The sequence below is a fragment of the Pseudomonas sp. S60 genome (genome assembly GCF_016647865.1).
In the GTDB taxonomy this organism is placed as follows: domain Bacteria; phylum Pseudomonadota; class Gammaproteobacteria; order Pseudomonadales; family Pseudomonadaceae; genus Aquipseudomonas; species Aquipseudomonas parafulva.
On record NZ_JACVVH010000040.1, the window covers coordinates 1 to 45803 of the forward strand.

Genomic DNA, 45803 nt, shown 5'->3' on the forward strand with positions numbered 1-45803 from the left:
CTTTTTGTCGCGTTTGACAAAAAGTGACTCGCCGTAAGGGCGAAAAGGTGAATAAGCGTCACCATCGCATATGGACTATGCTTGCCATGAAAACCCACGAACAGCAAACAACTTCAAACTTCAAACTTCAAACTTAAAGAGCGTGGCCGGACACACCGAGCAGACATTCTTTTACGCAAGTGGCGCTTAACCACCTTCCCGCCGTAAGGGCAAAAAGGTGAATAAGCGTCCCCATCGCAAATGGACTATACGCACTATCAAAACCCACCCAGAGATGGCGATCAACAACACTACAGCGGCGTCACCACCACCGTACACGTAGTCCCCGCCGCCAACAAAAACCCCTCCGGCACACTATCAATATGAATCCGCACCGGCACCCGCTGCGCCAACCGCACCCAGTTGAACGTCGGGTTCACATCAGCCACCAACTCACGGCTCTGCGGGTTGTCCCGATCATAGATACCCCGGGCAATACTCTCCACATGCCCCTCCAACCGCGCCCCACTCATCATCTGCAACTCCGTCGGGTCCCCCACTTTCACATGCGGCAACTTGGTTTCCTCGAAAAACCCATACACCCAGAACGAGTGCTCATCCACCACCGCCATCACCGCCTCCCCCGTACGCGCATAATCCCCCCTGTGCACATTCAGGTTGGTCACGTAGCCATCCACCGTCGCCACGATCTGCGTACGCTTGAGGTTCAGCTCCGCTGACGCCAACTGCGCCTGGGCATGCTGGTAATCAGCCAGCGCCGAACTGGCGATGTTGCTCGCATCGTCGCGGCTTTCCTTGGAGATGACCAGGTTGTCCATGTCCGCACGGCGCCTGGCGTTGACCCTGCGCATCTCCCACGTCGCTTTGCGCGAGGCCACCAGCGCCTTGGCCTGGTCGACCGCCACCTGGTAATGCGCCGGGTCGATCTGGATCAGCACATCGCCCTTCTTCACCCGCTGGTTATCCTTGACCGGCACGTCCACCACATACCCCGGCACATCGGCAGCGACGTTGATGATGTCGGCACGCACACGGCCATCCCGGGTCCAGGGCGTGGTCATGTAGTGCAGCCACAGCTGGCGACCGATCACCACCGCAGCAGTCAGCACCAACAGAGTGGCGACCAGGCTGAAGAACTTTTTCATTGAAGGTTTCTCACCAATAGAGCGACAGCGCCAAGGCGCCGAACAGGCAGACGAACAGGCTCAGGCGCAACAGCGCCGGGTGCCAGAAGAAACGGTAGCCATCGTGGCTGGCGATGAACCGGTCCAGGCCCCAGGCCAAGCCCAGCGCAAACAGGAACATCAGTGTCAGGGTGGGCATATAGACGCCATGGAAGGCAATTTCACGGGGCATGGTGCACACCTTTGTCCGGGGCCAGCGGTGACAGGGGGTCGAGCAGAGACGAGCGAATGAAGTGCAGGTAGCTTTGCGCACGGCGCAGCACCGAGGTGTCGAAGTGCCGGGCGAAGGGCTCATCGGTGGCCTGCACCCGCGAAATGGCATGGTCGACCGCCACCAGGGCCCGCTCATGGTTGCTGGCATTGGGCTGCAGGAACAGCCTTGCCAGCGCCCGCCCCATCACCCGGATCGCCTGGCGCCACGGCTGCGATTCGGCATAGGCCGGGTGCACCGGCGCGCGGTCCTGCTCCTTGCGCAGCTCGATGACCGCATGGCCGATTTCCAGCACGGTGAACATCCAGCCCATCAACTGGCTCTGCACCTGCGGCTTGCCGGCAGCAAGGCCGTAGGCCTGGTGCAACAGGTCGCGGGTGCGGCTTTCGAAGGCCGTGCCGATGCCGCGCAGCCGGCCGCTGATGGCGAACAGCACCTGCTCGCGCAGTGCCTGCTCCAGGCGGCTCCACAGCCAGCGGCTGTTGGGCGGCAGGATGATCGCCCCGGCGGCGGCGCACACGAACATGCCGATAACCATGGCGATGTAGTCGTTGATGAAGCTGTACGGGTCATACACCGTCAGGTTGTTGGGCACCGAACCGATGGCGAAGAACACCAGCAGGCCGATACCGTAGCCAGCGTAGGCCGGGCGCGACGACAGAAACGCCCCCAGCACGAACACCGGCGCCAATACCATGCACAGCAACGGGAAGCCGTCGATCCAGGGGAACACGAAAAAGGTTTCGAAGAAGCCCACCACCGCGCCGATGGCCGTGCCGCAGGCCATCTGGAAGGACAACCGCTTGGGGTTGGGCGATGCCGCAGAAAGGCCCACCGTGACCGTGGCGATCAAGGTCATCATGGCCCCGCTGGGCCAGTCGCTCAGCAACCAGTAGCTGCCCAGCAGCAACAGCACCGCCGATGCCCGCAGCCCGGCGGCCAGCGACACCAGCCAACTGGTCTGCGCCACGTAAGGCTCGTCCCACTGCTCGCGCTCGTGCTTGTGCACGGCCAGCGACGCATGGGTTTCGGCGTAGCTGTACATCTCGTCGACGAAGCGGTACAGCAACTCGAACGCGGTGTGGAAATCCAGCAGGTCCGCTTCACCGGGTTCGGTGGCCAGGTACTCGGCGCGCAGGCTGCGTACCTGGGCCTGCAGGCCCTCCCGGTAGGCCCCCAGCTCCAGGGTCAGGCGCAGCGCATCGGCGTCGGTCAGGGCGCGGTTCACATAGGGCTGCAGCAACTCGACCAAGGTCTGCAGGCCGGGCTCGATGGCGCCGACAATTTGCGACGGCCCCCGAGCACGCAGGCGTTCGATCAGGCGATGCAGGGCGTTGAAGCGCGTGGTGATGGCCATGAACTCGCTGTTCATGCGCACCAGGCGGCCACTGCGCCGCCGCATGTGGGGGTCCTCGAAGGCGGTGACGTTACGCAGGCTCTCCAGGCCTACCGCCTCGGCAACGAAACGCACGTTGCTGCTTTCAAAACGATCGCGCTGGCTGTCGCCCCGCAACGCCTCGACCACTACAGCGGCGAACACGCCAAAACGCTGGTAGAGGGCGTTGCGCATGGCGGCGCTGGCGGACTGTGGCAGCACCGCAGCACTCACGAATGTGGACACCAGGATGCCCAGGGCAATTTCCAGCACCCGCCACATGGCCGCCATGAAGGCTTGGTCCGGGTGCTGCAGCACTGGCAGGCCGATCATGGCGGCGGTGTAGCCGGCCAGCACGAACCCGTAAGCCTGGAAAGTGCGGTAGCGCATGGCCCCTGCTGAACACAGGCCCACCCACAGCGCCAGGCTGGGCAGGAACAGCTCGGTGTTCTGCGGGAAGATGGCCATCAGCGTCACCATCATGGCAGAACCTGCCAGGGTGCCCAGCACCCGATAGAAGCTCTTGGCGAACACATGCCCGCTTTGCGGCTGCATGACGATGAACACGGTGATCATGGCCGTGCGCGGCTGCGGCAGTTCCAGGCGCATGGCCAGCCACAGGGTGATGAAGGCCGCCGCCAGCACCTTGAAGATGTACACCCAGGTGACGCCGTCCGTGCGCACCCAGGCAAAAAAGCCTCGTCGCCACTCCAGGCGTTGCAGCCAGCGCAGGGGCAAGCTGGCAGCGCTCATTCTGCGCGGCCCCTTCTGGGGTTGAGGATCGCCAGGGTGGCGGGGGTTTTTGGCGCCGCCTGGCGCTGTTCGTCGGGCACATCCCTACCGGCCTGCAGGCCACCGCCCAGGGCGGTAACCAGGTCGGCATGGGCAACCAGGCGCGCGGCCTGCACCTGCTGCTGCACCTGCTGCTGGCGGAACAGCAACGTCTGCGCGTTGAGTACGTTCAGGTAGTCGGTGAGGCCGCGTTTGAACGCTACCGTGGCGATGTCGTAGGTTTTCTGCGCAGCCGCCACCGACTCGGCCGCGAAGTGCGCCTGCGCCTCCATCGACTCGCGGCGGATCAGCTGGTCGGAGACACCCTTGAGCGCATCCACCACGTTCTGGTTATAGCGCGCCACAGCCATGTCGTAGCCCGCCGAAGCGGCACCCAGTTGCGCGCGCAAGCGGCCACCGTCGAACACCGGCAAAGTGACGGCGGGGCCAACGGTGTAGTTGAACTTGCGCCCGGTGAGAAACGCCAGCGCGCCACCACCGGTGGCCATAAAGCCCAGGCTGCCTACCAGGTCGACGTTGGGGAAGAAGCCGGCGTGGGCCACATCGATGCCGCGCGCCTGCGCAGCCACCTGCCAGCGGCTGGCAACCACATCAGGCCGCTGGCCGACCAGTTCGGCGGGCAGCGTCGAGGGCAGCTTCAAGGGTGCAGCCAGTGCCAGGCTGGGGCGCTGCAACTGGGCGCCCTCCCCCGGCCCCTTGCCCGCCAGGGCAGCCAGCTGGTTGCGTGCCAGGGCAATGGCTTCGTCGAGGCTGTCGAGCTGGCGATGGATTTCCGGCAACGGCGCTTCGGCCTGGCTGACCTCGAAGTGGGTGCCGATACCGGCATCCAGGCGGCGTTGGGCCAGGGCCAGAATCTGCTGTTGCTGGGCAAGCTCGGCCTTGACGATGTCACGCTGGGCAAAGTGCAGGCTCAACTGGATGTAGGCGCGCACCACATTGTGCTGCAGTTCCAGCTGCGCCTGGCGGGCCTCGGCCACGCTCACGTGCACCTGGTCCACCGCCTGCTCGCTGGTGTTGCGCTCCCGCCCCCACAGGTCCAGGGCATAGCTCAGGCCAAGGGCCGCCTGGTTGTCCCAGGTGTTGGCACCCGACAATGCGCCAGGCCCGTAGAATTGATCTTCGGGCCAGTTGTGGCGCTTGAGTGCAGCCTGGCCATTGCCTTGCAGTTGCTCTGCCGACTCGGCGATGCCGGCCATGGCCCGGGCCTGGCGCACTCGCGCCGCCGCCATGGCCAGGCTTGGGCTGCCGGCCAGGGCCAGGGCGATCCAGTGGTCCAGTTGCGGGTCAGCATAGGCATGCCACCATTGCTGGTCGGGCCAGTGGGCGTCGCTGGCGGCTTGCTGTATGGCCTCATCCGTGCTGAGGGTGTTGGCTTGCAGCGTCTTGGTTTGCGGGGCGATGCCCCAGGTTCCGATACAGCCACTCAAACAGAGGGCAAGGGCACAGGCACTGAACGCATGGAGCGTTCTGTTGAGGCGACGCGGCACAGCTGCGGTATCCCGAGGAAAAGGTGGAGGGGCCGCGCAATTCTAGGGGGCCGCCGCACTGGCGATAAGCGCTGTTTCCTGCGAATCTTTGTTACCAAAACAGCGATAATCCGCCTTTGGTCGTAGGCAATTTTCATCTCTTGCGCATGACTTCGTGACACAATTTTGTCCTCTACATCGAGAGTGACCCATGGACACCCTGCAAAACATGCGTGCGTTCAGTTGCGTTGCCCAGCTTGGCAGTTTCACTGCCGCAGCGGGCCAGTTGGATACCACCACCGCGAACGTGTCGCGGGCGGTTTCCAACCTGGAGGCCCACCTGCAAACCCGGCTGCTCAACCGCACCACCCGCCGCATTGCGCTGACCGAAGCCGGCAAGCGCTACCTGATGCGCTGCGAACAGATTCTGGCCTACGTGGAAGAGGCCGAGGCCGAGGCCAGTGACGCCCACGCCCGCCCGGCCGGGCAACTGAAAGTGCATTCGATGACCGGGGTGGGCCAGCACTTCGTGGTAGACGCCATCGCGCGCTATCGCGAGTCGCACCCGGACGTCACCTTCGACCTGACCATGGCCAACCGGGTACCCGACCTGCTCGACGAGGGCTACGACGTGTCCATCGTGCTGGCCACGGAGTTGCCGGACTCTGGCTTCGTGTCGCAACGGCTGGGCATCACCTACAGCATCGTGTGCGCCTCACCCGGGTACATCGCCCGCCACGGCGTGCCGCAAAAGCCCGCGGACCTGCTCAGGCACGCCTGCCTGCGCATGGTCAGCCCGGTAATCCCGCTGGAGAAATGGCTGTTCGACGGCCCGGAGGGCCAGGAGATGGTCAACGTCACCAGTTCGCCGTTCATGGTCAACACCGCCGACGCCATGCGCACGGCCATCCGCAGCGGCATGGGCGTGGGGGTGCTGCCGATCTACTCGGCCATCGAAGGCCTGCGCAACGGCAGCCTGGTGCGCATCCTGCCGGAGTACCGCCTGCAGGAACTGAACCTGTACGCCATCTACCCCTCTCGCCAATACCTGGACGCCAAGATCAAGACCTGGGTGGAATACCTGCGCAACTCCCTACCCGAAATCCTTGCTGCCCACGAGGCCGACCTGAAAACCCACCAGGTCATGATCGCCAACTAAAGGCCGCCTGGCGGCCCTCTCCAACCCAATCACGCTTCATCTTGCCGCTTCCAACTTGCAGCTTTCAGCTTGCAGCTTGCAGCTTGCAGCTTGCAGCTTGCAGCTTGTAGCTTGTAGCTTTCCGTCCGAAGGGTGTTTCGATGAAAAAGACTGTCCTGGCCTTCAGCCGCATCACGCCAGCAATGGCCGAGCGCCTGCAGCATGACTTCAACGTGATCGTGCCCAACCCCAAGCTCGGCGACATCAGTGCCCAGTTCAACGAAGCGCTGCCTGAAGCCCATGGCCTGATCGGTGTGGGCCGCAAGCTGGGGCGGGCGCAGCTGGAGGGCGCAGGCAAGCTGGAGGTGGTGTCCAGTGTGTCGGTGGGCTACGACAACTACGATCTGGACTATTTAAACGAGCGCGGCATTGCTCTGACCAACACCCCGGATGTATTGACCGAGAGCACCGCCGACCTGGGGTTTTCGCTGGTCATGGGCTGTGCCCGGCGCACCGCTGAACTGGACGCCTGGACCAAGGCCGGCAACTGGCAGGCGACCGTGGGGCCGGCGCAGTTCGGCAGCGACGTGCACGGCAAGACCCTGGGTATCGTCGGCCTGGGCAACATCGGTGCCGCCATTGCCCGCCGCGGCCGATTCGGTTTCAACATGCAGGTAATCTACGCAGGCAACAGCCGCAAGAGCGCACTGGAACAGGAACTGGGCGCGCAGTTCCGCAGCCTGGACCAGTTGCTGGCCCAAGCCGATTTTGTCTGCATCGTGGTGCCGTTGTCCGATGCCACCCGCAAGCTGATCGGCGCACGGGAACTGCAGCTGATGAAGCCCAGCGCGTTCCTGATCAACATCGCCCGCGGGCCGGTGGTGGACGAGGCGGCACTGATCAATGCACTGCAAAACGGCACCATTCGCGGCGCCGGGCTGGATGTGTACGAGAAAGAGCCGCTGGCCGACTCGCCGCTGTTCAAACTGCCCAATGCCCTGACCTTGCCGCACATTGGCTCCGCCACGGCAGAAACCCGCGAAGCCATGGCCAACCGCGCCATCGACAACCTGCGGGCAGCCCTGCTGGGCGAGCGCCCCCAGGACCTGGTGAACCCGCAGGTGTGGAAAAGCTGAACGGCCGTTCTATACCGACCTCGGCACGCCCGGGGCCACCCTGGCCCTGGGCTTGCGAAACACCAGCACATTGCCTGCCATCACCGCCACCAGGCCCAGCAGCGCGGGCGGCGTCCACTGATACCCCTCCACCGCTGCAGACACGTTCAGCGCCACCAAGGGGAACAGCACCGTGCAATAGGCCGCACGCTCCGGCCCCATGGCCCGACCAGCGTGAGGTAGGCCGTAAAGGCGATCACCGAACCCGGCACCACCAGGTACAGCAACGAACCGATGTACCGCGTGCTCCAGTCCAGGGTGAACGGCACGCCGGCCAGCACGCAGAACACCGCCAGCATCCCGGCCCCGTACATCATGCCCCAGGCATTGGTGGTCATCGGCTTGAGCCCGGCCTTCTGCTGCATGCTCGACAACAGGTTGCCTGCCGAGAAGCACAGGGTGCCCAGCAGCGCCAGGGCCATGCCGTACAAGGTTTCACGGCTGGCGGCATGGTGCGAGAGCTCCGGCCAGAACAACAGCCCCAGGCCGGCTAGCCCCAACGCCCCACCGCCGAGCACATTGGCAGCGATCTTCTGGCCGAAGAACAAGCGGGCGTTGAGCGCGTTCCACAGCGTGGCAGTGGAAAACACCACCGCGATGAGGCCGCTGGCGATCCATTGGCTGGCGCTGAGAAAACAGATGAAGTTGACGCAGAACAGGCACACACCCTGGGCCAGGCACAGCCAGTGACCACGGCGGTTCATGGCTTGCAGCTTGCGGGTGAGCAACAGCACGGCGAACAGGATCAGCCCGGCGAGGGCAAAGCGGTAGACGATGGATACCGGGATGGCGACCACGCCCAGTTGAAGTTTGAGCGCGATCCAGGTGGTGCCCCAGATCAGGACGGTGAGCAGGTAGAGTGACAGGTTCATCAGGGGCCTCAGGCGGTGGGGATCAATTCGGGGACCGCATTGCGCTGCCTTGCACGAAATCTCAAAGTGGCCGCAATCACTGTGGGGCAACTGTGTTCCACCAAATCTCAAAGTTGACGCAATCACTGTGGGAGCGGCTTCAGCCGCGAACACCGGCAAAGCCGGTGCCATACACTGCGCTGCCCGCTTCGCGGGTAAACCCGCTCCCACAGAAGGCGAGAGCAGGGTTATCTCCCAGATGCGAGTTTCATCCGGATAGCCCATTGCGGCTTGCATAAACTTGCGCATTTGTTGCGCAGGTAGCTGTAAGCCTGCCCCAGGCTCAGTAGGATGGCTGGCAAGAGGAATTGCCCATGACCCCACTCGACCAGCTGCACGTGTTCAATGCCATGCATGCCTCGCCCAATGCCCGGCTGGAACTCAGCGCGCACCTGGGTGACGGCTTGGCGGCTGCGCTGTGGCACAACCGCGACGACGCTCGCGACTACCAGGCGCCCAGCCATCACACCTTGTCGTGCTACATCGACGATGGCATCGGCACCTTCCGCCGCCAGCGCCCGGCAGACAAAGGCGCACCGGACAAGCTGTGCATACTCCCGGCCGGGCATGAGTCAAACTGGGTGATCAATGGCACCATTCGTGTCGCCCACCTGTATGTGAGCGAGGCGCAGTACGCCCTGGGCTGCGTGCGCCTGCTCGACCGTGAACCGCGTGAGCTGCAGTTGCAGGAGGCCACCTTCACGGACGACCCGCAGCAGGCCCGGCGGTTTCGCCAGCTCATACAGCTGGGTTGGGACGAACCTGCAGAACGCCTGCTGGCCAGCAGCCTTGCACACGAAGTGGTGGACCACGCCCTGCTCAGCCAGGTGGGGGTGCGTGATGGGTTGCGGCTTAAAGGGGGGCTGGCGCCGAACCTGCGGCGCCAGCTGATCGACTACATCGAGGCGCACCTGGCCCAGCCCCTCACCCTGGGCGAGCTGGCCGTGCGCTGCAACCTGTCCGAATACCATTTCGCGCGCATGTTCCGCACCAGTTTCGGGCTCCCCCCGCACCAGTACCTGCTGGCCCGCCGGCTGCAACGGGCTTGCCAGCTGCTGCGCCTGGGCGACACGCCACTGGGCGACGTGGCCATGGCCTGCGGCTTTGCCAGCGCCAGCCACTTCACCAACCGCTTTCGCCAGGCGCTGGGGGCGACACCTGGCGAATACCGGCGGGCGTTCAGCCGCTGAACCGAGGCGGGCCAGCGCGCCTTAGAACTCCAGCGTGCTGGACAGGCTGACCTGCCGGGCATCGCCCAAGGCGAAGAAGTACTGATTGACCGCCGAGCTGTAGTACACCTTGTCGAACAGGTTCTTCACGTTCAGTTGCAGGCGCACCTTGTGCTCGTCCAGTTTGGTTTCGTAGCTGGCAAAGGCATCGGCCACGGTGTAGGAAGGCAGGTCGAAGGTGTTGGTGGCGTTGCCCGGGCGCTCGCCAACATACCGCGCCCCCGCGCCCACCCGCAGGTTGTCGCCACCGAACAGGTTGCCGAAGTCGTACACCGCCGACAGCGAAGCCCCATGCCGGGCCACGTTCTGCAAGCGGTTACCTTCCAGGGCCGGGTCTTTTGTCACCTTGGCGTCGGTGAAGGCGTAGCTGCCGATCAGGCTCCACCGCTCGCTCAACTGGCCGGTGAGGTCGAGCTCGACGCCACGCGAACTGACTTCGCCGGCATTGCTGTACACCGTCTCGCGGGTGGTGGAGTCGAAGTTGGACACCAGCACGTTGCGCTTGGTGATATCGAACAGCGCCAGGGTGCCGGTGATGCGGCCAGGCACATCGAGCTTGGCGCCCAGCTCCCAGGACTTACCCTCTTCCGGCGCGATTGCTGAGTCCAGCACCACATTGCCGGCCAGCGGCGCGATGGTGGAATTGGGCTTGAACGACTCGCTGTAGCTGCCATAGAACGACAGCTGTTCGTCCACCTTGTAGACGATACCGGCGTGGGGCACCCAGGTCTGGCCGCTGATATCGGTGTTGGCCTTGAACGGGCGGCCGCGACCGGCGTACTGGTCGTACTGCTGGAAGCGCCCACCCGCCACCAGGATCCAGTGGTCGTCCAGGTGCAGCGCGTCCTGCAGGAATACCGCGTCGGTGCGCAGCTTGTCGGTCTGGTCGCTGTCGCTGGCGCGCACAGTGGTGCCCTCCACTTCACGCCCATAGACCGGGTTCAGGTAGCTGAACACCGACTTGGGGGTCTGGCGGATCAGGTCGGCGCGGTAGATCTTGCGGTCTTCGTGGTCCACGCCGAACAGCAGGTCATGCTGCATGCCGGCCAGTTGCACATTGCCGGCCAGGCTCAGGGTCACGAACTGGTCGCGGCTCATGGCGCCCTGGGTACCGTCGATGCTGCGGGTGAGCGTGCCATTGCGCGTGTTGATGCCGGTGACGCGCACCTGGCTGGCGTCGTAGGTTTCGCGGTTGAAGCTGTAGCCCAGGTGCAGCTTCCAGTCGTCGGCGAGCTGGTGGTCCACCTCCAGCCGGTACAGGTCCGAGCGCCCCTGCATGTCATTGAATGGCTCATCCAGGCGCCGTGTGGCCGGGATGTTCAGCGGGTGCCCATCATTGCCGAAGGCCGTGCCGCGGTCGAACGGCGAGAGAAACTCCCGGTGTTCGTAGGCCAGCACTACCTGGGTGTCCTCGCCCAACCAGGCCAGCGAAGGCGCTATCAAGGTTTCCCGGTGCACGCCGTAGTTGCGCCAGTAGTCTTCGTCTTCATGATCGGCGATCAGGCGGTAGGCGAAGTTGCTGTCACCCAGTGCACCGGTGCTGTCGAAGCCACCGCCACTGCCATTTTTGCCGCTGCCATAGCTGGAACCGCGCACGGTCAGGGCGTTGTACTGCTCCAGTTGCGGCCGTTTGCTGACCACGTTGATCACCCCACCCGGGTCCTGGATGCCATACAGCAGCGAGGCCGGGCCTTTGAGCACTTCCACCCGCTCGGTGCTGGCATTGAGGGCGCGGCCCTGCACCACCGGCATGCCGTCGCGCATGATCGAGCCGTCGCGGTTGTCGCCAAAGCCGCGCTTCATCACGGTGTCTGCCGTGCCGCCGAAGTTGTTGCCCTGGGTGATGCCGCTGACATTGGCCAGGGCATCGTCCAGGTTGCGCGGCGCCTGGTCGCGGATGACCTGCGCCGGCACCACGTTGATGGCCTGGGGGATGTCCTGGTTGGGCCCCTGCCCGCGCATGATCGATGCGGTGGCCGGTGGCTGGTAGCTGGTGCTGTCCAGTTGCGAAGTGACGGTGGTGGCCTGCAGGCTGAGGGCACCGGAGGTGTCCGCCGCTTCCACGGTGAGCGTGCGTGCGTCCACGCGGCGCCATGCCAGGCCGGCGCTGCCGAGCAACTGCTGCAGCGCCTGCTCGGCACTGAATCGGCCTTGCAAGGCCGGTGCCTGTACCGCCGGCAACGCCAGGGTGTAGAGCACGCTTTGGCCGGTGGTGCGGCTGAACGCGTTGAGGGCCTGGGCCAGCGGCTGCGCTGGTTGGGCAAAGGTATAGGCCTGCGACTGCTCGGCGGCGCTGGCCACGGGGGCGACAGTGAGCGGCGGCAGCACGGCAAGGCCAAGCCAGAGGGGAACGCAACGCGAGGTGAACTTCATGAACGCTGACCTGTGAGAGGGTAATCACTGCGAATGAATCGCACTTCCACTCATTACACGGATGCGGCGAGCGATTACCTCACCCCCACACAACAGTTTTTTTTGCGCAGCCGGCTACGGGCGGATCAGGGTCAGGCGCCCGAGCACCGTGTGCCGCTCGAAGCCCACCACCTTGCCGAGGGAGTCCAGCGCCAGCATCGGCTCGGCAACCGGGAAGCTGCCACTGACCAGCCGTTGCCCCAGGGCATCGTCGAGCAGCAGGATTCGCCCGGGGTAATAGCGCCTCAGGTCGTCCAGCACCTGCGCCAGCGGCGCCTGGGAGTAGTTCAGCCAGCCCTCGCGCCAAGCCAGGCGGTTGTCGCTGTTGACCATGACGGTATTGCCGACCTGGCCAGAGGCGTACATCACCTGCTGGTTGGCCGTGAGCTCACGGCCCGCGGCGCCTTGGGCCGGGCTTACCGCCACCCGACCACTGCGTACCGTCACCTGCGCCCCCGCACCCTGGTCGCGCACCTCGAACTGGGTACCCAGCACGCGCACCTGCCCCCCTGCGGCGTCGACCAAAAACGGCTCGCCGGTGTGCGTCACCTGGAAGAACGCAGCGCCATGCAGCAACCGCACCCGGCGGTGACCCTGGGCAAACTGCACAGCGATCGCACTGTGGGCATCCAGGGTCACCTGGGACTGGTCGGGCAAGGTGACGTGCCGCACCTGCCCGGCGCTGCTGTAGTCGGCCTGTAAATCCTGAATCCAGTAGCCCGGCTGCCAGCCCCCGGCCATGCCTAACGCCAGCACCAGGCACGCCGCAGCCGCCAGCCCGGCCACCCGACGCCCCCAGGGCCGCCGCGACACAGGCCGGGCCATGGCGTCGAGGTAGCCTTGCAGGGCGTGCTGGTCTTCAGCGGCCAGGGCGGCGGCAACAGGCCCACTGTTGTGCCAGGCCGACTGGGCCTGGGCATAGGCCGCAGGGTGCTGGGGGTCTGCCAGCAGCCAGCGCCTGAACGCGGCGCTTTGGGCCTGCGCCGGCTGCTCGTTGATGCGGCCCAGCCACTGCGAGGCGGCCTGAAACTGCGCGTCGGTGATCGGCGGTAGACGGCTCATCGGTGGGCGCTCCCTGGCCGGCGTGGAGTGGACGCGGGCTCGGCAACACTGGCCTTGCACGCTTGCAGGGCGCGCATCATATGCTTTTCCACGGCGCTCTGGGACAGTTGCATAGCGCTGGCGATCTCGCCGTACTTGCAACCATGCACGCGGTTGAGGAGGAAGATCTGCCGGGTGCGTTCGGGCAGCGCCCGCAGGGCGGCCTCGATGCGTTGCAGGTCGTGGGCCACTTCCAGGGCCTGTTCGGGGGTTTGGCCTGGGCTGTGCTCATCGGCAGGCAACGCGCCTTCCGCTGCACGCTCGCGGCTGCCTTCACTGCGCAGGTGGTCGATGGCCAGGTTGCCGGCGCAGCGCAGCAGGTAGGTATCGAGCGCCTCTACCTTGACTTCGGGCCGCCCCCAGAAGCGCAGGAACAACTCCTGGACCAGGTCTGACGCCGTGGCCCGGCAGCCCACCCGGCGGCTGACCAAGGCTTCCATGCGTGCCCGCTGGGCCATAAAAACCTGGGTGAAGCGCACCCGGCTGCCGAGGGTGTCGGCAACGGGTTGTACCTCATCTTCAGGCTGGGCCACGGCATCAAACGGCGAACAGGGCCAATAACGGCCCCATCAGCACACTGACAGCGGCCAGCTTCAGCAGCAGGCGGGGCTGATACGGCAAGACAAACACCCACAAGGTCACGCCCGCCATGATCACCGCCGCCCACTCCACCAAGCCGTAGGCCCAGCCACGCAGGTGCACGCTGAGCACCAGCGACACCACCAGCAGCAACCAGCCCGCCACCTGCAGGGCCTTCAGTTGCCCGGGGCGCGGCTTGCGCCCCAGCAGGTCGCTGAAGTGTTTTTCCATGGCCAGGCACAGGGCTGCGAAGCCGGCGAAAGCGATCAGTGCATTGCCCAGCATCAGCTTGCCTCCGCAGGTTCGGTGGCCGCATTGCGCGCAGCACGCGGGGTACGCTTGGCGGCCACCTTGGGGGTGCGCAGCATCTTGCTGGCCAGCCAGGCCAGGAACACACCGCTGGCCAGTGCCGTGAGGTCAAACCCGGCCATGGTCCAGTCACCGGTCTGCAGCGAGTTCCCCAGCCCACGGTCGGTGGTAAGGGCGTTGAGCAGGGGCAGCAAAGCGAAGGCCAATGCCCCCAGCGCCAGTTGCTCGGCCCAGGCGCGTCGGCCGCTGCGCAGCACGGCATGCACCAGCGACAGGCCCCAGCTGATGAAGAACACGTTGACCTCCCAATCCCCCCGGCCCTCGAGCGTGGCTGGCAGCAAGCGGTTGGCCCAGAAGAAACTGGCCACAGCCAGCAGCAGGCCACTCATGCTGGCGATGTTGAGCACCTCCACCAGCCGTAATTCCATGGGTAAGTGCGGGCTTTTGGCGTGCTTGAGCTGGCGCTTGCCCAGCCACATCACCAAGCCGGTGCCGATCACTGCCGTGCCGGCCAGGCCGAAGAAGAAGTACAGCCAGCGCAGCCACGGGCCGGCGAAGTTGCCCATGTGCAGCCCGGCAAAGCTGAACGCAGTCATCATCGCCCCGCTCTCAGGCTTGCCCTGGCCCAGCAGTGCGCCACTGGCACCGTCGAAGGTCCAGTTGGCGCTGCGCCGGTAGGCGACATGGTCAGCTGCCGATTGGGATAAGGTGACCCGGGCATTACGGTCGCCCGGGTTTTCCACGCGAATGTTGCCCACCCGTGTGCCCGGCTGCAGCGCCTGCACCTGGACGTACAGGGCAGGCAGCGGGGTGAGCGGCGCGGCTACCTGGGCGGCGGCCGGCGTTTCATCGCCACCGAACAGGTCATTGAAGTACTTTTCGGTGTCGTTGCCGTAGTGGGCCGTGATGCCCGCTGGCATCACCAGGTACATGAACAGCACCAGGCTGCTGTAGCTGATCATCAGGTGGAACGGCAGCACCAGCACGCCAATGGCGTTATGCCCGTCCAACCACGAGCGCTGGCCTTTGCCTGGGCGGAAGGTGAAGAACTCCTTGAAGATCTTCTTGTGGGTAATGATGCCGGTGACCAGGCCCAACAGCATGATCAGGGCGCAGAAGGTCGACAGCCAGCGGCCAAACGGGTGCGGCATCTGCAACTGGAAATGGAAGCGGTAGAAGAACTCGCCACCCCGGCTGTCGCGTGCCTCGACGGGCTGGCCCGTCTGGGTATCGAGGGTCTTGCTGACGAAGCCGCGCCGCCCGCCGTTGGGGTCGCGGTAGCCCACACTCAGGGCCGCTTCGCGGTCGCTGGGCATGCGGATGAACCAGGTGCTCGACTGTGCGGCATTTGCCTGCAGGTAACGCTGGGCCATGTCCAGGGCCCGGGCGGGTTCCACGGCATGGCTGCGGATTTCTGGCTGGGTCCAGTGTGTGATTTCGTCTTTGAAATACGTGAGGGTGCCGGTGAGGAAGATGGCAAACAGCAGCCAGCCGAACAGCAGGCCTGTCCAGGTGTGCAACCATGCCATGGCCTGGCGGAAACCTTCTTTCATGGGGTTTTCATCCCGTAGGCAATGGCGCTCAGCACACCCATCAATACACCCGGCGCCAGCACCCCCAACCAGGCTTGCGACGCCGTGCGGCAGGCGAAGCACCAGATGAAGGCCAGCACGTAGAACACAAACGACAGCATCAGCCCGACCAGCGTGGCATCGACCGCGGCGAGGGGTGCCAGCAAGGCGATACAAACGCTGGCCACGGATGCCAACGCATAACCCCCGAGCAGCGCAGCCAGGCTGCGGGAAGCCACGGCCAGGCGGTAGCTGAGCGTGATGCCGGCGGTTTTGCGGGTCATGGCGAGGGTCCGGGTGTTAGCGGGTGAGCAATAATAATGATTTGAATTCTCATAAGCAAAGCTCGTTTGTCGGCCCTCGCCGGCCGCTGTGCACGGCAACGGATTGCACCGCTGCCGCGGCACAAATATAATGCGAACAATTATTACTACCAGTTGCGCCATCGGCGCCGAGGTATGCCGGTGCCAAGCGCGCTCACATCCACCGTCGAAGGCCTGTACAACGCCCACCACAGCTGGCTCACCGCCTGGTTGCGCCGCCGCCTGGGCTGCCCGCACAGCGCCGCCGACCTGGCGCAGGACACCTATGTGCGGCTGCTGCAGGCGCGTGAAGCACCGCAACTGGCCGAGCCACGGGCATTCCTCACTACCGTGGCCAAGCGGGTACTGTGCAACCACTACCGCCGCCAGGAACTCGAACGTGCTTACCTGCAGGCACTGGCGCAGGTGCCTGAAGCGGTAGCGCCGAGCGAAGAGCACAAGGCGATCATTTTCGACACCCTGCTTGAGCTCGACCGCCTGCTGGACGGCCTGGCGCCGCTGGTGCGGCAGGCATTCCTGCTGGCGCAGGTCGATGGCCTGGGCCAGGGCGAGATCGCCCGCAAACTGGGCATTTCCCTGGCCACGGTCAAACGCTACCTGAGCAAAGCGGCGATGCGCTGCTACTTTGCCCTGTGAACCCGACATTCTCACGGCAGGTAGCCGAACAGGCCGTGCACTGGTTGGTGGAATCCCAGGGCGACGCGTTCGACCACTCGCAGCAGCGGGCACTGGAGTGCTGGTTGCTGGCAGACGTGGAACATCAGCGGGCCTGGGCACATATCCAGCGGGTCAACCAGCGCATGCGTAGCGTTGCGGCCCCGGTGCTGCACGCCACCCTGCAGGCGCCGCCTTCGCCCGCCAGGCGCCGAGCCATGAAAGCCCTGCTGCTGGCGGCGCTGGCCAGCGCTACTGGCCTGGGCCTGCAGCAGCACAACCCGTTGCCGGGCCTGATGGCGGACTACCGCAGCCCGGTGGGCCAACGCCGGCGCCTGCCGCTGGCCGATGGCAGTGTTTTGCAGCTCAATACCGGCAGCGCTGCCGATGTGCAGATCGACCTGCAGCAGCGACGGGTGCGGCTGCTGGAGGGCGAGCTGGCGTTGCAGGTGGCCAGGCAGGCGCGGCCATTGCTGTTGCGTACCGCTGAAGGCGACCTTCGCCTGGACAGCGGGCGCTACAACGTGCGCCAGTTCAAAGGCTACAGCCAGGTGGCCGTGTTCGATGGCGTGGCGGATGCCGACGGCCAGCGGCTGGTGGCCGGGCAACAGGCGCGCTTCAGTGGCGCCTGGCACGGGCAGGCCGTGCTCGACCGCAATGTCGGGGCATGGGTGGAAGGCATGCTGGTTGCCTCGCAGATGCGCCTGGCAGACTTCCTTGCTGAGCTGGGGCGCTATCGCCATGGCCAACTGGGCTGTAGTGACCGGGTTGCAGACCTGCGCCTGTCGGGCAGTTACCCGTTGAATGACAGCGAGCGCATCCTCGACATGCTCGAGGTGGCGCTGCCTGTGCGGGTGCGCCGGTTTACCCGCTACTGGGTCAAAGTGGAGCCTGCCCTCGGCTGAAGCCGGTCGTGCCCTGTTGGCTGCACAGCAGCCGCAAAAAAATCCCCCATGCAGTGAGCCATTTTCCCAACCTCGCGTGACAGACATGGCAACTCCACTCTTTTCAGGACCCGCCCCATGCTGCTGCGCCCTCGCCCGCTCGTTCACGCCATGCTGTTGGCCACCACCCTTGGCCTGGCCGTACCCGCCGCACAGGCTGAAAACCGTAGCTACCACATAGCTCCCGGTGCACTCGAAGAAGCCCTCAACCAGTTCGGCCGCGAGAGTGGCGCGCTGATCTCGTTTGGCTCGCACGTGACCGCTGGCCTGCGCACGCAAGGCCTGCAAGGCGAGTACGACATGCGCCAGGGGCTCGACGCGCTGCTGCGCGGCAGCGGCCTGCACGCCCACCAGGAGGCCGACAACGCCTTCAGCCTGCAACCGGTCGCCGCCACCACCGCCAACGCACCCCTGGAGCTGGGCGCTTCGACGGTGGTGGGTGACTGGCTGGCCGATGCCCGCCAGGACAATGTGTTCGAACACGCAGGCGCCCGGGATGTGGTACGCCGCGAGGACTTCGAACGCAGCGGCGCCACCACGGCCCGTGAGGTGCTCAACCGTATGCCCGGCGTGAACGCACCGGACAACAACGGCACTGGCAGCCACGACCTGGCACTGAACTTCGGCATCCGCGGCCTGAACCCACGCCTGGCGTCGCGCTCGACCGTGCTGATGGACGGCATCCCGGTGCCCTTCGCGCCCTATGGCCAGCCGCAACTGTCGCTCGCGCCGTTGAGCATGGGCAACATGGACGCCGTGGACGTGGTACGCGGTGGCGGGGCCGTGCGCTATGGCCCGCAGAACGTCGGGGGCATCGTCAACTTCGTTACCCGCGCGATCCCCGAGCAGGCCACGTTCAAGGCGGCCATGCAGAACCAGATAAGCCCGTCGTCCAGCCACGACGGCTTCAAGAACACGGCCAACCTGCTGGTCGGTGGCACCAACGACAACGGCCTGGGCGGTGCCCTGCTGTACTCCGGCACCCGGGGTGGCGACTGGCGTGAACACAGCGACACGCAGATTGACGACCTGATCGTCAAAGGCAAGCTGCAACTGGATGAAGCCAACAGCCTTCACGCCATGGCGCAGTATTACGAAGGCGAGGCCGACATGCCCGGCGGCCTGAGCAAGGCAGCCTTCGACGCCGACCCTTACCAGTCGACGCGCCTGAAAGACCGCTTCTGGGGGCGTCGCACCCTGGTCAACGCAGGGTATGACTACAAGCAGGACGACCGCCAGTTCAGCATCAACAGCTTCTTTACCAACACCCTGCGCAGCGGCTACCTGGACCAAGGCAATTTCGTTTCGCTGTCGCCGCGCGAGTACTGGGTGCGCGGTATCGAAACGCGTTTTTCCCAGGGCCTGGCGCTGGGCGACAGCTGGCATGAGGTGGGCATCGGCTACCGCTACGTGAACGAGGCCGGCCACGAGCTGCGCTACCGCGAACCGGTAAACGGCAGGCTGCCCAGCACGGCCAGCCGCAACGACCGCGACACCCGTGGCAGCACCGAGGCCCACGCCCTGTACCTGGACGACCGCATCGACATCGGCCGCTGGACCATCACCCCGGGCATTCGCTACGAAATGATCGATTCGGCCCAGAACAACAACCTCAGCGGCCAACGCTACCAAGGCAGCTACAACACCGCCTTGCCAGCGCTGAACGTGATGTACCACCTGACCGACGCCTGGAACCTGTACGCCAACACCGAAGGTTCGTTCGGCAGCGTCCAGTACAGCCAGATGCCAAACCGGGTCAACAGTGGCGAGGTCAAGCCAGAGAAAGCCCGCACCTGGGAGGTGGGTACCCGCTACGACAGCGGCGACCTGCAGGCAGAGATCGGTGCGTTCCTGATCAATTTCGACAACCAGTACGAAAGCAACCAGACCAATGATTCGGTGATCGCCCGTGGTGAAACCCGTCACCAGGGCATCGAAACCAGCGTCCGCTATGCCCTCGACGGCCTGAGCCCGGCGCTGACCGGCTTCGACGTGCATGCCAGCTACGCCTTCGTCGACGCCACCATTCGCGAGGACGGGCCGAACAAGGGCAACCAGGTGCCGTTCTCGTCCCGGCACAAGGGCAACCTGGGCGTGGGCTACACCCAGGGGCCCTGGCAGCTGAACCTGGACGGCAGCTTCCAGAGCGCGCAGTACGCCGACAACGCCAACACCGGCCCTGAAAGCGCCGACGGCAGCACTGGCCGCATACCGGGTTACGGGGTGGTGAGCACCCGCGCCGGCTACGATTTTGGCGCGCAGCTGGCCAACCTCAAGGTCGCCGTGGGGGTGAAAAACCTGTTCAACCGCGAGTACTACACGCGCTCCTATGACGACAACAACAAGGGCAAGTACGTGGGCGAACCCCGCACCTTGTATGTACAGACGTCGGTTGAATTCTGAAGCCAGACGGGCGAGCGGTGAGGCCAGGTGGATGACAGCAGTGTACTTTGCAACAAGAAATTTATTTTGCCAATGGGCTTGAATTCGTCATCCAGTTGCCTGACCTTAGAGTCAAGAGGCGCAAAAATTCCAGGGGTCTCAAGGACCTAGGCGCGCCTCCATGCGAGCAAGCTGAATAAGGATTGAATCATGCAAATCCAGGTCAACAGCAGCAACCATTTCGAAAGCAACGCCCGGCTCGACCAGTGGGTACGCAGCACACTGCAAACCTCGCTGGAACGTTACGAAGAAGACCTCACCCGCATCGAGGTCCACCTGCGCGACGAGAACGGCGCCAAGCCCGGACCGCATGACAAACGCTGCCAGATGGAGGCTCGCCCCAAAGGCCACCAGCCGATTTCCGTGACCCACACCGCCACGTCGGTCGACCAGGCAGTCGACGGCGCAGCCACCAAGCTCAGCCACGCCCTGGAACATTTCTACGGCAAACTGCGCAGCAAGCGCGGCACGCTGGAGCTAGCCGACCCGGAAGCCTGATGGTGTGAATGTAAGGGGGGCCACCCGATGGCCCCCTTACAACCTGATGACACTGCGTTGTTTTTTTACAGGTACCGATAAACGGTCCTGAACCCGTCCCCTTCCCCGCCAGTCAATTTCTGCATTGTCCCATTGCAGAAGCACGCCCATGACCAACCCATTTGCCAGCATCAACGACGCATTCAGCCCGCAGTTCCGGGTCAACCTGAGCATCGAGGCGCTTGATGGCAGCATCATGCTGACCCTGTCCGACGACTCGGGCGTGGCGGCCAAGCGGCTGATCAGCAAGGCACAGCGCAACGACCCGGTGCGCCTGCAGCGCGTCATCGACAGCATTCGCCTGGGCCTGGCCATCGACCGCAGCCAGAACCCGATGCAGGTGCTGGCCGCACTGACCCGCGATGGGGCTGCACAACAGCGCCACGTGGTTGCCAACTGAGGGCTACTTGCCCTCCTCCACATTGCGGCCATTGGCATCCAGCACCTTGGTGGACGGGTAGCGGTACGACGCGTAGCGCACCACCAGGATGGAAAACGCCAGCAACAAAATGCCCCCGCACAGGTACAGCAGCCCCACATCCGGCGCCTTGTGGTGCGACACGTCGCCGATCAGCAAGCGGGTGAGCGCGGTGATGGCTACGTAGAGCAGAAAGCGAATGGGCATGTGGTTGGTCTTGAAATAGATCCCCACCATCGCCCCAAGCTCCAGGTAGATGAACAGCAGCAGGATGTCATCGACGCTGATGCCACCCTTGCCCAGCATGTCCAGAAAGGTCACCACGGCGGCATAGGCCGTGATCGCACCAATGCCGAACAAGGCCAGATAATGGAACGCCTCCACGCACAGGTTGCCCAGCGAGTCGGCCGAACCATGCAGGCCCTTGCGCAGTTTTTCTGCCCATTTGATGTTCACGATGTTCCATTCCCCGATACGTCTTGAAGGATGATGCGTCACCGGTGTGACGCTTGTGCCATGCAGTTAAAGGGCCAGGCCCCTGCCTTGGAAGGCGGCTGATTGCCGCAGGGCACGCCTGGAGCGCCTGTGAAGAACGGGCTTGCGCGATGCAAGCAATGCCATTACTGTATATAGATACAGTAAACCAGCATAAAGGCATAGAGGTGATGAATGGCCGTCGAAGTGGTGTACCGCAGCAGCCGCGACCCGGAGCGCTTGTTCATGGATAAGGCCGAAGCAGACCGTCACGACAAGATGCTCGAACTGGCGGAACGCCTGGCCGAGGTGCTGCACAAGGCCGTGCCGTCGCTGACTGAACAGCAGGTGGAAGAAGCCGGCATCTACATGGCGAAAAACCGTGACGTATTCGCCCGTGCTTTCAAGAGCCAGCCTGATGCACTGGCAGAACTGCTCGAAGGCAGCGCTGCCGAATAAGCCAGGCTGTGCCCTGCATTGCGGGGGCAGGCCAACACGCCGTCAGGTATACAGCAAACGCTCCGCCAGCGTTTGCGCAACCCGTGCCGGCGAGCGCTTTTCGGCTTGGGCATGGCCGAACACTTCGGTGAGGCGTGCAGGTATGCGCGCAATATGCGCAGCAATAGCCGCGCTGTTCTCGCCTGCATGGGTGAGGGCCACATGGATCAGCCCCCCGGCATTGATGACATAATCTGGCGCGTACAGGATGCCGCGGGCTTCAAGCTGGTCAGCCACCTGCAGGTTGGTCAGCTGATTGTTTGCCGCACCCGCCACCGCCGCGCACCGCAGTTGCATCACGCTGTGCCCGTTCAGCACCGGCCCCACCGCGCAGGGGGCGAAGATGTCGCACGGGGTGCTGGCCAATGCATCATGGGCCACAGGGTGCGCATCAAGCTGCTCCACCGCCAGGCGCACACGGCCCGGGTCCAGGTCGCTCACCAGCAGTTCGGCACCTGCAGCATGCAGCTGTTCCGCCAAGGCATAGCCCACATTGCCCAACCCCTGTATCGCCACGCGCAGCCCTTCGAGGTTGTAGCTGCCCAGCCGTGCATAGGAGGTGGCCCGGAGCCCGGCAAATACGCCGAGCGCTGCGTGGGGCGACGGGTCGCCATAGGCGGTGGTGCTGGTGACGTGGGGGGTGCCTTGGGCGATGCAGTCCATGTCGAGTGTGGACGTGCCACTGTCCACGGCAACCACGAAGCGCCCATGCAAGGTATCGATGAAGCGGCCAAGCGCCTGGAACAAGGCGGCGCGGTTTTCCACGTGGAGGTTGCGCATGACCACCGCCTTGCCGCCCCCCAGGGGGAGCCCTGCCAGCGCGGCCTTGTAGCTCATGCCCTGGGCCAGTGCGATGGCGTCGGTCATGGCACTTTCATCATCGGCATAGGGCAGGTAGCGGCAACCGCCCATGGCAGGGCCCAGCCGCTCGTTGTGGATGGCGACCACGGCTTTAAGGCCAGTCTGTGGGTCATTGAACAGGTGCAGTGACTGGGTACGGGTGCTTTGCATCAGCGCGAACATCGGCCTGGCCCCCATGAGGTGCTGCAGTCAGTATAGGCACCTGCAGCGCACCCGCCCGCTCACCGGACCACTGGACTAAACCCCCAGTGCGGCCAATACTCAAGCGTGTGTGGAGAAGCCCATGAAGCCACGTCAAGCCTGCCTGGCCTGCCTCGACCGCCAACCGGTCGCCCTGCTGGAAGCCGCCCTGTGGATTGCCGCCGAGCATGACCTCGGCGTCGAGCCGGGCGCTGGCCTGGCCACAGTGCAGGGCCTGCAATTTGAAATCAGCAGCCATTTGCCGATGCTGCCCGTCAACGAACTGGCCCAGCCCTTGTTGCGTCAGCTCGCTGCCCTTGGCTTCCAGCAGGATGAGTACCTGCCGCTGCGCCCCCATGCCGCCCTGATGAACCAGGTACTGCAGCGCCGCAGGGGCCAACCCCTTACTTTGGCCCTGCTTGCCCTGGAGCTTGCCCAGCGCTTGTCCATTCCGCTGGAAGGGGTGAGCTTCCCTGGGCATTTTCTGCTGCGGGTGCCTGGCGCCGACCACCTGCTCGACCCCTGCGGCGGCAGACGCCTGTACCCCAACGACTGCCGTGAGCTGTTGATACGCCAATACGGCCCCGGCGTGACGCTGTCGGGTGAGCACCTGTTGGTGGCCAGCCCGATGCAGATGCTGCAACGCCTGTCACGCAACCTGCGGCAACTGCACGCCAGCAACGATGCTCCACTGGCGGCGTTGATCGATGCCGAGCGGGTGATGCAAATGGGGCCGGTGCAGGTGGGCGATTACCTTGCCCGGGCCAATTTGTATCAGGTACTCGATTGCCCGCAAGCCGAACGCTTCGATCTTGAACGGGCCATGCTGCTGACCGAAGACCCTAATCAGCAATTGACGCTCAGCAAACGCCTGGCTCAGTTACCCAGCGGCAAGCGCTCCATCCACTAGACAGGGGCATCAGGCTGGCGCGACGGGTGTGCCTGTTGAAATGCCGGATGCTGCCCGGCCAGCGCAGCCACCCGACGGATACGCGGATACCGCGCCAGGTCAACGGCAAAGCGTTCGGCAGCATAAAGCTGCGGAATCAGGTACACATCCGCCATGCCCGGTGCGGCCCCGAAGCAGAAGCCGTGGCCACTAATCAGTTGCTCGACGGCAGACAGGCCCTGAGTGATCCAGTGCCCAACCCACTGGTTGACCTGTACCTCCCCGTGCCCGGCCTCGCGCAGCCGGTTGAGCACAGCAACGTTGTGCAGCGGATGAACATCGCAGCCGATAATTGCGGCCACCCCCCGCACCCTGGCGCGCGCCGCAGCATCAGCCGGGAGCAACGCAGGATCCGGGTAGGCTTCCTCCAGGTATTCGATGATTGCAGGCGACTGCACCAGCAGCTCACCCTGATCGGTGCGCAGCGCCGGCACCCGCCCCTGCGGGTTGAGCGCAAGGTACCCGGCGCCCCGCTGCTGGCCCTGCAACAGGTTGACCGGCACCGCCTGCCAGCCCAGCCCCTTGAGCCCCAGCGCGATGCGTACCCGGTAGGACGAGGTGGAACGGTAGTAGGTATACAGCTCCATGCCTCTGCCCCTCAGTTGGCTGCGACAACCGTGCCGCGGCATTCGCCGAAACCGATACTGGCTGAACCCTCGCGCCGGCAGCGCGCACGCAGGATGATCTCGTCACCGTCCTCAAGGAACGTGCGGACCTCACCGTTGGCCAGCTCCACCGCCTGTTTGCCACCTTCGGTGATTTCCAGAAGGCTGCCGTACGAACCTGCCGTCGGCCCCGACAGCGTGCCCGAACCAAACAGGTCGCCCGGCTGCAACTGGCAACCGTTCACGCTGTGATGGGCCACCAGCTGCGCGGCTGTCCAGTACATGCTGCGGGTATTGCTCAGGGTCAGGCGATGAGGGGCCTGGCCTTCGTTGCGCATGCGCTCGGTGAGCAGCAGCACTTCCAGCTCGATGTCGAATGCACCGGCAGCCTGGTCCTGGGCGCCGAGCAGATACGGCAGCGGTTGCGGGTCACCTTGCGGGCGGGCGGGCTGTGCGCAGCGGAACGGCTCCAGCGCTTCGGCCGTTACCACCCAAGGCGAAATGCTGGTGACAAAGCTCTTGGACAGGAACGGCCCCAGCGGCTGGTACTCCCAGGCCTGGATATCCCGTGCCGACCAGTCGTTGAGCAGGCACAGGCCGGCGATGTGTTCCCCCGCCTCGTCGATGGGGATCGCCTGGCCGATGTCATTGCCCTGGCCAATCCAGATGCCCAGCTCCAGTTCGTAATCCAGCCGTGCGCAGGGGCCGAAACGGGGTTCGCTGTGCCCGGCGGGCAGCGTCTGGCCCTTGGGCCGGCGCACGTCGGTGCCAGACGGGCGAATGGTGGAGGCGCGGCCGTGGTAACCGATGGGCACGTACTTGTAGTTGGGCAGCAGCGGGCTGTCGGGGCGGAACAGCTTGCCCACATTGGTGGCATGTTCGATGCCCACGTAGAAGTCGGTGTAATCGCCGATTTGCGCTGGCACGTGCAGCTGGCACTCATTGGCAGGATAAAGCGCCGGCTTCAACGCTGCCTGGTGCTCGCTGTGCTCGCCCAGCAGTTCCAGCAGGCGACCGCGCAAGGCCACCCGCGCGTTGCGGCCCAGTGCAAAGAAGGCATTCAGGGCACCACCCGCCGTCGCCTCGGCGGCAGCCTTGGCCTGGCCATGGAAAAGGCCCGCGGCAAGTACCGCTTGCAGGTCCAGGATGGCATCGCCGATGGCTACGCCGCAGCGCCTCGCCTCACCCGGCCGGCTGAAAATGCCCAGCGGCAGGTTCTGCAACGGGAAGTCTGCATGCCCGTTGGCATGTTCGACCCAGCTGCGGGCCATGACGGTGTGGTTCATGCTTATCTCCGGTTCGGGTTGAACGTGCTGGGCAAGGTGGCCCAGCAACTGTCGTAGTCGGCCTGCAACTGTGGGGATGCCAAGGCCTGCTGACTCGGGCGCAGCACCTGGCTGGTCTCGAACATGAAGGCCATGGTGCTGTCGATCTTGTGCGGCGCCAGGTCGGCAGCGATGGCCTTGCTGCACGTGTCGGCATCCGGGCCATGGGCGCTCATCACCCCATGCAGCGAAGCCCCCCCGGGCAGGAAACCCTCGGCCTTGGCATCGTAGGCACCGGCGATCAGGCCCATGAATTCATTCATCAGGTTGCGGTGGAACCACGGTGGCCGGAAGGTGTTTTCGGCCACCATCCAGCGCGGCGGGAAGATCACGAAGTCCATGTTGGCCAAGCCGTGCACGCTGCTCGGCGAGGTGAGCACAGTGAAGATGGACGGGTCGGGGTGGTCGAAGCTGACCGTGCCCAGGGTGTTGAAGCGGCGCAGGTCATATTTGTAAGGGACGTTGCTGCCATGCCAGGCCACCACGTCCAGCGGGGAATGCTGAAGCTCGCAAGCCCAGTGCTCGCCCAGAAACTTCTGCACCAGTTGCACCGGCCCCTCCAGCGCTTCGTAATGCGCCACCGGGGTGAGGAAGTCCCGGGGGTTGGCCAGGCCATTGCTGCCAATTGGCCCAAGGTCGGGCAGGCGCAGGGGCGCCCCATGGTTTTCGGCAATGTAGCCCCGGGCTTGGCCGTCCAGCAGTTCCACCCGAAACTTCATGCCCCGGGGGATCACTGCAATCTCCAGCGGCTCTACCTGCATCACGCCCAGCTCGGTGGCGATGCGCAGGCGGCCCTGCTCGGGCACCAGCAACAGCTCGCCGTCCGCATTGAAGAACACGCGCTGCATCGAACGGTTGGCACGGTAGACGTGCACGCTCACACCCGCCGGGTTGTCGGCAGGCGCATTGGCCACCATCGGCAGCCAGCCTTCGATGAAGTCAGTCGGCTCTGCGGGGATAGGCTGCGGGTTCCAGCGCAGGCGGTTGGGGGTGACAGCCCCCAGTGGCGTGGCCAGTGGCTGACGGGCCAGGCGCTCGAAGCGAGGGTGCAGCGCCGAAGGGCGAATGCGGTACAGCCAGGTACGGCGCAGCTCGCTGCGGGCCATGGTGAAGGCGGTACCCGACAGCAGCTCGGCATACAGCCCATAGGGGGCCTTTTGCGGGGAGTTCTGCCCCACCGGCAGGGCACCCGGCAGCGCTTCGCTGGCGAACTCGTTGCCAAAGCCACTCAAGTAGTGAAGGTCGGGTGACAGCTCGCGGTCCATCGGTGCCTCCGGGCTCTGGCAGAGCCTGTTCGGGCAGTTGCGGGCAGGGCCGTGGGGCCGCCAGCAGGTCTGCATTGTTATTATCGTAATCAGATTACGGATAACGTAATTTGCCCCGTGCCTGGCGTCAAGCTATAAAGGCCCGACTGAAGACTGCAGAAGACGACACCCATGGCCCGTGCCAGCACCTCCACCGACAATGGCAAGCAGAAAGTCCGCTCGGCGGAGGTGGGTACCGACATCCTCAAAGCCCTGGCGCAGCTGTCCCCTTCCACGTCGTTGTCACGCCTCGCCGAACATGTGCAGATGCCCGCGAGCAAGGTGCACCGGTACCTGCAGGCCTTGATTGCCAGTGGCTTCGCCGAGCAGGATGCCGCCACCAACCACTACGGCCTGGGCCGTGAAGCCCTGCGTGTGGGCCTGGCGGCGCTGGGCAGCATCGACGTGCTGAAGATCGCCGCCCTGCCGCTGTCGCAGCTGCGCGACGCGCTGAACGAGAGCTGCTTCATTGCGGTATGGGGCAATCAGGGCGCCACCGTGGTCAGCATCGAACCGGCGGTGCGGGCGGTTACCGTGGTCACGCAGATCGGCTCGGTGCTGCCGTTGCTTACTTCGTCCACCGGGCTGGTATTCGCTGCCCACCTTCCCCAACGCGAAACGGCCGAATTGCTTGAACGAGAGCTTGCAACCCTGCAGCAGGGCGCTGAGCACTATCACGGGTTGCTGGCGGGGATCCGTGAGCGGGGCCTGCACCACGTGCACGGTTTGCTGATGCCAGGGGTGGATGCCTTGTCTGCCCCGGTATTCAACGCCATGGGGCAGATTGCAGCGGTGATGACGGTGGTGGGGCCTACCTCGATGTTCCATGCCGACGAGCACGGGCCAGCCGCCCGGCAGTTGCTGGCGGCCGCACGCGAGGTGAGCTGGCGCATGGGGCATGCCACTGAAGCCTGAGGGCCGGCTGCACTGTTGCCCCTGATGTAAAGGTGAATGTCACAAGTGGCTATTTTTCTCGGCGGATCAAGTGCTTATTCTTGAACCACTGGCCGGCCTGATGGGCTTTCCCCCCGCTTTTCAGGCATGCCGGAACGACGTTGATTTTGAAGCTCCTTGATCTGACGTCTCGATTGACCGCTGCGGTTTGCAGCGGTTTTTTTTTGCCTGTCCACAGGCTGTCGACCAGGCATCGCCCTAGGACCATGCCACCTGCTGAAGGGTGCAGCGGGCTATCTGCTCGCGAAATGCAAGGTAATGGCGCAACACCTGCACCGGTGCCTCGTTATGAGGGTAATGGCCTATGCCTTGAAGCAGCACCACGTCGGCATCGGGCACCAGCTGCCGGTAGCGTTCAGCCATATGGGCGCCACACAGCGGGTCGGCCGCACCATTGATGAGGCGCAGCGGCACGTTGGCACCCTGCAGCGCATGCACCCAGCGATCACGGTACGCCCTGGCCTCTGGTACATAATTCGCCAGCTTGTGCAGAATGCGCGTACCCCGGTTGGCCGCCACCAGGCTCCACATATCATCCAGGGCACTCTCGCTCGGGTGGGTGCAGGGGCCGTATACCCGCGTCATGTTGCGCACCAGATCATCACGCCCGAATGAGCGCGCCACCAGCCAGCCCACCCGGCTCAGCAGCAGTTTCTGCAACAGCAACAGGCGCGCATGCTCCGGGAACAGCCCGCTGTTGAGGAAGACGCAGCTGGCAATGTTGGCACGCTGCTCGCGGTGCCGGGCCAGCAGTTCCTGGGCGACACTGCCGCCGTAGTCGTGGGCCAGCAGGTGCACAGGCTGCGCCATGTGCAGATGGTCGAGCAGGGCCTGTTGCAGGTCAGCCTGGTGCATGAGGGTGTAGGCGTGGTCAACGGGTTTGGCCGAGTCGCCGAAACCCAGCATGTCGCAGGCGATCACTCGAAAGCGCTGCGACAATGGCCCCCACAGGTAGTGCCAGTCCCAACTGGCCGTGGGAAAACCGTGTAATAAAAGCAGGGGCGCTCCTTGCCCTGCGGTCCAGTAGCGGATGCTCTGGCCCCGGAAAGTGAAACTCTGTCCCCGGGTACGCCAGACGCACAATGGAATTTCGGCCATAGGCATCGGAAGGAACCCGGTTAGTCAACGTGATAGGGCAAGGCTGCGGTCATTGCATGTCACCTCGGCACTTACATGTGCTCTCTGATCGAGGCTGAGTCTAGCCAGCCGCCCTGCGCCTGGAACTTGCGTTGCCAGCCAGCTTGATGACTGAGCGAGTCAGTGGCACGAACGGTCAGAGCAACAGCGCCAGCAAGGGCGCGGCGCACAGGTTCAACAGCCCGGTCAGCACCATCACCAGGCCGGCCACCGAACCCTCTTCACTGCCCACTTCCTGCGCCCTGCTCACCCCTGCACCATGGGCCCCCACGCCGAACAGGGCACCACGGGCCAAGGGCGTGCGCAGGGGCAACCAGCGCAGCAGCACACCCCCGAACAGGGCGCCGAGTACACCGGTGAACATCACGAACACTGCGGTCAGTTCCGGCACACCGCCCAGGTCCTGCGCCAGGGGCATGGCGAACGGCGTAGTAATCGACCGCGGAACCAGCGACAGGCTGGTTGCAGTGTCCAGTGCCAGCAGATGAGCCAGCCCCCAGGAACTGGCAATGGAAGCACTGCTGCCCACCACCATACCGATCAACAGTGCAGGCCAGTGCCGCGCCAGCAGGGCGCGCTGTTGCCAGATCGGTACGGCGAACGCCACGGTCACAGGGCCCAGCACACCCATCAGCCAATGGGTATTGCGGGCATATTCGGCATAGGCCGTGTGCAAGGGGATGGCCACCGCCAGAAGCAGCACGGGCACCAGTATCAATGGCGACAACAGGTAGCGCCCGCTGCGCCGATACAGCCAGCGGCTGCCCAGGTACGCCAGCAAGGTGAGCAGCAGCCAGAACAGCGGCATCGGTTCAAGGCTCACGGTGCAGGCTCCAGCGGCAGACCCATTCAACGGTCAGGGCGGTCACCACCATGACCACCAAGGTACTCAGTGCGATCACCAGCAGGATGCGCCAGCCCTCGTCGCGCACCAAGGCGCCATAATCCAGCAGGCTCATCAAGGCGGGGATGAAAAACAGCAGCATCTCGGCCATCAGCCAGCCAGCGCCCAGTTGCAGCATGGCGGGCTTGAGCACGCCGCAGGCGAACAGCAGCAACAGCAGCGCCAGGCCCATGACGCCACCGGGTATAGGCCAGCCTAGCCACGCAGCCAGCTTGCCACCTAGCAGGAACAGGGCGCCAATCACGGCCATTTCCGCCAGCAGGCGCAACGTCTTTTTCAGTAGAGCGGTATTCATGCTGTTAGTCCTCGACAGGCCTGCCATTGTAAAAACTGCCTCCCTAGGCCAAAAGCGAATTGTTAGACTTGACGCCATTCCATAACGGAATCGAGAGAGATGGAATTCAAACAGCTGCGAAGCTTTATCGAAGTGGTGCGCTGCGGCGGATTTACCCATGCCGCCCAGGCGCTGCATATCAGCCAGTCCGCAGTCAGCAAGCAGGTTGCACAGTTGGAGCAAGATGTGGGCCAGCCGTTGCTGGAACGCCAGGCCTCGCAACTGCACCTGACCAGCGCCGGGCGCGTGGTGCTGGAGCGTGGCGAAGCCTTGCTGCGCCAGCGCCAGGCACTGCTGGACGAACTGGACGCGCTCAACCAGATGGGGCGTGGCGAGTTGCGCCTGGGCTTGCCGATGTTGGGCAGCGACGCCCTGTTCGCGGGCTTGTTCGCCGAATACCGGCGGCGCTACCCGAACATCGCCATTCAGTTGCTCGAGGGCGGCAGCCTTAGCGTCGAGCAGGCCGTGCGTGAGGGCGAACTGGAGCTGGGCGGCAGCCTTACCCCCAGCGACCAGGGGTTCGAGTATCAACCGTTCTGCAACGAGCCGCTGGACGCCCTGCTACCGGCCAGCCACGGGCTGGCCAGCCTTGAGAGTGTGACGTTGCGGCAACTGGCCGACACACCGTTTCTGCTGTACCAGCGCAGCTTCGTGCTCAACGACCGGCTGCTGAAGGCCTGCCAGCAACAAGGCTTCACGCCCAGGGAGGGTGGGCGCAGCGGCCAGGCGGACTTTCTCGCCGCCCTGGTGGCGGCAGGCCAGGGCGTGGTGCTGCTTCCCCGCGTGGTGGCCAGGGCGCTGGAGCGCCCTGGTGTGGTACGGGTGCCACTGTGTTCACCCTCAGACCTGCGCTGGGACATCGCCTTCATCTGGCGACGTGGGGCGCACCTGTCGCGGGCGGCACAGGCCTGGCTGGCCTTGTTGCGCGAATACCCCGCCCTGGTGTCGGGCAACGGCTGATACGCACAAGGGCCGATCAGGCCTTCAACGCGCCAGCGAGGTCAGCCAGCCAGGGCTCGGCATCGGTTTCGGGGGTTACGGTCTCGCTGGCATCCAGGCGCAACATCGGTTGCACCTCCTGCACGCCAAGCTCGGCAAACAGTTCGCGCATCTGCTCGCCGCCGCCGCAGTAGGTATCGCCATAACTGGAATCGCCCAGCGCTATCACCGCGCCCGGCAGCCCGCGCCACGCGGCCGGCAGGGTGTCGCGGATGCTGCTGTACAAGGGCATGAGGTTGTCCGGCAGCTCACCCATGCCGGTGGTGGAGGTCACGGCCAGCAGGGCGTCCGGGGCGAACGCCTGGATATCCTGCAAGGTGCTGCGGGCCGCGTACCAGGCCTGCAGGCCAGCAGCCTTCAACAGTGACTCGGCGTGACGGGCGACTTCTTCGGCGGTGCCGTACACCGACCCGGAAATAATGGCGACTTTCATCGGGGAGAGGATTCCGAAACTGAGTGAAAACGTAGGATACTAGCACCCGGCGCTGGCAAAAGGCCGCCTCTCTTCCGGATGCTCCCCTGCACGTTGCACCTTCACATGCGATACGCCGTGCGGTGGGTGAATAGCGCGTTCGTCCGAAACCTGGGCACTACGGCTGAACCAAGGCGTGTACAAGCAGTCAATCGGTTTGAAGAACCATCACCTTCGAGTTTCATCATGCAAGAAGACGTGCTCTTGACTCAGGATGAACTGGATTATATTCAGGACGTCCAGCAGTCGCCGCAGTTCGCTGTGGTCGATGCCTTGCCCAGCCTGCTGGTCAATGGTGACAGCCGTGTCCAGAATTTGCTCACGCGCCTGGTGGCCGACGAGCAGGTGACCCTGCAAGCACACTTCAACAACCAGCAGATCAGCTTTCCGCTGCAGGTGATCGAAGACGAGTTTCATACCCTGCACCTGCAACTGGGGGCACCGGAAATCTACGAAGATGGCCCCAGGCTGCGCCCCTGGCGCCTTTCCCTGGACCACCCCATCGCCCTGCTGAATGCCGATGGGCAACCGAGCGGGCTGTGGGTGTGCGACATCTCCTTCAAGGGCGTGCTGGTGGAATTGCGCGGCCTGCCGGAAGCCCCCGACCAGTTTGAACTTCAATTCGCCCCCGGCGACATCGAGCCCATCGAGTTGAAAGGCACGCAGCGGCGGCAGATAAACGGCACCAAAGCCGCTTACCACCTTGGCCGCAGTGCCGCTGAGGACATCGAGCGCCTGCGCGACTACATTCTCCAGGCCCACAGCCGCGTGCATCCGGAGCTGCATACGCAGCCAGCCGCCTGACCCCTGCGCAACCGATGATGCCAGCCGCCTGGCGGCCGATGCTTGCCAGCGCCGCCACATCAGCGATAATCCGCGCCCAATTCTTGCATGCATGCCTGTGTCGTCCACCACCCCGGCCGACATAGCCAGGGGCCAGCTACCCGCCAGCCCCGTTGTCTGGAGATACACGATGTCTACCCCACCCGTTACCCTGATGGTGTCGCGCCGCGCCGCTCACGGCCGCTACCAGGCGCTGCTGGCCTGGCTGCACGAAGGCGAACAGCTGGCCACCGACTTCCCCGGCTACCTGGGCTCCGGCATCCTCGCACCGCCCAGCGATGGCGACGAATTCCAGATCATCTTCCGCTTCAGCGACGAGCCCACCCTCAATGCCTGGGAGCATTCAGCGTCGCGACGCGCCTGGCTGCAGCGCGGAAACGGTTTGTTCGAGCGCCCCAGAGAGGCGCGCGTCAGCGGCCTGGACGACTGGTTCGGCACCAGCCTGGTGCGCAAACCGCCGCGCTGGAAACAGGCCGTGGCCATCTGGCTGGCGTTCTTCCCGGTGTCGCTGGCGTTCAACCTGGTGTTCGGCCACTGGCTGGCCAGCCTGGGCATCGTGCCGCGCATCTTCCTCAGCACCCTGGCCCTGACGCCGCTGATGGTCTACCTGTTCATCCCCTTGTCGACGCACCTGCTGGCGGGCTGGTTGCACGCCTCCCCCACCCCGGCCCGGCCCGCGCCCCAGGCCTCGCGCAGCCGCTGAGGCCAGTCCACGCACACGGCAGGCAGTTCGGGTATGCTGGGCGGCAACCAACGACAGACAAAGTTGACCGCCCCGAACATGAATAGCCCCATCCTCATTACCGGAGCCAGCCAGCGTGTCGGGCTGGCCCTGGCCGTGGAACTGGCGCAGGCCGGCCACCTGGTGGTCAGTGCCAGCCGCAGCATCCTGCCCCAGGCGGCCCACCCCAACATCGTGCAGTTCCAGGCCGACCTGTGCCAAGCAGCCGACCGCGAGGCGCTCATCCAGCACCTGCACAGCGAACACGACGGCCTGCGCGCCATCATTCACAATGCATCGCTTTGGCTCGACGATGGCCTGGAAAACCTCGAAACCATGTTCCGCCTGCACGTGGAGGCGCCCTACCACCTCAACCTGGCCCTGGGCGATTTACTGGCCAAGGTCGACAAGGCGGACATCATTCACGTCTGCGACGAAACCTCGTCGCGTGGCAGCAAGAGCCACATCGGCTATGCCGCCACCAAGGCCGCCCTGCAGAACATGGTGCTGTCGTTTGCTGAAAAGTACGCCCCCACGGTGCGCGTGAACGGTATCCTGCCCGGGCTGCTGATGCTCAAGGAAGGCGGCGATGACGACTACCGCCGGCAAACCCTGAAAAAAGCCCTGCTGGAATTCGAACCCGGTGCCGGCCCCTTGATCGAAACGGTCAAGTACCTGCTGGCCAGCCAGTACAGCACCGGCAGCCAGGTGGTCATCAACGGTGGCCGCCACCTGAAGAACCGCATGATCTGAGAGAAGCCCCATGACCCCACAGCAACAGCTCGAACTTGAAGCCGCCGCCTTCCGGCGCCTGGTCGAACACCTGCGCGCACGCACCGACGTGCAGAACATCGACCTGATGAACCTGTCCGGTTTCTGTCGCAACTGCCTGTCCAAGTGGTACAAGGCCGCAGCCGATGAGCGCCAGGTTGACCTGAGCCTGGATGATGCCCGCGAGGTGGTGTACGGCATGCCCTACGCCGAATGGAAAGCCCACTACCAGAAAGAAGCCAGCGCCGAACAACAGGCGGCGTTCGAACAAGGAAAACCCCGTGACTGACCTGAACACCCTGCGCACCCGCCTGGCCAGCGGCCAACACGCTTTCGCCGACACCCTGGCGTTTGTTGCCGAACACTATGACTACCAGCCCCAGGCATTCGACAACGGCGGCCTGCAGAGCGCAGCCGGGCAGAACGAAGGCTCCTGCAAGACGCTGGGCCTGGCACTGCTGGAAGGGTTGAGCGATCAGGAAGCCTTGCTGGCATTTGGCGAGCATTACCGCGACGTAGTGGCCACCCCAGAAGGTAGCGACCACGGCAACATCCGGGCACTGATCAAACATGGCCTGGCGGGCGTCACCTTTGCGGCGCAGCCCCTCACGCGCAAAGCGTGAAGCAGGCCGGCCCTGCCTTGGCGGCCTTCGCAGTGACTGTACTGCGAAGGCAACAAGGCGGGCCGAAGCGGGTTACAGCTCGATGCAGTCGAACTTCACATCGGTTGCCACGTCTTCGTCGTAGTTGACGTCAGCGCGCTCGAAGCCGAACAGGTTGACGAACTGCTTCTTGTAACCGGCATAATCGGTCAGCTCGAACAGGTTCTCGGTGGTCACCTGTGGCCACATGGCTTTGCAGGCATCCTGCACATCGTCACGCAGTTCCCAGTCGTCCAGGCGCAGGCGCGCCTTTTCGTCCACCGCTGCCGGCGCACCGTCGGTGCGGTACAGGCGGTCGCGGAACATGCGGTCCAGCTGGTCCTGGGTGCCTTCGTGCACACCCTTCTCCTGCATGATCTTGAACACCATCGACAGGTACAGCGGCATGACCGGGATGGCCGAGCTTGCCTGGGTTACCACCGACTTGAGCACGGCCACGTTGGCGCCACCCTTGATTTCACCGGCCAGCTTCTGGTCCAGGCGCAGGGCGGTTTCGTCCAGGTCCTGCTTGGCCTGGCCCAGCGCACCGTGCCAGTAGATCGGCCAGGTGATCTCGGTGCCGATGTAGCTGAACGCCACGGTGCGGGCGCCTTCGGCCAACACGTCGGCACCGGCCAGGGCATCGATCCACAGCTGCCAGTCCTGGCCACCCATGACGGTGACGGTATCAGCGATTTCCTGCTCGGTGGCCGGCTCGATGCTGGCCTCGATGATGGTGTCCTTGTTGGTGTCGATGGCGGTCGACTTGTACGGCTGGCCGATCGGCTTGAGCGCAGAACGCACCAGCTCGCCGGTCTGTGGCAGTTTGCGCACAGGCGAGGCCAGCGAATAGATGACCAGGTCAACCTTGCCACCCATCTCGTTCTTGATCAGCTCGATGACCTTGGCCCGCGCTTCATCAGAGAAGGCGTCACCGTTGATCGACTTGCTGTACAGGCCGTCGGCCTTGGCAAACTTGTCGAAGGCAGCGGCGTTGTACCAGCCGGCGGTGCCTGGCTTGGTTTCGGTGCCTGGCTTTTCGAAGAATACACCGAGTGTGTCGGCCTTGAAGCCAAAGGCTGCGGTAATGCGCGCCGCCAGGCCGTAGCCGCTGGACGCACCGATTACCAGGACCTTCTTCGGACCATCCTCGCGCACGCCCAGCTTACGGGTGGCTTCGATCTGATCACGAACGTTGAGCTCGCAGCCCTTCGGGTGAGTCGTGGTGCAGATGAAACCGCGGACCTTGGGATGAATGATGGCCAATGTCTGTACCTCGTCAGGTTGATGCCGGGAAAGCGCCACACCTTGGCGCTCTCGTTTAACAGAGGGTGAGACTCCCCCCGCAGATGATGCGGCACATATTAAGGGGTGAACGGGGCGATTCAAAACCCGAGGCGCACTGCTGGCGCGAAACCAGGCGGGACGCAAGCGCCGGGGGCCCTGCGGATTGATTGGGTTTGGCTATCAATCCACAAGAAAATCAAACTTAACAAATGAGCCCAGGCAGACGATGCTGGGTGTTTAACGTACCCGCACGGAGAACAACAACATGAACGACGTGGTCATCGTTGCCGCAACCCGCACCGCCATCGGCAGTTTCCAGGGCGCACTGGCGGCCGTCCCTGCCGTGGACCTAGGCGCCGCCGTGATCAAGCGCCTGCTGGAGCAGACCGGGCTGGACCCTGCGCAGGTCGACGAGGTGATCCTGGGCCAGGTACTCACCGCGGGCGCAGGGCAGAACCCGGCGCGCCAGGCGGCGGTCAAGGCTGGCCTGCCCTACAGCGTGCCGGCACTGACCTTGAACAAGGTATGCGGGTCGGGCCTGAAGGCCTTGCACCTTGCCGCCCAGGCCATCCGTTGCGGTGACGCCGACGTGGTGGTTGCCGGTGGCCAGGAAAACATGAGCCTGGCGCCCTATGTGATGCCCTCGGCCCGCACAGGCCAGCGCATGGGGCATGGCCAACTGGTCGACAGCATGATCACCGATGGCTTGTGGGACGCCTTCAACGACTACCACATGGGCATCACGGCTGAGAACCTGGTGGAACGCTATGGCCTGAACCGCGAACAGCAGGACGCCTTTGCTGCAGAATCCCAGCGCAAGGCCGTGGCCGCCATCGAGGCGGGCCGCTTCGATGATGAAATCACCCCGATCGTGCTGCCGCAGAAAAAGGGCGACCCCACGGTATTCGCCCGTGACGAACAGCCTCGCGCGGGTACCACGGCCGAGTCGCTGGGCAAACTGCGCCCGGCCTTCAAGAAGGATGGCAGCGTCACGGCAGGTAATGCGTCCAGCCTGAATGATGGTGCCGCAGCGGTATTGCTGATGAGCGCAACCAAAGCCGAGGCGCTGGGCCTGCCGGTACTGGCCAGGGTGGCGGCTTACGCCAGCGCGGGGGTAGACCCGGCGATCATGGGTATCGGCCCGGTGTCGGCCACCCAGCGTTGCCTGGAAAAGGCTGGCTGGCAGCTGGCCGACCTGGACCTGATCGAAGCCAATGAGGCCTTCGCGGCCCAGGCGCTGGCGGTAGGCAAGGCGCTTGAATGGGATGCGACGCGGGTGAATGTGAATGGCGGTGCCATTGCCCTTGGCCACCCGATTGGCGCGTCCGGGTGCCGGGTACTGGTGACCTTGCTGCACGAGATGATCAAACGCGATGCCCGCAAAGGGCTGGCGACGCTGTGCATCGGCGGTGGCCAAGGGGTTGCCCTGGCCCTTGAACGCCGGTAGGCACTAGCGAGGTGTAGGGGTGGCAGACGTGTTCACCGCATGCACCAACGCCCCCACCTGCCGGCATTTGTGCACAGCCTGCTCCAGCGGGTTGTCCAGCAGCGAGCATGAGGGGGCCAGCCAGAGCCGCTCGCCCAGCCTGTCATGGGCATCGCGCAGCACATCCTGAAGCTGCGCCAGGTCGCCAGGTGATGCATGGCGGCCATCAACCAACCCCAGCGACAGCACTTTGTAGGCGGGCAGGCGGTCGAGCACGCTCAGGTACTGTTCGGGCGCCTGGACCAGGTCGATGTGGAGCCCATCGACCGGCAGGTTCGCCGCCAGGCCCAGGTTGCCGCCCAAGGCACCGGAGCAGGTGGCGATCAGTTTTTTCAAGGGCGCCCGCTGGAGGATGTTGTAGACACGCTCGTAGGCGTTTTTCCAGGCCTGGGGCAGTTCAAGGGCAAGAATGGGCTCATCGATCTGCACCCATTCCACACCCAACACGGCAAGTTGGTTGAGGGCCTGGTCATATTCAGGCAGCAGGCTGTCGAGCCGTTCCAGCGGGTCGAGGCCGTTTTCTTCGCCCTGCCACAGCAGCGTCAAAGGGCCTACCAGCACCGGCTTGACCGCATGGCCCAGCGCAATGGCTTCTGTCACCTCCTGGAAAAGCGGTTCCAGATGCCCAGCGAGCACGGATGCCTGGGCGTCGACGACGCCAGGGTGCTGGTAGTACCAGGCGGTATCCCCGACGGGCAGCAGCTCGATACCGGCTTCTTTCTGCGCCTGCCAGTGGCGGGCACGCAGTTCGTGATCGTCGCTGATGCGTGGGAAGCCCAGGTTGTGCGCCAGTGCCATGTCTTGCCCCTTGAGGTCTCAAAAGAATGCGGGAATTGTCCGGGCAGGGGCTGTTTGAGACAAACTCATTAAATTTGAGATGAATCCAAAAAATTCTCATGATGGCCCCCGCAGTAGAGATGGCGCCGTCATGACCAGCGCAGGCAAAACCGGTGTCTCAAACAGATCACCGCCGTACGCAACCGGACATGACCGCGAGGTGCATCTGCCGCACAATGTCAGCCTGTTTAGTCAGGTGCCCGGCCCCATGAACGTGCTGAAAACCGCATTGCGCGAACAGCGCTTCGTCTGCGTGATGGAATTCGTCCCCAAGCCTTCGGCTGAGCGTTTCGCGGCCATGGACGCTATCCTGGCCCGCGGGCACCTGTGCGGCTGGCCGATGACCGTCGCTATCGGTGACCGGGTCGGCAGCCCTCTGGACATGTCCCCGCTCGACGCCCTGGCCTCGTTCAGCAACCCGGTACCCGCACTGCCGCACTTTTCCGGCAAGGACCGGGAGCGGCACCACCTGCTCGCCCAGTTGCAGCGCATGGACGCGGCCGGCCTGCATCAGTTGCTGGTGCTGACGGGCGACCGCCTGCCTGGGCATCAGCCAGGCGAGCGCCCGGTGCGTTACCTGGAGTCGGTCGCGGCGCTGCACATGGCGCGTCAGGCGTACCCACACTGGTTACTGGGCGCCGCGCTCAACCCGTTCAAGTACTGTGAGGAAGAAGGCGCGGCGCAGTACTTCAAGGCCGAGAAAAAGCTCGCGGCAGGGGCAGACTTCTTCACGCTGCAACTGGGCTTCGACGCGGCCAAGCACCAGGAGGCCATGCACTGGGTGCGCCGCCAGCCTGCGCCCAAACCGCTACTGGCCTGCCTGATGAGCCTGACCCAAGGCCGGGCGAACATGCTCGATCACGTCGCCGGGGTTACCGTCACACCGTCCATGCGGCACATGCTCGAAGCCGAGGCGGCGCAATCCAAGGCCTTTGCCCAGGCCCGCAGCGTTGACCGGCTGGCCTTGCAGGTGATTGGCGTGAAGCTGATGGGCTATGCCGGGGTGCACCTGTCGGGCATTCACGAGATCAGCCAGTTGCTGGCGCTGGAGGCGCGGCTGGAGCACTGGCAGGCACAGATAACCGACATGGCGCAGTGGGCACCCGCCTGGCAGGCCAGTTGGCAAATGCCAGGCCTGCCTGCCGTCACGTTCCACCCGCCACAGGCCGCGTGGCGCCAGGGGGAGTCGCGGGTGACCGCCACCCTCACGCAGCAGGCGCGCTACCACCTGATGCACGGCATGCACTCACTGCTGTTCAGCCGCCGCAATGGCCTGAGCCAGGCTTTCGGCTGGGCGGTGCGCCAGCCGGTGTGGTCCACACGCCTGGGCGCTCAGGTGTTGCACACGGCAGAACGCGCGGTGAAGCGCCCGCTGCTGGGCTGCGACACCTGTGGCCGCTGCCGCCTTGAGGACACGCTGTATATCTGCCCGGAAACCTGCCCCAAGGGCCTGGCCAATGGCCCCTGCGGCGGCACGGCACTGAACCGCTGCGAATTCGGCGACCGCGAGTGCATCCACAGCGTGAAATACCGCACAGCCAAGGCCGTGCAGCAGACCGCGGTACTGGCCGAACGCCTGATCCCCTGTATCGAGGAGCACACCCGTCACCGCAGTTCATGGCCCCAGTGGTTCGGGGCCCCGGCCACGCGTGCTACGCCGCAGTCAGCGCCTCGAAGCCAGCCCGGATCGTAGCCTCGGGCAGGTCGTCGGCAATGAACACCATCACGCTCTCGCGGGCCTCGCCCTCGGCCCACTCGGCATCCCAGTCGAAGCCGTAGAGCTTGAGCACCCCCTGGAACACCAGCTTGCGTGGCTCCCCCGCGATGTTGAGCACCCCTTTGTAGCGCAGCAACTGCTTGCCATGGGTTTCCAGCAGGCCGTTCATGAAGTCGCTGAGGCGGTCGATGTCCAGCGCCGTATCGGTGCGCAGCACCAGGGTGGCGATACGGTCCGGCGTGGCCGGCTTGAGCACCGGGCGCAGGGCAGGCTTGAGGTTGGCGCCCAGGTCCGGGTTGAGGTTGAAGCCACGCACATCCAGCAGCTCGGCCAGGGAAATGCGGCCGTGCTCCACCCCATGAATGGCCGCCCGCCCGTTGATGCGGCCAAGCCGCTCGCGCAGCGCCAGCACGGCGTCTGGCTCGACCAGGTCGGTTTTGCTCAACAGCAGGCGATCCGCAAAGCCGACCTGGGCCTGGGCGATGGCCTGGGTGAGGTGCAGTTCGGCATGGGCCGCGTCCACCAGCGTGATGATGCCGTCGAGGATGTAACGCTCACGCAATTCCTCGTCGACGAAAAAGGTTTGCGCAACCGGTGCCGGGTCGGCAAGGCCTGTGCACTCGATCACCAGGCGGTCGAACGCGATCTCACCGGCATCCAGCCGCTCCAGCAACAGGTACAGGGCACGGGTGAGGTCGCCATGGATGCTGCAGCAGACGCAGCCATTGGCCAGGGTCATCACCTGTACCGGCTGGTCACCGAGCAGCTGGCTGTCAATGCCGGCCTCGCTGAATTCGTTTTCGATGACCGCAAGCTTCAGGCCGTGTTCGGCCTTGAGCATGTGCTTGAGCAAGGTCGTCTTGCCAGCGCCAAGGAAGCCGGTGAGGACGGTGACGGGAATGGGCGTCTGCACGCAGAAAATCTCCTGAGCGGAAAAACAAAGGGCCTCATCGCCGGCAAGCCGACGATGAGGCCAGTACAGGTCAACGCCTGGGGTTCAACAGCATTTGGGCCCGGACTTGCCTCCGTAACGGGCCTCCTGGCGTTCACGGAAGAACGCCTCGTAGCTCATCACCGGCTTGTCGGGGTGCGTCTTCTGCATGTGTTCGACATAGTTGTCGTAGTCGGGCATGCCGACCATCAGGCGGGCTGCCTGCCCCAGGTATTTCCCCAGTCGACCCAGGTCGTTGAACATCGCAGCAGTCCTCTCAAGCGTCAGGCAAAGCCTGGAACGGGGTTTCCTTGTCGGTCCGTTCCTTGCGGCCCCAGGCGGCGTAACCCACCTTGATCGCGAAGAACAGAATGCTGAACACCACCACCAGGAACAGGATGGTCAGCCCGGCATTGGTGTAGGCGTTGTAGATCACGTGCTGCATTTGCCCGATGTCCTTGGCCGGGGCCAGTACCTGGCCGGCGTCCAGCGCGGTGCTGTACTTCTTGGCCAGGGCCAGGAAGCCCACAGCCGGGTTCGGGTCGAACAGCTTGATCAGGCCCGCAGCGGTGGTGCAGATCAGCAGCCACGCAGCCGGCAACAGGGTGACCCAGATATAGCGCTGGCGCTTCATCTTGATCAGCACCACGGTGCCGAGCATCAGGGCAATACCGGCCAGCATCTGGTTGGAGATACCGAACAGCGGCCACAGCGTGTTGATACCGCCCAGTGGGTCGATCACGCCCTGGTACAGCAGGTAGCCCCACATCGCCACGCAACCTGCGGTAGCCAACAGGTTTGCACCCCACGATTCGGTGCGCTTGAGCGCCGGCACGAAGCTGCCCAGCAGGTCCTGCAGCATGAAGCGCCCGGCGCGAGTACCGGCATCCACTGCGGTAAGGATGAACAGCGCCTCAAACAAAATGGCGAAGTGGTACCAGAACGCCATGGTGTTTTCGCCCGGCAACACCTGGTGCAGAATTTGCGCAATACCCACCGCCAGCGTTGGCGCACCGCCGGCACGGGCCAGGATGGTGTGTTCGCCAATGTCACGGGCGACGGCTTCCAGGTGTTCCGGCGTAATCAGGAAGCCCCAGCTGCTGACCGTCTGCGCCACCGAAACCGCGTCGGCACCGACCACGGCGGCCGGGCTGTTCATGGCGAAATACACGCCCGGCTCGATCACCGAGGCCGCGACCATGGCCATGATCGCCACGAACGATTCCATCAGCATGCCGCCGTAGCCGATGTAGCGTGCGTTGGTTTCGTTATCCAGCAGCTTGGGCGTGGTGCCCGAGGAGATCAGCGCATGGAAGCCCGACACCGCACCACAGGCGATGGTGATGAACAGGAACGGGAACAGGGTGCCCTTCCACACCGGGCCCGTGCCGTCGGTGAACTGGGTCAGGGCCGGCATCTTCAGCTCGGGCGCAATGATCAGGATGCCGATGGCAAGCCCGACGATGGTGCCGATCTTGAGGAAGGTGGACAGGTAGTCACGCGGTGCCAGTACCAGCCACACCGGCAGCACGGCAGCAACGAAGCCGTAGCCCACCAGCATCCAGGTGATCTGCACACCGGTGAAGGTGAACGCCGGGCCCCATACCGGGTCGGCGGCGATCTGCCCGCCAAGCCAGATGGACAGCAACAGCAGCACCACGCCGATAATGGAGATCTCGCCAATGCGGCCCGGGCGGATGTAGCGCATGTAAATGCCCATGAACATCGCGATCGGGATGGTCGCCATTACCGTGAACATGCCCCAGGGGCTTTCGGCCAGGGCCTTGACCACGATCAGCGCCAGCACCGCCAGGATGATGATCATGATCAGGAAACAGCCGAACAGGGCGATGGTGCCCGGTATACGGCCCATTTCTTCGCGGACCATGTCGCCCAGCGAGCGACCATTGCGGCGGGTGGACATGAACAGGACCATGAAGTCCTGCACGGCACCGGCCAGTACCACGCCGGCAATCAGCCACAGGGTACCGGGCAGGTAGCCCATCTGCGCGGCCAGTACCGGGCCCACCAGGGGGCCTGCGCCCGCGATGGCGGCAAAGTGGTGGCCGAACAGGATGTGTTTGTTGGTGGGGACGTAGTCCAGGCCATCGTTGTTGAGCACCGCCGGTGTGGCGCGGCGCGGGTCGAGTTGCATCACCTTGGTGGCGATGAACAGGCTGTAGTAGCGATAGGCAACCAGGTAGATGGCCACTGCCGCGACCACGATCCACAAGGCGTTGATCGCCTCGCCGCGACGCAGGGCGACCACGCCCAGTGCGCAGGCTCCCAGGACTGCCAGCGCCAGCCACGGCAGGTGGCGTAGCAGGCTATTATTGTTGTTCATGGTTTGATTCCAGCTGGTGGATTGGAAAGACCGCCCATCGAGTCTAGGGCGAGTCATCGCGCATTGCCACACTTGCTTGGGAATAGAGCCTTTCCGAAAGGATTGCGCGCTAAGCCGACCAGGCAGAATTCATTCGACTCCGGATGTCATGCGAGGCCTGCATCATGAGCAACCACCCTGAACGCCGCCGCTTCCTGCGTATCGATTTCGATGCGCCCACTGAACTGTGCCAGGGCCAGCAGCGTTGGCCAGCCACCCTGCTGGACTTGTCACTCAAAGGCCTGCTGGTGCAGCGGCCTGCCAACTGGAGCGCTGACCTCACCCAGGATTTCGACGCCATCATCCACCTGGGCCCCGAGGAACGGGTGCACATGCAAGTGGAGCTGCGCCATGAAGAGCCAGATCGGCTGGGCTTTATCTGCCTGTACATCGACCTCGACTCGATGAGCCACCTGCACCGTCTTGTGGAATTGAACCTGGCCGACGGCACCGAAATGATGCGCGAACTGCGACAACTGATCGAATAATGAAATCTCTTAGCTAGCTAACATCCCCTTCAGGCTGACTTTCCTGTCCGTCTAGACAGCTTTGGCTGCAGTTTGGTTGTATTTGTACACACCCCTCTAGGCCCGCATTCAGCGTATTGGTACGGCTCCTGCATTGGGTTATAGGCGCCTTGCAGGCACCTGCCCGCACGCTTGGATCTAAATATTGTATACAATTTGTGTGGCAATCCATGGATTGAAATGTCTACAGTAGCCACACAACAATAAACAGAGAGCCTGCTCAATGACCACGTCCCCTAGCACGTCTCCCACCCCGCGTCCGGAGGACGAAAACCTCGGCCTGGGTGCGAACCTGGCCTATGGGCTGCAGCATGTGCTGACCATGTACGGGGGCATCGTCGCGGTGCCGCTGATCCTTGGCCAGGCAGCAGGCCTCAACCCTGCCGAGATCGGCATGCTGATCGCCGCCTCCCTGTTTGCCGGTGGCCTGGCGACCCTGCTGCAAACCCTAGGGCTGCCGTTTTTCGGCTGCCAGTTGCCGCTGGTGCAGGGGGTGTCGTTTGCCGGGGTGGCGACCATGGGCGCCATTCTAAGCAGCGAGGGCGGCGGTGGCCTGCCCGGTGTGCTGGGCGCGGTGATGGCGGCCTCGCTGATCGGCTTTCTGATTACCCCGGTGTTCTCGCGCATCACCAAGTTTTTCCCGCCGCTGGTGACGGGCATTGTCATCACCACCATCGGCCTGACCCTGATGCCGGTGGCCGCGCGCTGGGTGATGGGCGGCAACAGCGCCTCGCCAGAATTCGGCAGCGTGGCCAATATCGGCCTGGCCGCCCTGACCTTCGCCATTGTGCTGCTGCTGAGCAAGCTGGGCAGCGCGACCATTTCGCGGTTGTCGATATTGCTGGCGATGGTAGTGGGCACGTTGATTGCCTGGGCCTTGGGCATGGCCGACTTCGGCAAGGTTACCGAAGGCCCGGTGTTCGCCTTCCCTACCCCGTTTCACTTCGGCATGCCTGAATTCCACGTCGCCGCCATCCTGTCGATGTGCATCGTGATCATGGTGACCCTGGTGGAAACCTCGGCGGACATTCTGGCCGTGGGTGAAATCATCGACACCAAGGTCGACTCCAAGCGCCTGGGCAACGGCCTGCGTGCCGACATGGCATCAAGCATCCTGGCGCCAATCTTTGGCTCATTCACCCAGAGCGCCTTCGCCCAGAACGTTGGCCTGGTGGCGGTGACAGGCGTGCGCAGCCGCTACGTGGTGGCCACCGGCGGTGTGATTCTGGTGGTGCTTGGCCTGCTGCCAATCATGGGGCGGGTGATTGCCGCCGTGCCCACGCCGGTACTGGGTGGTGCGGGTATCGTGCTGTTCGGCACCGTGGCCGCCAGTGGCATCCGTACGCTGTCGAAGGTCAGCTACAAGAACAATGTGAACCTGATCATCGTTGCTGCATCACTGGGCTTCGGCATGATCCCGATCGCGGCACCCACGTTCTATCACCACTTCCCCAACTGGTTCGAAACCATCTTCCACTCCGGCATCAGCTCGGCGGCGATCATGGCCATTTTGCTGAACCTGATCTTCAACCACTTCACCACGGGCAACTCGGACCAGCAGTCGGTGTTCGCCGCCGCTTACGAGCGCACCATCGAGTATTCGGACATTTCTGCGCTGCGTGATGGCGACTACTTCAAGGACGGCAAGCTGTTCGACGCCGAGGGCAATGAAGTGCCGATGCGGGTGGTGGATGAACACGGCAACGAGGCGGTTAAGCGGGCAGCGGTGGCCGAGCACTAACGCCAGGTGGGCGCTTGCTAGCGATTGAAGCCTGCGCGGGCTTTGGCTTAGATCGTGTGATGGCGGCCAGGTGTATGACGTGGCTTGTGCGGTGGTGCACAGACCGAGCGCCGCCCGCGCGGCGCATCGCGAGCTGCGCTCGCTCCTACGT

The 45803-nt window shown here is 64.2% G+C and carries 45 protein-coding genes and 1 pseudogene; 21 read left to right on the top strand and 25 right to left on the bottom strand.

The features are described from left to right. Positions 1–290 precede the first annotated feature (290 nt). The 4 genes from IAE33_RS18660 to IAE33_RS18675 are packed head-to-tail and all read right to left on the bottom strand — an operon-like array spanning position 291 to position 5049. Entirely contained in the window at positions 291–1145 is an 855-nt protein-coding gene (locus IAE33_RS18660; RefSeq protein WP_201164598.1) for an efflux RND transporter periplasmic adaptor subunit, read from the bottom strand. 10 nt (positions 1146–1155) lie between these two features. Beyond that, positions 1156–1356 (bottom strand): DUF1656 domain-containing protein, encoded by a 201-nt coding sequence (locus IAE33_RS18665; protein WP_028633275.1) that lies wholly within the window; start codon positions 1354–1356, stop codon positions 1156–1158. After that, positions 1346–3523, bottom strand: a complete 2178-nt coding sequence (locus tag IAE33_RS18670) for an FUSC family protein (RefSeq protein WP_201164599.1) — start codon at positions 3521–3523, stop codon at positions 1346–1348. The genes IAE33_RS18665 and IAE33_RS18670 overlap by 11 nt, the downstream gene beginning before the upstream one ends. Further along, positions 3520–5049 carry an efflux transporter outer membrane subunit gene (locus IAE33_RS18675; RefSeq protein WP_201164600.1) on the bottom strand — a complete coding sequence of 510 codons (1530 nt, stop codon included), beginning with the start codon at positions 5047–5049 and terminating at the stop codon, positions 3520–3522. Before IAE33_RS18675 ends, IAE33_RS18670 begins: the two co-directional genes overlap by 4 nt. A 190-nt stretch (positions 5050–5239) precedes the next feature. On the opposite strand from IAE33_RS18675, the gene IAE33_RS18680 reads away from it, so the two are divergent. Both IAE33_RS18680 and IAE33_RS18685 read left to right on the top strand, forming a co-directional pair. Beyond that, the gene (locus IAE33_RS18680; RefSeq protein WP_060483060.1) at positions 5240–6187 is read left to right on the top strand and encodes a LysR family transcriptional regulator; all 948 of its coding nucleotides are present in this window, start codon (positions 5240–5242) and stop codon (positions 6185–6187) included. A 140-nt stretch (positions 6188–6327) separates the two neighbouring features. Further along, on the top strand, positions 6328–7302 hold the full coding sequence (locus IAE33_RS18685) for a 2-hydroxyacid dehydrogenase (protein ID WP_201164601.1): 975 nt from the start codon (positions 6328–6330) through the stop codon (positions 7300–7302). Positions 7303–7311: 9 nt separating this feature from the next. Here IAE33_RS18685 and IAE33_RS18690 read toward each other — a convergent pair. Then, positions 7312–8213, bottom strand: a pseudogene (locus tag IAE33_RS18690) (DMT family transporter). Positions 8214–8566: 353 nt separating this feature from the next. On the opposite strand from IAE33_RS18690, the gene IAE33_RS18695 reads away from it, so the two are divergent. Further along, complete coding sequence (locus IAE33_RS18695; RefSeq protein ID WP_201164602.1) at positions 8567–9442, top strand: helix-turn-helix domain-containing protein; 876 nt, start codon at positions 8567–8569, stop codon at positions 9440–9442. Between the two features lie 21 nt (positions 9443–9463). Here IAE33_RS18695 and IAE33_RS18700 read toward each other — a convergent pair whose 3' ends face one another. The 6 genes from IAE33_RS18700 to IAE33_RS18725 form a co-directional block, all read right to left on the bottom strand. Next, a complete protein-coding gene (locus IAE33_RS18700; protein WP_201164603.1) occupies positions 9464–11854 on the bottom strand; it encodes a TonB-dependent siderophore receptor in 2391 nt (796 codons plus the stop codon). Positions 11855–11968: 114 nt separating this feature from the next. Continuing rightward, positions 11969–12955, bottom strand: a complete 987-nt coding sequence (locus IAE33_RS18705; protein WP_201164604.1) for a FecR family protein — start codon at positions 12953–12955, stop codon at positions 11969–11971. Next, positions 12952–13452 (bottom strand): RNA polymerase sigma factor, encoded by a 501-nt coding sequence (locus IAE33_RS18710; protein WP_236404157.1) that lies wholly within the window; start codon positions 13450–13452, stop codon positions 12952–12954. The genes IAE33_RS18705 and IAE33_RS18710 overlap by 4 nt, the downstream gene beginning before the upstream one ends. Positions 13453–13531: 79 nt before the next feature. Then, positions 13532–13858: a DUF3325 domain-containing protein gene (locus IAE33_RS18715; protein WP_201164605.1), complete on the bottom strand. Its 327-nt coding sequence runs from the start codon at positions 13856–13858 to the stop codon at positions 13532–13534. Next, complete coding sequence (locus IAE33_RS18720; RefSeq protein ID WP_201164606.1) at positions 13858–15435, bottom strand: PepSY-associated TM helix domain-containing protein; 1578 nt, start codon at positions 15433–15435, stop codon at positions 13858–13860. The genes IAE33_RS18715 and IAE33_RS18720 overlap by 1 nt, the downstream gene beginning before the upstream one ends. Next, positions 15432–15737, bottom strand: a complete 306-nt coding sequence (locus IAE33_RS18725) for a DUF3649 domain-containing protein (protein ID WP_201164607.1) — start codon at positions 15735–15737, stop codon at positions 15432–15434. The genes IAE33_RS18720 and IAE33_RS18725 overlap by 4 nt, the downstream gene beginning before the upstream one ends. Before the next feature lie 174 nt (positions 15738–15911). Here IAE33_RS18725 and IAE33_RS18730 point away from each other — a divergent pair, with 174 nt between their 5' ends. From IAE33_RS18730 to IAE33_RS18750, 5 genes are all read left to right on the top strand, one after another. Then, positions 15912–16412, top strand: coding sequence for a sigma-70 family RNA polymerase sigma factor (locus tag IAE33_RS18730; protein ID WP_028633288.1), 501 nt, complete (start codon positions 15912–15914; stop codon positions 16410–16412). Continuing rightward, positions 16409–17335 carry a FecR domain-containing protein gene (locus tag IAE33_RS18735; protein WP_201164608.1) on the top strand — a complete coding sequence of 309 codons (927 nt, stop codon included), beginning with the start codon at positions 16409–16411 and terminating at the stop codon, positions 17333–17335. Before IAE33_RS18730 ends, IAE33_RS18735 begins: the two co-directional genes overlap by 4 nt. A 117-nt stretch (positions 17336–17452) precedes the next feature. Beyond that, a complete protein-coding gene (gene fecA, locus IAE33_RS18740) occupies positions 17453–19777 on the top strand; it encodes a TonB-dependent Fe(3+) dicitrate receptor FecA (RefSeq protein WP_201164609.1) in 2325 nt (774 codons plus the stop codon). 189 nt (positions 19778–19966) lie between these two features. After that, positions 19967–20314, top strand: a complete 348-nt coding sequence (locus IAE33_RS18745) for an HPF/RaiA family ribosome-associated protein (RefSeq protein ID WP_201164610.1) — start codon at positions 19967–19969, stop codon at positions 20312–20314. Positions 20315–20462: 148 nt separating this feature from the next. Then, positions 20463–20753: a DUF3509 domain-containing protein gene (locus IAE33_RS18750; protein ID WP_028633292.1), complete on the top strand. Its 291-nt coding sequence runs from the start codon at positions 20463–20465 to the stop codon at positions 20751–20753. 3 nt (positions 20754–20756) lie between these two features. Here the strand turns inward: IAE33_RS18750 and IAE33_RS18755 are convergent, their stop codons facing one another. Next, the gene (locus IAE33_RS18755) at positions 20757–21227 is read right to left on the bottom strand and encodes a phosphate-starvation-inducible protein PsiE (RefSeq protein ID WP_028633293.1); all 471 of its coding nucleotides are present in this window, start codon (positions 21225–21227) and stop codon (positions 20757–20759) included. A gap of 213 nt (positions 21228–21440) precedes the next feature. On the opposite strand from IAE33_RS18755, the gene IAE33_RS18760 reads away from it, so the two are divergent. After that, on the top strand, positions 21441–21704 hold the full coding sequence (locus IAE33_RS18760) for a YebG family protein (RefSeq protein WP_028633294.1): 264 nt from the start codon (positions 21441–21443) through the stop codon (positions 21702–21704). A 42-nt stretch (positions 21705–21746) separates the two neighbouring features. Here IAE33_RS18760 and IAE33_RS18765 read toward each other — a convergent pair whose 3' ends face one another. Then, entirely contained in the window at positions 21747–22766 is a 1020-nt protein-coding gene (locus IAE33_RS18765; RefSeq protein ID WP_201164611.1) for a Leu/Phe/Val dehydrogenase, read from the bottom strand. Between the two features lie 121 nt (positions 22767–22887). Between IAE33_RS18765 and IAE33_RS18770 the strand changes: the two genes are divergently transcribed. Continuing rightward, positions 22888–23694: a transglutaminase family protein gene (locus tag IAE33_RS18770; protein WP_201164612.1), complete on the top strand. Its 807-nt coding sequence runs from the start codon at positions 22888–22890 to the stop codon at positions 23692–23694. On the opposite strand, the gene maiA is transcribed toward IAE33_RS18770, so the two are convergent. Genes maiA through hmgA form a run of 3 tightly spaced genes read right to left on the bottom strand, consistent with a single transcriptional unit; the run spans position 23691 to position 26928 of the window. Further along, positions 23691–24320: a maleylacetoacetate isomerase gene (maiA, locus tag IAE33_RS18775; RefSeq protein ID WP_201164613.1), complete on the bottom strand. Its 630-nt coding sequence runs from the start codon at positions 24318–24320 to the stop codon at positions 23691–23693. The two genes, IAE33_RS18770 and maiA, sit on opposite strands and share 4 nt — an antisense overlap. Positions 24321–24331: 11 nt before the next feature. Further along, on the bottom strand, positions 24332–25624 hold the full coding sequence (gene fahA, locus IAE33_RS18780; protein WP_201164614.1) for a fumarylacetoacetase: 1293 nt from the start codon (positions 25622–25624) through the stop codon (positions 24332–24334). Between the two features lie 2 nt (positions 25625–25626). Continuing rightward, a complete protein-coding gene (gene hmgA / locus IAE33_RS18785; protein ID WP_201164615.1) occupies positions 25627–26928 on the bottom strand; it encodes a homogentisate 1,2-dioxygenase in 1302 nt (433 codons plus the stop codon). Between the two features lie 171 nt (positions 26929–27099). On the opposite strand from hmgA, the gene IAE33_RS18790 reads away from it, so the two are divergent. Continuing rightward, complete coding sequence (locus tag IAE33_RS18790) at positions 27100–27882, top strand: IclR family transcriptional regulator (protein ID WP_201164616.1); 783 nt, start codon at positions 27100–27102, stop codon at positions 27880–27882. A gap of 237 nt (positions 27883–28119) precedes the next feature. Here the strand turns inward: IAE33_RS18790 and IAE33_RS18795 are convergent, their stop codons facing one another. The 3 genes from IAE33_RS18795 to IAE33_RS18805 all read right to left on the bottom strand — a co-directional run bounded on the left by IAE33_RS18795 (position 28120) and on the right by IAE33_RS18805 (position 30257). Next, positions 28120–29025: an alpha/beta fold hydrolase gene (locus tag IAE33_RS18795; protein ID WP_201164617.1), complete on the bottom strand. Its 906-nt coding sequence runs from the start codon at positions 29023–29025 to the stop codon at positions 28120–28122. A 169-nt stretch (positions 29026–29194) separates the two neighbouring features. Then, entirely contained in the window at positions 29195–29881 is a 687-nt protein-coding gene (locus IAE33_RS18800) for an LrgB family protein (protein WP_060483047.1), read from the bottom strand. Continuing rightward, positions 29871–30257: a CidA/LrgA family protein gene (locus tag IAE33_RS18805; RefSeq protein WP_028633303.1), complete on the bottom strand. Its 387-nt coding sequence runs from the start codon at positions 30255–30257 to the stop codon at positions 29871–29873. The genes IAE33_RS18800 and IAE33_RS18805 overlap by 11 nt, the downstream gene beginning before the upstream one ends. 99 nt (positions 30258–30356) lie before the next feature. Between IAE33_RS18805 and IAE33_RS18810 the strand changes: the two genes are divergently transcribed. Further along, entirely contained in the window at positions 30357–31256 is a 900-nt protein-coding gene (locus IAE33_RS18810; protein ID WP_201164618.1) for a LysR family transcriptional regulator, read from the top strand. 16 nt (positions 31257–31272) lie between these two features. Here the strand turns inward: IAE33_RS18810 and IAE33_RS18815 are convergent, their stop codons facing one another. Further along, positions 31273–31728, bottom strand: a complete 456-nt coding sequence (locus IAE33_RS18815; protein WP_201164619.1) for a flavodoxin — start codon at positions 31726–31728, stop codon at positions 31273–31275. Positions 31729–31953: 225 nt separating this feature from the next. Between IAE33_RS18815 and IAE33_RS18820 the strand changes: the two genes are divergently transcribed. The 5 genes from IAE33_RS18820 to IAE33_RS18840 all read left to right on the top strand — a co-directional run bounded on the left by IAE33_RS18820 (position 31954) and on the right by IAE33_RS18840 (position 34725). Then, the gene (locus IAE33_RS18820; RefSeq protein WP_201164620.1) at positions 31954–32571 is read left to right on the top strand and encodes a hypothetical protein; all 618 of its coding nucleotides are present in this window, start codon (positions 31954–31956) and stop codon (positions 32569–32571) included. Between the two features lie 169 nt (positions 32572–32740). Beyond that, a complete protein-coding gene (locus IAE33_RS18825) occupies positions 32741–33313 on the top strand; it encodes an antibiotic biosynthesis monooxygenase (RefSeq protein WP_201164621.1) in 573 nt (190 codons plus the stop codon). A 33-nt stretch (positions 33314–33346) separates the two neighbouring features. Beyond that, positions 33347–34084 carry a dihydromonapterin reductase gene (gene folM, locus IAE33_RS18830; protein ID WP_201164622.1) on the top strand — a complete coding sequence of 246 codons (738 nt, stop codon included), beginning with the start codon at positions 33347–33349 and terminating at the stop codon, positions 34082–34084. A 10-nt stretch (positions 34085–34094) separates the two neighbouring features. Then, positions 34095–34391, top strand: a complete 297-nt coding sequence (locus IAE33_RS18835) for a DUF1244 domain-containing protein (RefSeq protein ID WP_028633309.1) — start codon at positions 34095–34097, stop codon at positions 34389–34391. Then, positions 34384–34725 carry a HopJ type III effector protein gene (locus IAE33_RS18840; protein ID WP_201164623.1) on the top strand — a complete coding sequence of 114 codons (342 nt, stop codon included), beginning with the start codon at positions 34384–34386 and terminating at the stop codon, positions 34723–34725. Before IAE33_RS18835 ends, IAE33_RS18840 begins: the two co-directional genes overlap by 8 nt. A 72-nt stretch (positions 34726–34797) precedes the next feature. Here the strand turns inward: IAE33_RS18840 and fabV are convergent, their stop codons facing one another. Then, positions 34798–36009: an enoyl-ACP reductase FabV gene (fabV, locus tag IAE33_RS18845; protein ID WP_201164624.1), complete on the bottom strand. Its 1212-nt coding sequence runs from the start codon at positions 36007–36009 to the stop codon at positions 34798–34800. A 286-nt stretch (positions 36010–36295) separates the two neighbouring features. On the opposite strand from fabV, the gene IAE33_RS18850 reads away from it, so the two are divergent. Continuing rightward, positions 36296–37477 carry an acetyl-CoA C-acetyltransferase gene (locus IAE33_RS18850; RefSeq protein ID WP_201164625.1) on the top strand — a complete coding sequence of 394 codons (1182 nt, stop codon included), beginning with the start codon at positions 36296–36298 and terminating at the stop codon, positions 37475–37477. A gap of 3 nt (positions 37478–37480) precedes the next feature. Here IAE33_RS18850 and IAE33_RS18855 read toward each other — a convergent pair whose 3' ends face one another. Beyond that, positions 37481–38314: a 5-methyltetrahydropteroyltriglutamate--homocysteine methyltransferase gene (locus IAE33_RS18855; RefSeq protein WP_201164626.1), complete on the bottom strand. Its 834-nt coding sequence runs from the start codon at positions 38312–38314 to the stop codon at positions 37481–37483. Between the two features lie 247 nt (positions 38315–38561). On the opposite strand from IAE33_RS18855, the gene IAE33_RS18860 reads away from it, so the two are divergent. Further along, positions 38562–40046, top strand: a complete 1485-nt coding sequence (locus IAE33_RS18860; protein ID WP_201164627.1) for a methylenetetrahydrofolate reductase C-terminal domain-containing protein — start codon at positions 38562–38564, stop codon at positions 40044–40046. Here IAE33_RS18860 and yjiA read toward each other — a convergent pair. The 3 genes from yjiA to IAE33_RS18875 all read right to left on the bottom strand — a co-directional run bounded on the left by yjiA (position 40006) and on the right by IAE33_RS18875 (position 43345). After that, on the bottom strand, positions 40006–40983 hold the full coding sequence (gene yjiA / locus IAE33_RS18865) for a GTPase (protein WP_201164628.1): 978 nt from the start codon (positions 40981–40983) through the stop codon (positions 40006–40008). The genes IAE33_RS18860 and yjiA overlap by 41 nt on opposite strands. A gap of 84 nt (positions 40984–41067) precedes the next feature. After that, positions 41068–41265 carry a YbdD/YjiX family protein gene (locus IAE33_RS18870; RefSeq protein WP_003251633.1) on the bottom strand — a complete coding sequence of 66 codons (198 nt, stop codon included), beginning with the start codon at positions 41263–41265 and terminating at the stop codon, positions 41068–41070. A gap of 13 nt (positions 41266–41278) precedes the next feature. After that, positions 41279–43345 carry a carbon starvation CstA family protein gene (locus IAE33_RS18875; protein WP_028633316.1) on the bottom strand — a complete coding sequence of 689 codons (2067 nt, stop codon included), beginning with the start codon at positions 43343–43345 and terminating at the stop codon, positions 41279–41281. Between the two features lie 164 nt (positions 43346–43509). Between IAE33_RS18875 and IAE33_RS18880 the strand changes: the two genes are divergently transcribed. Beyond that, positions 43510–43872 (top strand): PilZ domain-containing protein, encoded by a 363-nt coding sequence (locus IAE33_RS18880; RefSeq protein ID WP_201164629.1) that lies wholly within the window; start codon positions 43510–43512, stop codon positions 43870–43872. A 262-nt stretch (positions 43873–44134) separates the two neighbouring features. Continuing rightward, positions 44135–45652 carry a nucleobase:cation symporter-2 family protein gene (locus tag IAE33_RS18885; RefSeq protein WP_060483037.1) on the top strand — a complete coding sequence of 506 codons (1518 nt, stop codon included), beginning with the start codon at positions 44135–44137 and terminating at the stop codon, positions 45650–45652. The last annotated feature ends 151 nt before the right edge of the window (positions 45653–45803 follow it).

Bases quoted from the DNA above. Each gene is read 5' to 3' on its own strand.
- IAE33_RS18860 (WP_201164627.1), top strand. From the start codon at position 38,562: ATGAACGTGCTGAAAACCGCATTGCGCGAACAGCGCTTCGTCTGCGTG.
- folM (WP_201164622.1), top strand. From the start codon at position 33,347: ATGCTGGGCGGCAACCAACGACAGACAAAGTTGACCGCCCCGAACATG.
- IAE33_RS18855 (WP_201164626.1), bottom strand. From the start codon at position 38,314: ATGGCACTGGCGCACAACCTGGGCTTCCCACGCATCAGCGACGATCAC.
- IAE33_RS18835 (WP_028633309.1), top strand. From the start codon at position 34,095: ATGACCCCACAGCAACAGCTCGAACTTGAAGCCGCCGCCTTCCGGCGC.
- IAE33_RS18700 (WP_201164603.1), bottom strand. From the start codon at position 11,854: ATGAAGTTCACCTCGCGTTGCGTTCCCCTCTGGCTTGGCCTTGCCGTG.
- IAE33_RS18710 (WP_236404157.1), bottom strand. From the start codon at position 13,452: ATGGCCCAGCGGGCACGCATGGAAGCCTTGGTCAGCCGCCGGGTGGGC.
- fahA (WP_201164614.1), bottom strand. From the start codon at position 25,624: ATGAACCACACCGTCATGGCCCGCAGCTGGGTCGAACATGCCAACGGG.
- IAE33_RS18770 (WP_201164612.1), top strand. From the start codon at position 22,888: ATGAAGCCACGTCAAGCCTGCCTGGCCTGCCTCGACCGCCAACCGGTC.
- IAE33_RS18795 (WP_201164617.1), bottom strand. From the start codon at position 29,025: ATGCCTATGGCCGAAATTCCATTGTGCGTCTGGCGTACCCGGGGACAG.
- IAE33_RS18695 (WP_201164602.1), top strand. From the start codon at position 8,567: ATGACCCCACTCGACCAGCTGCACGTGTTCAATGCCATGCATGCCTCG.
- IAE33_RS18790 (WP_201164616.1), top strand. From the start codon at position 27,100: ATGGCCCGTGCCAGCACCTCCACCGACAATGGCAAGCAGAAAGTCCGC.
- IAE33_RS18715 (WP_201164605.1), bottom strand. From the start codon at position 13,858: ATGCTGGGCAATGCACTGATCGCTTTCGCCGGCTTCGCAGCCCTGTGC.
- IAE33_RS18820 (WP_201164620.1), top strand. From the start codon at position 31,954: ATGCAAGAAGACGTGCTCTTGACTCAGGATGAACTGGATTATATTCAG.
- IAE33_RS18815 (WP_201164619.1), bottom strand. From the start codon at position 31,728: ATGAAAGTCGCCATTATTTCCGGGTCGGTGTACGGCACCGCCGAAGAA.
- IAE33_RS18685 (WP_201164601.1), top strand. From the start codon at position 6,328: ATGAAAAAGACTGTCCTGGCCTTCAGCCGCATCACGCCAGCAATGGCC.
- IAE33_RS18730 (WP_028633288.1), top strand. From the start codon at position 15,912: ATGCCGGTGCCAAGCGCGCTCACATCCACCGTCGAAGGCCTGTACAAC.
- IAE33_RS18670 (WP_201164599.1), bottom strand. From the start codon at position 3,523: ATGAGCGCTGCCAGCTTGCCCCTGCGCTGGCTGCAACGCCTGGAGTGG.
- IAE33_RS18760 (WP_028633294.1), top strand. From the start codon at position 21,441: ATGGCCGTCGAAGTGGTGTACCGCAGCAGCCGCGACCCGGAGCGCTTG.
- maiA (WP_201164613.1), bottom strand. From the start codon at position 24,320: ATGGAGCTGTATACCTACTACCGTTCCACCTCGTCCTACCGGGTACGC.
- hmgA (WP_201164615.1), bottom strand. From the start codon at position 26,928: ATGGACCGCGAGCTGTCACCCGACCTTCACTACTTGAGTGGCTTTGGC.
- IAE33_RS18665 (WP_028633275.1), bottom strand. From the start codon at position 1,356: ATGCCCCGTGAAATTGCCTTCCATGGCGTCTATATGCCCACCCTGACA.
- IAE33_RS18880 (WP_201164629.1), top strand. From the start codon at position 43,510: ATGAGCAACCACCCTGAACGCCGCCGCTTCCTGCGTATCGATTTCGAT.
- IAE33_RS18680 (WP_060483060.1), top strand. From the start codon at position 5,240: ATGGACACCCTGCAAAACATGCGTGCGTTCAGTTGCGTTGCCCAGCTT.
- fecA (WP_201164609.1), top strand. From the start codon at position 17,453: ATGCTGCTGCGCCCTCGCCCGCTCGTTCACGCCATGCTGTTGGCCACC.
- IAE33_RS18705 (WP_201164604.1), bottom strand. From the start codon at position 12,955: ATGAGCCGTCTACCGCCGATCACCGACGCGCAGTTTCAGGCCGCCTCG.
- IAE33_RS18825 (WP_201164621.1), top strand. From the start codon at position 32,741: ATGTCTACCCCACCCGTTACCCTGATGGTGTCGCGCCGCGCCGCTCAC.
- IAE33_RS18720 (WP_201164606.1), bottom strand. From the start codon at position 15,435: ATGAAAGAAGGTTTCCGCCAGGCCATGGCATGGTTGCACACCTGGACA.
- IAE33_RS18745 (WP_201164610.1), top strand. From the start codon at position 19,967: ATGCAAATCCAGGTCAACAGCAGCAACCATTTCGAAAGCAACGCCCGG.
- IAE33_RS18850 (WP_201164625.1), top strand. From the start codon at position 36,296: ATGAACGACGTGGTCATCGTTGCCGCAACCCGCACCGCCATCGGCAGT.
- IAE33_RS18885 (WP_060483037.1), top strand. From the start codon at position 44,135: ATGACCACGTCCCCTAGCACGTCTCCCACCCCGCGTCCGGAGGACGAA.
- IAE33_RS18660 (WP_201164598.1), bottom strand. From the start codon at position 1,145: ATGAAAAAGTTCTTCAGCCTGGTCGCCACTCTGTTGGTGCTGACTGCT.
- IAE33_RS18765 (WP_201164611.1), bottom strand. From the start codon at position 22,766: ATGTTCGCGCTGATGCAAAGCACCCGTACCCAGTCACTGCACCTGTTC.
- IAE33_RS18810 (WP_201164618.1), top strand. From the start codon at position 30,357: ATGGAATTCAAACAGCTGCGAAGCTTTATCGAAGTGGTGCGCTGCGGC.
- IAE33_RS18750 (WP_028633292.1), top strand. From the start codon at position 20,463: ATGACCAACCCATTTGCCAGCATCAACGACGCATTCAGCCCGCAGTTC.
- IAE33_RS18805 (WP_028633303.1), bottom strand. From the start codon at position 30,257: ATGAATACCGCTCTACTGAAAAAGACGTTGCGCCTGCTGGCGGAAATG.
- IAE33_RS18875 (WP_028633316.1), bottom strand. From the start codon at position 43,345: ATGAACAACAATAATAGCCTGCTACGCCACCTGCCGTGGCTGGCGCTG.
- IAE33_RS18870 (WP_003251633.1), bottom strand. From the start codon at position 41,265: ATGTTCAACGACCTGGGTCGACTGGGGAAATACCTGGGGCAGGCAGCC.
- IAE33_RS18725 (WP_201164607.1), bottom strand. From the start codon at position 15,737: ATGACCCGCAAAACCGCCGGCATCACGCTCAGCTACCGCCTGGCCGTG.